This window comes from Bradyrhizobium sp. HKCCYLRH2047 (assembly GCF_051168175.1).
GTDB lineage: Bacteria > Pseudomonadota > Alphaproteobacteria > Rhizobiales > Xanthobacteraceae > Bradyrhizobium.
This window is the reverse complement of the sequence record NZ_JBNPUM010000004.1, coordinates 167,189-224,859: the sequence shown is the minus strand read 5'-3', so window position 1 is coordinate 224,859 and position 57,671 is coordinate 167,189. Positions and strand designations below refer to the sequence as shown.

The following is a 57,671-nucleotide window of genomic DNA, read 5'->3' as shown; positions in this document are numbered from 1 at the left end:
TGCCGTTGACGACGCGGTCGTTGTTCCTGACGAATTTCGGATCGGTGGCGAGCTGGGGCGAGCCGAGCACGGCGCAGGTGCGCGCGAATTGCGCGTCGTTGCCGACCACCAGCATCAATTCGCCGTCGGTGCAGCGGAACACGCCGGCCGGCATGCCGCCATTGCCCCAGGTGCCGCGGCGCGGCGGCGACTTGCCGTTGACCAGGAAGATCTGGGCGTAGTGCGACAGCGACGCGATCACGGTATCGAACAGGCAGACGTCGATGTGCTGGCCGCCGCCGTCATTGACGTCGCGGTGATACAGCGCCGAAAGGATGCCGATCGAGGTGTTCATGCCGGTCATGTAGTCGACGATCGAGGGACCGACCTTCATCGGCCCCGCCCCCGGTTCGCCGTCCATGTGGCCGGTCACGCTCATCAGCCCGCCCATGGCCTGGAAGATCGCATCATAGCCGGCGCGCGGTGAATACGGCCCGGTCTGGCCGAAGCCGGTCACCGAACAGTAGATCACGTCGGGATTGATCGCCTTGATGGCCTCGTAGTCGAGGCCGTAGCGCTTGAGATCGCCGACCTTGTAGTTCTCCATGAACACGTCGCAGTCCTTGGCGAGCGCGCGGATGATCTCCTGCCCCTCCGGCGAGGCGATGTTGACTGTGACGGACTTCTTGTTGCGGTTGGCGCAGATGTAGAAGGAATTGTTGTTGTTGGCCTTGCCGTCGGGATCCCTGAGGTAGGGCGGACCGAACGCGCGCGCGTCGTCGCCGGTGCCGGGCCGCTCGATCTTGATCACCTCGGCGCCGAGATCGGCCAGCATCTGCGCCGACAGCGGTCCGGCCAGGACGCGGGTCAGATCGAGAATCTTGATGCCAGAAAGCGGCAGGGCCGACATGGAGTTCCTCCGGGAGTTCTTATTCCTTGGCGCGGACATGCCCTAGCGAGGGCCCCGCCCGTCACCCGCCGATACACCATTTCGCGACTCGGAGCACTGCGCTGGCGGCATGCCGCCTTGCCCGGCAGAGGACGTCACCCCGAGCACCGCGCCCCGGGCGACCCAAATCCTGGGCGGTGGAAACTCGTCGCCGCTCCAAGACGGCCGCTCCGGCGCGGACATTGCCGGATTCGCGACGGCCGGCCACTTTCTTGCTTCATTTTGTGTGCGACCGGAGTCCAGACACATCCGGACACAGGGAACAAGGAGCCGTTAAGCGTTACAGCCACAGCTGGAGGCAGGTTTGATGTCTTACCCTCTGGAGCACGCCATGACGTCGATCTCTGCCTCCTCGATGAGCGGCTTTTCCCCGCTCGACCTGCTCAAGCAGGAGCTCACCAAGGAAGTCTCGGCCGGCAAGGTCAGCTCGACCGACCAGACCGCCCTGTCGTCGGCGCTCGACGACATCGACTCCGCGTTGAAGAGCGGCAGCGGCAGCTCGTCCTCGTCATCGACCTCCAGCACACCGCCCTCGCCCAAGGAGATGCAGTCGAAGATCGACGATCTCATCCAGAGCGAGGTCGACAGCGGCAAGCTGACGTCGGACCAGGCAAGCGAGCTGAAGAACGTGTTCGCCAACGCCTTCTCCGGCGGCCCGGGCGGCGCGGGTGGTGCCGGTGGCCCGCCACCCGGTCCGCCGCCGAGCGACGACAGCAGCAGCGACACCACCTCAAGCACCTCGTCCTCGTCGTCGTCATCGTCCTCGTCCCAGGTCGAGGAGCTCCTGAAGAAGCTGCTCGAGGCGCTGCAGAGCTCGAACAGCAGCACGACCTCGTCCTACGGCGCCAGCGGCACCAGTTCGTCGAGCTCGACCAGCAAGTCGCTGGTGGTGGACTTCTCGGCGTGACCGAACGAAGACGCGCCGCGTAGTCCGCACGGTCTCGTGGCGCACCGTCTTCCCATCCTGGTCATTGCGAGGCAGCCGGGTTCTCCCAGCCAGCGCGTGAGCCCCGCATGTCGCTACGCTCATGCGGGCTACGGGGCTTCACTCCGGCGCGTTGAATGTCCGCGCAAAATACACCGGCGCGGCCGCCGCCTTGAGGCGGTAGAGCTGGGCCGGCCGGTTCGGTCCCTTGCGCATCTTGGCGACCGGCTCGATCAGGTCGGCCGAGAGCATGCGGGTGCGGAAGGCGCTCTTCTCCAGCGGACGATCGAGCACGATCTCGTAGGTCCGCTGCAGCTCGGGCAGAGTGAACTCCTCCGGCATCAGATAGGCCGGCAGCGAGGTGTACTCGACCTTGTTGCGCAGCCGCCGCACGGCGGCCTGCAGGATCTCGGCATGATCGAAGGCGAGCTTCGGCTTCACGCTCATGCCCGCGAGCGGAAACCATTGCGCATCGGCCGCGAGCCCGGCCTCCGCTGCTGACGCCGGGATCAGCGCGAAATAGGCGTGCGTCGCCGACCAGCCGCGCGGGTCACGGTGCGCGCTGCCCCAGCTGCCGAGCTGCTCCAGATAGGGACTGAGGACGCCGGTCTTCTCGGCGAGCTTCCGCCCCGCGCAAGCTTCGAGATCATCGTCCTTGGCCACGTCAACGAAGCCGCCTGGCAATGCAAAGGCGTCCGGGAACGGCTCCCCCTCGCCGTGGCCGCGCCGCACCAGCAGCACGTGCAGCGCCTCCAGCCGGATCGTGAAGATGACGATGTCCACCGTGGTCAGCGGCCGCGGAAAATCCAGTCCGCCCGCTCTCGCGGCCGCTCCGCCGCCCTGCCCCTGCCGTGTTGCCATACCGCCCGCCCCCGAATTCGTCCCTTGACACTAGCATACTTAGTTGTACTGTCCAACTTACTAAGTTGGCGTGACACACTTACGCCAGTCAACGTCAGGAGGCCGCCATGTTCGGCTTACGCTTCATCAAGGCCCAACCCACCACCTATCTCCTCAAGTACCGCGCCGGCAGCGTGGTCGAGGAAGGCGCCGGGCTCTCCACCTTCTATTATGGGCCCGCGACCTCGCTGGTCGCGATCCCGATCGGCAGCCGCGATGCCGCCTTCATCTTCCAGCAGATCGCCCGCGACTTTCAGACGCTGACGATCCAGGGCCAGGTGACCTACCGCATCGGCGAGCCGAGGAAGGCGGCCGCGATGCTGAACTTCACGCTCAAGCGCGACGGCAAGACCTACGAGTCCGATGACCCGGAGGAGCTGCCGCAGCGCGTGCTCGGCGCGGTCGAGGTGCTGGCGCAGCAGGCGGTCAAGGACATGACCCTGAAGGAAGCGCTGCGCGCCTCCGACCGCATCGCCGAGGCGATCGCGGCCGGATTGAAGCGCCGCGCCGACATCGATGCGCTGGGCCTGGACATCCTCGGCGTCGCCGTGCGCGCGGTGAAGCCGACGCCGGAGACCGCCAAGGCGCTGGAGGCCGAAGCGCGCGAGGCGATCCTGAAGACCGCTGACGAAGCCATCTTCGCGCGGCGCAATTTCGCCGTCGAGCGCGAGCGGGCGATCCGCGAGAGCGAGCTCGACACGGAGATCGCGGTCGAGCAGAAGAAGCGCTCGATCCGCGAGACGCAGATGGATGCCGAGGCCAGCGTCGCCGCAAAAAAGAACGAGCTGCGCGAGGCCGGCATGGTCGCCGATATCGGGCTCGAGGCCAAGCGCAAGGATTTCGTGTCGCTGAATGCGGCGAACACCCGCACTTTGGCGGATGCCGAAGCCTATCGCGTCGGCGCGCTGATGAAGATCTTCGAGGGCGTCGACACCCGCGTGATCCAGGCGCTGGCCGCGACCGGCATGCAGCCGGGCCAGTTGATCGCGCAGGCGTTCTCGGGCCTCGCCGAAAAGGCCGAGAAGATCGGGCAGCTCAACGTCTCGCCGGAGCTGCTGAACAGCCTGATGCAGAAGCCCGCGGAGGCGCCCCGTGTCCGGCAATGACCGCAAGGTGGTCTTGGTCGTCAGGAGAACGCGGCTCGAGGAGCTGATCGCAAGATTCCTCACCGCGGACCAGGCCCGCTTCTATGTCGAGCATCTCGGCGCCGATTTCTCCGACTACGAGCGCGAGCACGCGGCCTATCAGGCCGCGCGCGCCACGGCGACGCAGACGCTGGAGCGCTGGGGCCGCTACCAGATCGTCGACCGCGGCTTCCTGCCGAACTTCATCTTCGGCCCCGCCGACATCGTCGCGGCGCTCGGCCCCGACGGGCTCGTCGCCAACACCATGAAATATCTCGACGGCCAGCCGCTGCTCGGACTGAACTCCGACGCTCAGCGCCATGACGGCGTGCTGCTGCCGTTCGCGCCGACCGATCTCGCGAGCCTGCTGCCCGAGGTCGCCGCCGACAAGCGCGCCGCCAAGGCCGTGACCATGGCGCGCGCGAGTCTCGCCGACGGCCAGACGCTGCATGCGGTCAACGACCTCTTCATCGGCGCGCGTACCCACGTTTCCGCCCGCTATGAGATCGCAACGCGCGACGGTCAGGAACGGCAGTCGTCGAGCGGACTGATCGTCGCCACCGGGCTCGGCTCGACCGCCTGGTTCAAGAGCATCGTCACCGGCGCGCTGGCCATAGCCGGCCGTTACGGCAGCCACGGCGATGGCGACTACACCGCCCTGCCCTGGGACGCCCGGAGCTTGCGCTTCGCCGTGCGCGAGCCGTTTCCGAGCAGGACGTCGCAGACCTCCCTGGTCTGCGGCGGGCTGAACGGCGCCGAAACCTTGCGCCTGCGCTCGCTGATGCCCGAGAACGGCGTGATCTTCTCCGACGGCATCGAGGCGGACAATCTCGATTTCAATGCCGGAACGGAAGCGGTGATCGGGATTGCGGAGCGGCAGGGACGGCTGATCGTGTGAACCGATACCGAACGCCGCTGCAGTTCGCTGCTGGATGGTGGGCACGCCGCCGCCTTCGGCGGCCGCTTTGCCCACCCTACGATCCTCATTTCCTCGCGAACACGAGCACGCCGTTCGCCGGGATCGTCACATCAGCCGAGCTCGGCTGGCCGTGCAGCGGCGGGCCGCCGGCGGTGACGGAGCCATTGTTGCCGACGACGCCCGGGTTGACCCAGTTGTCGTAGACGTCGCTGTTGAACACCTCGAGCCAGGTGCCGCCTGCCGGAAAACCGATGGCGTAGTCGCGCCATGGCGTCTCGCTCAGGCTCACGATCACCATGACGTCGTCGCCCTGGCCATCCCAGCGGTGGAAGGCAAGCACGCGGTTGCCGTCATGGACGTGGACGATGGCGCAGCCCTCCGCGGTCAGCGCCGGATGGGTGCGGCGGATCGCGATCAGCTCTGACGTGAAGCGCATCGCATCCGCGGTGATCTTGTCCTCGCCGTCGAGCAGCGACCACTGGATCGTGGTGTCCAGGCTCGGCGTGTCGCTCCATGGTCTGTCCTCGAACAGCTCCTGGCCCATGAACAGCATCGGGATGCCCGGCGCGGTCAGCAACAGGCCGGTGGCGACGCGGCTGCGGCTGCGCGCATACCAGCAGCGACTGTCGACGGGATCAGCGAGGCGCGGAATGCGCGGCTCGCGGCCGGCATAGACGATGTCGTGGTTCTCGATCGAGTTGACCGCGCGCCAGCGCTTGTCGAGGCTGAGATCGGCGATCGCCGCGGCGATCGGCTGCATCGGGACGACAGCGCCCGCGCCGCCGGCCGCGCTCGCGATGGCGCCGCGCACCGACAACCGCAGGCCGTCGCTCCAGGTCGCGTCGAAGCCGGCGCCGCCCTGCGCGATGTCCCTCACCACCCACGGGTTGACAGGCCAGTATTCGGCGATCTGGATCGCATCCGGCTTCTCGGCGCGCAGCGCCTCGGTGAGCTGCTGGCAGGTCGCCCAGCCGCCGAAGCGGTCCATCACGCTGACCTCGTCGAAGCGCAGGCCGTCGGCGTGATACTCGCGATACAGCATGATGGCATTGTCGACGAGGTATTGCCGCACGTCGGCGTTCCAATAGGCAAACACCTGGCCGCCGGCCCAGCCCTGGTCGGTGAAATACAGGCTGCGGTTGGGATCGCCATAGGCCTGACGGTCGAAGAACCAGATGCTGCTCTCGTCGAACCCGCCGCCGGCGTGATTGTAGACGACGTCGAACAGCACGGCGATGCCATGGACATGGCAGACATCGATCAGCGCGCGCAGCTGGTCGTCGCAATGACGCACCGCGCCGATATCGGCGTAAGGCGCGGCGCCGGCAGCCGTCAGGATTTCGTTGGTCCGTGCGAAATAGGCGGCGAGATGCGCCTCTTCGTGCTCGCCATATTCGGTTTCCGGGCTGAACAGGTCGGTGCCGTTGTAGCCCATGCTGAACATGGTCGGGAATTCCTGCACCGGCAGCAGCTCGATGGCGTTGACGCCGAGCTTCGCCAGATGCGGCACGCGCTCGATGACGTCGAAGAAGCAGCCGTCGGGATTGCCCGCCTTCATGTCGAAGGTGCCGACATGGAGCTGATAGATCACGAGCTCGTTGTTGGGCGGCGGCGTGAAGTCGGTGTCGTGCCAGGGAAACGCGCCGGGATTGCGCAGCACCGAATGCGCCTGCGGAAACGGCGGATCCACGGTGAGCAGCCGCGCATGCGGATCGCGCTTGTAGCCGGACGAGCCCTCACCCTCGACGAAATACATGTAGGCGTCGCCGTCCTTGAGCGACGGCACGAAGATCGCCCAATGGCCGTTGCCGATCGGCGCGAGACGGCAGTTCGCATCCTGCGCCCAGTCGTTGAACGGGCCGGAGACGTAGACCGCCTTGGCATGCGGCGCGAACACGCGGAACGTGGCGCCGCCGGTCACCAGGGTGCCACCCATCGGAGCCTGGAGAAGATGCATCTGCCTGAGCGATATCCGTAGGCCTTCGGGAAACGGCGGCAGCGTAACAGGTTCGAGCAGCATATCCACGGCCGGCCCTCCGCTCAGAACAGCCGCGCGCCGTTCGGCACGGCCTTGTCGGGCTGGAACAGCACGACGTTGCCCTGCTCATCGGGAAAGCCGAGCGTCAGGACCTCGGACATGAACTTGCCGATCTGACGCGGCGGGAAGTTGACGACGCCGGCGACCTGGCGGCCGACCAGGGTGGCCGGATCATACAGCGCCGCGATCTGCGCGCTGGAGCGCTTCGTGCCGATACCGGGCCCGAAATCGATCGTCAGCTTCAGCGACGGCTTCTTCGCCTCCGGATAGGGCTCGGCCGCGACGATGGTGCCGACGCGGATGTCGACGGCCAGGAACTGGTCAAAGCCGATCCCTGCTGCCGCCGGTGCTGTCGGATCGTGGGAGAGATGCATGGCGGCCTCATCAAACGCGGGACCGCGCGGGAAGGCTTGCGATCCCGACGCGGTTTGGGCCGGAATCTTTAATGGCCATACGGGCTCCTGACAATGCACCCGCCCGGCGACGGCACGGCATATGGACGATTGGCTGCGTTGGTGTGGCGGGCCGGTCGCAGGCTGAGAAGCCTCCAATCTCTGGCGAGCAAGCGGGGTACCGGCTTTATGCATCGCCGAGCGGAGGTCCGTGAATCGCCATGGCGTGCTGCTACCCGCCACATCGTCGCATGCGCGCGTTTCCCCGTCCTGCAGCATGCCCGCCGCCGAGCGCAATGACCCTGACACGTCACCTGTAATGTCGCAGTTCGTTCGCTTTTGCCTCCAGACGCAGCACGGAGGCTCAGCCTGCCCGCGAATAGCGGACATCGTCAGCACCCGTCGCCAGGCACAACCTGCCTGCCGCGCGTTGCTGCCTCACTGCTCTTGCGCTCTTGGGATGGTCCTGGCCGGCGCTTCTGACAGGCGAGCTAGGCGGCGCGCCGCCCGCGCGAAAGAGTTTCGGATGGGAGCTCACCGAACATGTCGCGATAGTCTCTTGCGAAGTGTCCGAGATTTCCGAAGCCGCAATTGAAGGCGACTGCAGAGACGGAGGTACGCTGATTGGGCCCCTCGAGCATCTGCTTTGCCTGTCGCAATCGCACCGTTTTCGCAAACGCCATCGGCGAATATCCGCGGCTCTTCTTGAACGCAGCATAGAGCGCGCGGACGCTGACGCCCGTCTGCGAAGCCAGCCCCTCGATCGTGATGGCGCGGTCCCAAGAGGCCTCGATATATTCCTCGGCCAGCCGAACGATCCGCGGCACGACGTCCTTTTCGGCTCTCTCCAACAGCTCGCTGAAATTGTGGCGGTGAGCCGACAGGAAGGAAACGATGAGAGCCTGCTCCAGTTCGACGAGGACCGCGCGTGGCAGCTCTGTCGCCGTCGCATCCAACTGATGAGCGAGGAACATCGCCAGATCGCGCAGGACCAGAGCGTTCGGCTGCAACGCCGCGGCAATCGGATCAAACTTGAGAACACCGGCCGGCTTTGCACCGAGCAGCGTCGTCAGTGTCTGCTCCAACGCCCTCGCGCTTATTCGAAGAATGAGCTGCTCATAACCTGGCTCGAACACAATCCTGTTGGCTTCGCCCGGCGCAACTATGCAGGACTGCCGCTCGGTTATCGCGACCGCCGTGCGATTTAGAATGGTCAAAGCGCTGCCTTTGAGGCCAATTTGCAGGCGCGCGAAGTCGCTCTCCGGGAACTTTACGACCGACCTTCCCCCGCCATATGCACAGAAGCCAAGGCCGATATTCGCAAGCTGAAGGTAGTTTCCTACCCCTTGGAATTCATTTGCGTTGGTGACTGCGAAGCCAGTTGCCCCATAGACCGTACGCAACGCGTGCTCCATCGCCTCCGGATCGTCTGTACGAATGACGGGAGCGCGGCTCAGCAGGCTTACGGATCGGTCAAGGTTCATCCAAAGATAGTATCTCAGATTGACCGAACTCAAACCTGGGAAAAACCCGGTCAGCGGCGCGGTGTCGCAGCTCGATCTTCGTGAAGGCCGATATAGCTTTTGAGGCCGCCCCAGCGCTCTTGAGAATGGTGTCGCCGACGCGTCTGTCAGGCGAGCTAGGCGGCGCGCCGCGCGCGTGACAGAGTTTCGGATGGAAGCTCACCGAACACGTCGCGATAGTCTCTTGCGAAGTGTCCGAGATTTCCGAAACCGCAATTGAAGGCGACTGCAGAGACGGAGGTACGCTGATTTGGCCCCGAGAGCATCTGTTTTGCCCGACGCAATCGCACCGTCTTCGCAAACGCCATCGGCGAATATCCGCGGCTCTTCCTGAACGCAGCATAGAGCGCGCGGACGCTGACGCCTGTCTGCGAAGCCAGCTCCTCGATCGTGATGGCGCGGTCCCAAGAGGCCTCGATATATTCCTCGGCCAGTCGAACGATCCGCGGGGTGACATCTCTTTCGCCTCTCTTCAACAGCTCGCTGAAATTGTGGCGGTGAGCCGACAGGAAGGAAACGATGAGAGCCTGCTCCAGTTCGACGAGCACCGTGCGTGGCGGCTCTGTCGCCGCCGCATCCAACTGATGAGCGAGGAACATCGCCAGATCGCGCAAGACCAGAGCGTTCGGCTGAACCGCTGCGGCAATGGGATCAAACTTGAGAACACCGGCTGGCTTTGCACCGAGCAGCATCGTCAATGTCTGCTCCAACGCCCTCGCGCTTATTCGAAGAATGAGCTGCTCATAACCTGGCTCGAACACAATCTTGTTGGCTTCGCCCGGCGCAACTATGCAGGACTGCCGCTCGTTTATTGCGATCGCCGTGCGATTTAGAACGGTCAAAGCGCTGCCTTTGAGGCCGATTTGCAGGCGCGCGAAGTCGCTCTCCGGGAACTCGACGAGCGACCTTGCCCCGCTATATGCACAAAAGCCGAGACCGATGCTCCCGAGCTGAAGATAGTTGCCAACCCCCTGGAATTCATCTGCGTTGGTGACTGCGAATCCGGTTGCCCCGTAGACCGTCCGCAACGCGTGCTCCATCGCCTCCGGATCGTCTGTACGAATGACGGGAGCGCGGCTCAGCGGGCTCACGGATCGCTCCAAGTCCATCGAAGGATCAGTCCTCGCTTATAAGGCTCGTGTCAAACTACTGGAGCGCAAGTCTTCCGGACTGATCCAAGTCAACATCGGAAACGCTCCCGTCGGGCGGCCGGCGGCCGGGCGCAACAGTTCGATCACGTCCCCGATTTATCGCATGTTATTTTGAAGGCGGTAATTGGCTAATGATGCAGCAAATCCTGAGCGATGTTTGCAGAGTTTGGACTTGAGAATGACTTCAGAATCGCCGCGCGACGCGCTTCAATCTCGTTGAGAGGGGCAAGGCGGCCGTCTCTCCAGAATGCGGCGGCAAGCGAGGAGGCGAACGTGGCGGCAAAGGCCGAGCAGAACTCCACCATGAAGTCAAAGCTCGCTGCGCGCATCCTGGCAGCGGCAGCCAAGGGTGCACGTGACCCGAACAAGCTGAGAACCGGGGCACTTTCGGGAGACGATGATGTTCGGAACACTGACACACGTCCCATGGGACACAGTCCTCATGATTGGCTCTCAAGCTCAAGCCGGTCTCGCTCGCCACCTGCTCGACGGCTTTGAGGCGCAATGGGATCAGCAGAGCAAGACAAGCGCCACCCAACCGTCGACGCTGGGCGATTGAGATACCCGATCTTGCGAAGCAGGTCACCGAGACGATGGACTTATGACTTCGTCACAACGCGAACCTGGCAACGTCCACACGCCTGTCGATATGAGTCGGTATGGAGTGAGTTCTGTCATGCTTATCAAGACGGTCACGTTGCATTCTATCACTTATCTTGTAGGCATTACCAGTTCAGTGGCAGTACACCATGCCATCCCCTCGCCGGGCACAGCGACCATCTTCCAATCTGGCACCACTGCAATACGTTATCAGCAGATCGCCAATCGCTCGACCAAAGGCGATAAGTTGGCGATCTGGCAAGCAACGCGTCAACTCAACAACAAAGCACCCGTACAGAGGCCAGCATACACCGTGCCAATTTCCAAATTCGGAAACGACTGTAAACCGCCAATTGATGTCCCTGGCCGCTGCTTTGCAGACGCCGGAGGGTACCGCAAGGTTGCGTCGTCCGCTCCCGCCCCAATTCGCGGCATACCGATTGCATCGAACCAAATCGGCCCTGCCGCGGCGGATCTGGTGTAGTCGTGGTGCAAAGATGACCAATATTCGAGGCGGCGACCTGTCCAATCCTGCAGTATTGAAATCGCTAAGTAGAATCCGCACAGCAAAGCTGCGCCTCGATCGGCCGACGTCGTGCCAGTCCCTAGAGGCCGACCTGTTGTCGCAGATCGCGCTTTGCGACGTTCTGTTGGACGAGATTCAATCGGTCGCTTGCAGCCTAAAGCTGGCGAGAGCCGTACCCGGTGAGCCGATGCCTGGTCGCAACCGGGCGCGGCTGCGATACCGTTCCTCAAAACATGATGGGCAGCGACGGCGCGCGGCGCAGCGATGTTGCGTGCCATCGAAGTTTCGTTCAGTCGCCACGTAGCGCGGATGGGCGCAGCGACATCCCGGTTCACCGACACGACACGTGAGGCCCCGCACGTCGGCTGGCGCCGACGTGTCCCACGGGCCGGCTGTCGCTCATGCGGGCTACGCGCCGCACCGAGATCCGCATGAGAAACGCACCGTCTCTCCTCCGTGATTGGCGCGGCGGTCGTGCATCAAGCTGTCATTGCACCTGCATAGTGGGCACGCCGCCGCCTTCGGCGGCCGCTTTGCCAATCCTGCGCAAGGACGTAACTACACATTCTCCAAATGGCACGCCACCCACTGGTCCTCGCCTTTCAGCCGCAGCTCGGGAGCCTCTACGCGGCAGCGGTCGAAGGCCAGGGGGCAGCGGGTGTTGAAGCGGCAGCCTTTGGGCGGGTTGACCGGGCTCGGAACGTCGCCCTTGAGGATGATCGGTGTGCGCTCGGCGCCGGGTTCGGGAATGGGCACGGCTGACAGCAGCGCCTTGGTGTAGGGATGACCCGGTGTGGCAAAGATCTGCCGCCTTGGCGCCATCTCGACGATCTTGCCGAGATACATCACCGCCACGCGGTGCGTCATGTGCTCGACGATCGCGAGGTCGTGGCTGATGAACAGCAGCGCCAGGCCGAACTCGCGCTGCAGATCCTGCAGCAGGTTGACGATCTGCGCCTTGACGGAGACGTCGAGCGCGGACACCGCCTCGTCGCAGACGATGAGATCGGGCTTGGCGGCGAGCGCCCGTGCAATGCCGATGCGCTGGCGCTGGCCGCCGGAGAATTCGTGCGGCCGGCGGTTCACGGCGTCGCGCGGCAGCCGGACGATCTCCATCAGCTCGGCGATGCGCGCGTCGCGCTCCGCGGCGGTCTTCGCGAGGCCGAAATTGTTGATCGGCTCGGCCAGGATGTCGCGGATCCGCATCCGCGGATTGAGGCTGGAGAACGGATCCTGGAACACGACCTGGACGCGGCGGCGCATCTCGCGCAGGCTGCCCGGGGGAAGATCGTCGATGCGCTGGCCGTCAAGCACGATCTGGCCGGCGGTGACGTCGAACAGCCGCAGGATGGCGCGGCCGACCGTCGACTTGCCGCAGCCGGATTCGCCGACCAGGGAGAGCGTCTCGCCGCGCGCGATCTCGAATGACACGCCGTCGACCGCATGCACCTTGCTCTTGCTGCGGCCGAACAGCCCGCTGGAGATCGGGAAGTGCTTCTTGAGGTCGTTGACCTGGAGCAGCGGCATGGTCATGCGGCAGCCTGCTCCTTGGCGGCGAAATGACAGGCGGCGATGTGGTGCGCGGCCTTCTGCTCCAGCCCCGGCGCATATTGACGGCACAGGTCGGTCGCGAGCGCGCAGCGGCCGGCGAACACGCAGCCTTCGATGCGCTGCTTCAAATCCGGCACCTGGCCGGGGATCTCGGCGAGGCGCTTCGTCTCGCCCGACAGCGACGAGCCGAGCTTGGGCAGCGCGCCGAGCAGGCCTTGCGTGTAGGGATGGCGGGGGGTGCGGAACAGCTCCTTGACCGGCGCTTCCTCGACCTTGCGTCCCGCATACATCACCATCACGCGCTCGGCGACCTCGGCGACGACGCCGAGATCATGGGTGATCAGGATGATCGCGGCGCCGACGCGCTGCTTCAGCTCCAGCATCAGCTTGAGGATCTGCGCCTGGATGGTGACGTCGAGCGCGGTGGTCGGCTCGTCCGCGATCAGGAGCTTTGGATTGCAGGCCAGCGCCATCGCGATCATCACGCGCTGGCGCATGCCGCCCGAGAGCTGATGTGGATATTCGCGCACGCGCCGTGCCGGCTCAGGGATTCCGACCAGGGTCAGCATCTCCACCGCGCGCGCCTCGGCCTGCGCCTGGTCGAGCCCCTGGTGCAGCCGCAAGGTCTCGCCGATCTGGCGTCCGACCGTCAGCACCGGATTGAGACTCGTCATCGGTTCCTGGAAGATCATCGAGATGTCGTTGCCGCGGAGTGCGCGCATCTCGCGATCGCTGAGCGTCAGGATGTCCCGGCCCTCGAGCTTGATCGAGCCCGCGATCTTGCCCGGCGGCTCCGGAATCAGGCGCATCATCGACATCGAGGTCACCGACTTGCCGCAGCCGGACTCGCCGACGATGGCGAGCGTCTCGCCGGGGTTGACGTGGAACGACACGCCGTCGACGGCGCGGTTGATGCCGGTGGGGGTGCGGAAATGCACCTGGAGATTCTCGACCTCGAGCAGCGGCATTAGGGGTGCTCCTGGCCGGCGGATGCGTGGCCGCAAATGAACTTGCTAGGTCTCAGTAATTCAGTAGCGAACCCCGCTCTCTCCTCAAGTCTTTCCGGGGCGCGCGTCAGCGCGAGCCACGATGCGCAATTGCGCGTCGGGGAACCCATAGCCACGGGACGACGTGTGAGGCACACTCGTGGTGGGATCTTGTCCCGCAACACCTGCTTGTGGCTATGGATTCCGGGCTCAGCCCCACGGGCTGCCCCGGAATGGCGGGCGGAGAGAGTGGAGCGAGCCATGGGCAGCGTTGGCGCGGGTGCTGCGATGGCGCAGGCGAACATGCTTCTCATCACTCCGCTCATGGGCTCTTCGCCATGCGCGGGTCGAGCGCGTCACGGAGGCCGTCGCCGACGAGATTCACCGCGAGCACGGTGACCGAGAGGAACGCCGCGGGGAAGAACACGATGTAGGGCTTGACCTGCCACAGCGCGCGGCCCTCGGCCATGATGTTGCCCCAGGAGGGAATCGTCGGCGGCGTGCCGGCGCCGATGAAGGACAGGATGGCCTCGGTGATCATGGCGCTGGCGCAGATGTAGGTCGCCTGCACCAGCATCGGCGCCATTGTGTTGGGCAGGATGTGGCGCAGGATGACCATCGGCGTGCGCGTGCCCGACGCGACCGCACCGTCGACATAGGGCTGCTCGCGCAGGGACAACACAACGCCGCGCACGAGTCGTGCGACGCGCGGAATCTCGGCGATGGTGATGGCGAGGATGACATTGCCGACGCTGCCGCGCGTGAGCGCCATCAGCGCCACCGCGAGCAGGATCGGCGGGATCGACATCAGCCCGTCCATGCAGCGCATCAGCACGCCGTCGGCCCAGCGCAGGAAGCCGGCGACGAGGCCGATCGCAAGCCCGATCAGCGATGCCGCCAGCGCCACCGACAGCCCGACCGTAAGCGAGACGCGCGTGCCATAGAGCACGCGCGAATAGACGTCGCGTCCCAGCGCATCGGTGCCGAACCAGAAATCCGCCGACGGCAGCCGCGTGCGCTTGGCCGGCGCGATCGCGGTCGGATCGACGGTGAACAGGAACGGCGCGAACACGCCGATGATGACGAGCAGCAACAGCAGCGCGCCGCCGATCGCGACCGTCGGATGGTTGCGCAGGAAGCCGATGGCGCCGCGCCGGATCTTTGGCGCGACCATCAGGTCCGGCAGAACAGGCGCGAGGACGAGGCCCGGCGGCGGCGATGTTGATGTCGTGACGGTCAATAGCGGATCCTCGGGTCGACCAGGGTGTAGGTGATGTCGATCAGGAGATTGACGAGCACGTAGACGAAGCTGAACAAGAGCACGATGCCCTGGATCACCGGATAGTCACGGCGCAGGATGGCATCGATGGTGAGACGGCCGAGACCGGGAATCGCGAACACGCTCTCGGTGACGACGGCGCCGCCGATCAGGAGCGCGATGCCGATGCCCACGACGGTGACGATCGGCACCGCCGCGTTCTTCAGCGCGTGGATGAACAGGATGCCGCCCTGCCCCAGGCCCTTGGCGCGCGCGGTGCGGATGTAGTCCTGCTGCAGCACTTCGAGCATCGCGGCGCGGGTGATGCGCGCGATCAGCGCGATGTAGACGCAGCCGAGCGCGACCGCCGGCAGGATCAGGTTCTGCAGCCACGGCCAGAATCCTTGGGACAGCGGCGTGTAGCCCTGCACCGGCAGCCAATCGAACTTCAGCGCAAAGACATAGGCGAGGATGTAGCCGACCACGAACACCGGCACCGAGAAGCCGAACACGGCGAACGCCATGATGATCCGGTCGATCCAGGTGCCGGCCTTCCACGCGGCGATGACGCCGAGCGGCACGGCGATGATGATGGTGAGACACAGCGTCACCATCATCAGCGACAAGGTCGGCTCGATGCGCTGGGCGATCATCGAAGCCACCGGGAGATTGGTGAAGATCGAGGTGCCCAGATCAAAGTGCAGCAGGCGCCACACCCAGCTTCCGAACTGGACCAGGAAAGGCTGGTCCAGCCCGAGATTGGCGCGGATGCGCTCGACATCGGCCGGGCTCGCCTGGTCGCCCGCGATCACCGCGGCGGGATCGCCCGGCGCGATGTAGAGCAGGCTGAAGACGAACAGCGCGACGATCGCCATCACCGGCAAGGTCGACAGCACGCGTCGGAGCGCATAAGCGAGCATGGATGTCAGTGCCTATGCGGTCTTCGACACGCCCCAGAACAGCGGGATCGGCCCCTTGGTCACGCCGGAGACGGTCTTGCGCCACGCGGTGTAGCCGAGGAAGAAGCCGGTCGGCGCGAACACGACGTCGTCGAGCGCGGCCTTGTTGATGCGCGCGGCGACGGTCTTCTCCTCGTCCAACGACTTGGCGTTGAACCAGTTGGTGATCTCCTTCTCCACCGGCTCGCTGTTCGGCCAGCCGAACCACGCCTTGTCGCCATTGGCGCGCAACGCGTTGTAGGCCGCCGGGTTGATGCAGTCGGCGCCGGCGTGCCAGGTGTGGAACATGTGCCAGCCGCCCTGCGCGGGCGGCGTCTTCAGCGCCCGGCGCGCGCCGACCGTACCCCAATCGGTCGCGACGAAATCCACGTTCATGCCGAGCTTCTTGAGCAGATCCGCGGTGACGTCGCCGAACGCCTTCGTGATCGGCTGATCCTGCGCGACGAGGCAGGTGATCGGTTCGCCCTTGTAGCCGGCCTCCTCCAGCAGCTTCTTGGCTTTCGCCAGGTCGCGCTTGCCCTTCAGGATGTCACCGCCCTCCTCGGTGTAGAGCGGCGTGCCGGGTGTGAACACGCCGGGCAGCGGCTTCCACAGCGCATTGTCGTCGCCGACCAGCGCGCGCATGTAGTCCTCCTGGCTCATTGCCATGAGGATGGCCTGCCGCGCCTTCACATTGTTGAAGGGCGGATACAGATGATTGATGCGGAACGCACCGACATTGCCGAGGGGATCGCCGATGTCGACGCCGATGTTCTTGTTGCCCTTCAGCACCGGCACGAGATCGGTGATCGGGTTCTCCCACCAGTCGACCTCGCCGTTCTGCAGCGCGGCCGCGGCCGTCGCCGGATCCGGCATGATCACCCATTCGACGCGGTCGACCAGCACCTGCTTGCCGCCGGCGAGCCACAGCGGCTTCTCCTGGCGCGGCAGGTAGTCGGCGAACTTCTCGAACACGGCTTTCGCACCCGGCACCCACTCGCCCTTGGCAAATTTGAACGGGCCGGAGCCGACATATTCGGAGATCTGCTTGAACGGATCAGTCTGCGCGATGCGCTCGGGCATGATGAAGGCGCACGGCGCGTTGCCCTTGCCGAGCGCGAACAGCATCTTCGGATAAGGCTGCTTCAGCACCCATTTGAAGGTCTTGTCGTCGACCGCCGTGAGCTCGTTCTGGATCGCCTTGAGCATCAGGCCCATCGGATCGCGCGCCGACCAGCGCGTGAGGCTGGCGACGACGTCCTTGGCGAGCACCGGCTCGCCGTCGTGGAATTTGAGGCCGGGACGCAGCTTGAAGGTCCAGGTCAGGCCGTCGGAGGACACCTCCTCCGATTCCACCATCTGGCGCTGCGGCACGAACTGATCGTCGATGCCGTACAGCGTATCCCACACCATCGCGGCTGCGTTGCGCACGACATATTGGGTGCCCCAGATCGGATCGAAATTGGCGAGATTGGCCTGTGGCACAAAACGCAAGGTGCGTGCGGCAGCGCCTTGGGCGATCGCCGGCGCCGCAAATCCCGTCAGCGCCAGACCACCCGCGCCCGCCAATCCCTTCAATACCGTTCTGCGATCCATGTTCTCTCCTGATGCAACATGCCCAAGTTCAATTGCCGAAATTGTAAGCAAGGCCCATGCCACGCGTGTGGAGCGCGTTCATTTGAACGCAAATGAGGCATGGGGCGCAAGCCTATCGAAGCCCGGGCGAGCGCAGCGACCCCGGGTTCTCCGAGACTCCTCGTGTGAACCCGCATGTCGCTGCGCTCATGCGGGCTACGGACTTGCGCGCGATTGCCGAACGCATCATGCCTTCCGCACCGGCGAGCCGTCGGCCATCAGCGTCTCGCCCTTGCGCTCGACGATCATGCCGTAAGCGTGCGGCTGGCGATGGACGTCGAAGTTGAAGATCGTCTGCTTGTAGGATCTGCACAAATCGAGGTCACAGCGTGCCAGCGCGATCTCGTCGCCCTTGGTGGCGCAGGCCGCGACGATCTCGCCTGAAGGGGCGATGATGCAGCTGCCGGCGATGTGGTCGATGCCCTCCTCGACGCCGCCCTTGGCGACGCCAATCACCCAGGTGCCGTTCTGATAGGCACCCGACTGCATCACGAGGCGGTTGTGAAACAGCGAAAGGTCGTCATGCTCCGGCGCCGGCGGATTATGCACCGGCGTGTTGTAGCCGATCAGCACCATCTCGACGCCCTGCAGGCCCATCACGCGATAGGTCTCGGGCCAGCGGCGGTCGTTGCAGATCGCCATGCCGATGACGCCGCCAAAGGCGTTGGCGACGCCAAAGCTCTTGCCCGGTTCGAAATAGCGCTTTTCCAGATGCTGGAACTTGCGCCACGGTTCGTGCTCGGCATGTCCCGGCAGATGCACCTTGCGGTATTTCGAGACGACGGTGCCCGTCTTGTCGACAAGAATGGCGGTGTTGTAGCGGTGCACGATGCCGTCCTCGACCGCGAGCTCGGCATAGCCTAAGCAGAAGCCGATGCGCAGATCCTTCGCGAGCGCGAACAAGACTTGCGTCTCCGGCCCCGGCATCTCGCGCTCGAAATATTGATCGATCTCGGCCTGATCGGCCATGTACCAGCGCGGGAAGAACGTCGTCAGCGCGAGCTCGGGATAGACGATCAGGTCGCAGCCATTGGCGTGCGCCTGCCGCATCAACGCCATCAGTCGCGCAACCACCGCGGTCCGTGTTTCGCTCTTGGCAATCGGGCCGAGCTGACCAATGGCGACGTTGACGAAGCGCGGCATGTTTCCGTTCCTTATTTCGGAACTAAGTGGTCGTTCCGTGGCGCGCAGCTCTTGCACCGATCATGCCATGCTTGCTCAGTCGCGCAAGCCCGGCGCGTAGCCGAACGCCACCGCCGGCTCGGCCGCGGTCTCGACCCACACGCTCTTCACCTGCGTGTATTCGTACAGCGCCTCGCTGCCGGAGGAGCGGCCATGGCCGCTGTTGTTATAGCCGCCGAACGGCGAGGCGACGTTGATGGTCTTGTACGCGTTGATCCAGAACGTGCCGGCCTTGACCTGTGCTGCGACGCGATGCGCGCGCGCGACGTCCCTGGTCCACACCGCGCCCGCGAGGCCGAACTCGCTGTCATTGGCGATCGCGATCGCCTCCGCCTCGGTATCGAAACGGATCGCGGCGACGACGGGTCCGAACACCTCCTTGCGCGCGATGCCCATGGCGTTGGTGACGTTCTTGAGCACGGTCGGCCTGACGAAATATCCGCCCTCGCCCACGCCGCCGCTCGCGCCGGTGACGATCTCCGCGCCCTCGGCGGCGCCCTCGCGGATCAGCGACAGCACGTGGTCATATTGCCTGGCGTTGTTGATCGGCCCGATCTCGGTCTCCGCCGACAGCGGATCGCCGCATCTGATCTTCGTAGCACCTTGCGCGACCAGATCGACGAAGCGGTCATAGACCGCGCCCTGCACCAGCAGCCTGGAGCCGGCGACGCAGCTCTGGCCGGCACCGCCGAAGATCGCGGCCTGCGCGCCGATGGCGGCGCGTTCGAGGTCCGCATCGGCGAACACGATGTTGGCCGACTTGCCGCCGAGCTCGAGCACCGACGGCAGCAGCCTGCGCGCCGCGGCCTCGCCGATCAGCCGCCCCGTCGGCACCGAGCCGACGAACACGACCTTCTTCACGGCGGGCTGCGCCAGCGCCGCCTGCCCCGTTGTGTGGCCGAGACCCGCGAGCACGTTGACGACGCCCTTCGGCAATCCGGCGCGTTCGGCGATCCCCGCCAGCGCCAGCGAGGTCAGCGGCGTCAGCTCCGACGGCTTCAGCAGCACGGCGTTGCCCATGCTGATCGCCGGTGCGATCTGCCATCCCGCGGTGAAGACTGGCGCGTTCCACGGCGTGATCTGCAGCACCACGCCCATCGGCTCGCGGCGCGTGTAGTTGAGATGGCTTGACGGCACCGGGATGACGTCGCCGTGGAATTTGTCCGCCCAGCCCGCATAATACTCGAACATCTCGGCGACCTTGGCGACTTCGCCCCTGGTGTCGCGGATCGGCTTGCCGGCGGACAGCGCTTCCAGATGCGCCAGCGGCTCGGCCGCGGCGAGGATCGCCCGCGCCACCGCCTGCATCACGCGGCCGCGGCCCGCGGCGGTCAGCTTCGCCCACTCCGCCTGCCCCGCCGCGGCAGCAGAAGCCGCCTTGGCCGCGACGTCGGCGCCGGCATCGGCATAGGTGAACAGCAATCGGCCGGTGGCGGGATCGTTGACCGAGACCGTCGCGCCTTCGCCGACGATGACGTCGCCGCCGACATGGGAGCCGACGGCTTTCAGATCCGGCCAGAACGGCAGCGCTGCGGCGCGCAGGCGGGGATCGATGAAATGGGTCATGGCGGTACGCTCACGGCTTCGGCATCGGGCCGAGCGGCAGCTCGACGATGCGGTTGAAATCATCGGCGTCGGCGATGCTCGCGGCGCTGTCGGCCCAGATGCGCGCGGTATCGCTTGCGATCGGCAGCGACAGTCCGAGCTCACCGATGAACTGCGCCGCGAGCCTGACGTCCTTGCGCATCAACTGCATGGTGAAGCCGGAATCGAAGGCGCCGTTGAGAATCCAATTGGGCACGTTGACGAGCGTGACGCCGGAGCGGCCGGAGCCGGCATTCAGGCCTTCGAGCAGCCGCCCGGCATCGACACCCGCCGCATCAGCGATGCGCAGCGCCTCCGCGGCGGTCAGCAGATGGGCGGCGCAGAGCAGATTGTTGACGATCTTGGCAACGTTGCCGGCGCCGACGCCGCCGACATGGACGCGCTTGGCGCTCATCCGCTCCAGCACCGGCAGCACACGCGCGAGGTCGTCCTCATCGGCCCCGATCACCATGGTCATGGTGCCCGTCGCCGCCCCCTTTGGGCCACCGCTGACGGGCGCATCGACGAAGCCCATGCCGCGCGCCTTGAGAACGGCCGCAAGCCGGCGCGAGGTCTCGGGATGCGAGGTCGAGGTATCGACGATGACGACGCCGACCCTGGCATGCGCGAGGATGCCGCCGGCGCCTTCCACGACATCGGCGACGATGCCGGCGGTCGGCAGCGACAGGATCACGATGTCGGCGGCGGCGATCACGCTGGCGATGCCGTCGACAACCACAATGCCCTCGGCCGCCAGCGCCGCGCGCGTCGCGGCCAGCGTGTCGTAGCCGGTGACGGCAAAGCCCGCGCCCTTCAGCGTCAGCGCCATACCGCGCCCCATGTTGCCAAGTCCGATGATGCCAACAGCGGTCACGATGCCTCCTGCCAGATTTGCCTCGGCAGCGTAGCCGCACGATTCCGGAGCAGACATCAGCGCCGCCCGCCGCTAGTGTTGACCTGAGGTCAACAGTTTCCGAAGCCATGTCCGCCCTGCTCGATCACCACCGCCTGCATTATCTGCACGAGACGATCCGCCTCGGCTCGGTGCGCGCCGCCGCCGAAGCGCTCGACGTCAACGCGTCGGTGATCAGCCGGCAGATCGCGCTGCTGGAGAACGAGCTCGGCCTCACTTTGCTCGAGCGCCTCAGCCGCGGCATCCGCGCCACCGCGGCCGGCGCGCTGCTGGTCGAGCGCTTCCGGCAATGGCAGGCCGACCAGGCCGACACCGTCGCCAAGCTGCGCGAATTGCAGGGCCTCAAGCGCGGCCATGTCGACATCGTGCTCGGCGAGGGTTTCGTCAGCGATCTCATGTCCGGCCCGCTCAGCCGGTTCTGGCAGCGCCATCCCGACCTCACGATGTCGTTCGACCTCGCCGGCACCAACGAGGTCGTCAATGCCGTTGCCGAGGATCGCCATCACATCGGCCTGGTGTTCAATCCATCAGCCGATCCGCGCATCCGGATCGCCACCGCGAGCCGCCAACCGCTCTGCGCGATCATGCCGCCGGACCACGCGCTGGCGCGGCTCGGCCGTCCCCTGCGCCTGCGCGAGCTCGCCGACCATCCGCTCGGCCTGATGCATGCGAGCTACGGCACGCGTCAGATCGTGGCGATGGCGGAGGCCGCCGAGCGTATCGCCCTGTCGCCGAAGCTCACCACCAGCTCCATCAACGTGCTCCGCCACTTCGTCAAGGGCGGCCTCGGCCTGACGCTCCTGCCCGCCTTCGCGATCGCCGCCGATCTTGCCGACGGCTCGCTCGCCGCGGTGCCGGTCGACAACCGCCTGCTGTCGTCGAGCGAAGCCTGCGTCATCACCCGGCGCGGCCGCGAGCTGCCGCATGCCGCCAGCCATCTGCTGCGCTTTCTCAGCGGCCAGATGCGGGCGTTCCGGGTCGGCGGAGCCGCCGGCAAGACCAGGACACGCGGCGCCGGACGTTGATCCGCGCCGATCATCACGGATCGTTTCCGGTTGCGCTGGCACAGGGGTTGAGATTGGATGTTGCAATTTCGGGAGTCGATCTCATGCGCCACGTTCTCGCGATCGCTTTCGGCCTGTGGGCAGCGACAGCAGCTCAGGCCGAGACCTGCCAGCTCATCGGCAACCAGATCCTGTGCGACGACGGGACGTCGGGGCAGCGGATCGGCAACAATACCTATTGGAACGACGGCTCCTCGTCGCAGCAGATCGGGCGCTTCACCTACAACAACGACGGCAGCAGCTCGCAGCAGATCGGCAATCACACCTACTACAGCGATGGCACGTCGGCGCATACGATCGGAAACACGACCTATTTCAGCGACGGCAGGACGTGCCGGCGGATGGGCAATCGCGTCGCTTGCGACTGATCGGCCGGACCGGCTGGGGAGTCTGCACCGACGACCAGGGAAACCGACGTCCCCAGAAGATTGGGACTGCGACATCGCGTGAGCGCCCCATGACGAGGATCGCTTCTGGTCGGATGACGGAGTGGCCGCGGAAGCCTTGGAGCGGGTGAAGGGAATCGAACCCTCGTATTCAGCTTGGAAGGCTGCTGCTCTACCATTGAGCTACACCCGCATCGGGGCGTTCCCTAACATGGTCCGCGGCGGCTCTCAACCTCTTCGCCACGGGGTCTGGAGGCGGATGCATCGGGATCCGCGGTTGGAACGGCCGGAATCGAGCGGAATCCGCGACCCGAGCCGCAGCGCAGCACGACGGCGGCGGCTGGTGGGTTCCGTAATCGGCCCCCCTACCCTCGCGGCCCGGACCATCCTATATTCCGGTCACCATCAACAACGAAAGGAGGTGATCCAGTGTCTTTCACCAAGCGCTGTCACCTCGCTGGGATCGCCCGCTGAGCGGCTCTTCATGAGCGACGTGTGAGCGCATGATTCGTCAGCGTTTCAGCGCCATCGCGGCTCGGCAACGGGGCGGTCTCGGCCCTGGACCAGCGAGTTCAAGAACGGAAGCGCGGCGGGTCTCACGGCCCGCCGCGTTTTTTTACGGCAGCTCCGCCTGCTCGCCGGCTAGCGCCGCCGGCGGGCTGCGGACGAACCGCCGCGCCAGGAAGCCGCCGAAGCCGAGCATCCAGAAATACTGCACGTACTCCGGGGCAATCGCCGCGATGACGATGCCCGGCACGAACACGATCACGGGAAAGATCGCGCCGGCGATTTCGGCATGGCGGCCGCTGGGAAGCGCGAGCCACCACAGCGCGGCGTTCAGCGACGCGATGATCGTCAGATGCAGGCCATAGAGGACGGCCACCGCGCTGCTCAGCCTGTAGCCGCCGTAGAGCCCGTTGGTCACCGGCAGCAGCACGATCGACAACAGGAAGAACAGATTCAGGATGACCACGGGCCGGCCCGCGAACGGCTGCCGGGCCAGCCGCCGGTGGTGGCTGATCCAGAACACGCCGGCGATGATGAAGCTGAGGACCAGCCCGGCGAGCCGCCCGGAATAGGTGTGCACCAGGTCGATCCAACCGGGCATATGCGCGAAATTGGGCTTCGGCAGGTCGTAGGCGAGAAGCGTCATCGCAACACCGAAGATGGTGTTGGAGAGCGATTCCAGCCGGCGCATCTCGAACAGGTCGGACTGAGGCTCTGCCATGTCGAATCGGAAGCAACCGCGGCGAGGGACGGAGATGAGGACTCGGGTTCTATAGCAGCTCCGGCGCCGCACCGCCCGACTTCGCTGCCGCCCTTGGGCGGCAGCTGTCACGTCACTCGCCGCCGCCCTCCAGACCCACCGGCCCTCGAGCGTCAGCCCTCACCGGCAGGCATAGGTGTGGCCATCGAAGCCGCGATAGCTGTGCGTCGCCGGATTGTAGCTGCGGAATTGGACGCAGGCCGGCAGTCCCGCGGTGCGCAGTCGCGGCCTGCCCTCCGCCTGCAGCCGGGCCGAGGCCGGGGTTGCGGTGGCAGGCCTTGCCATCACGATCATCGGCCGGCTGGCGACCATCCGCGATGTCCTGCCGGCATCCTTGACCGCTGCATCCCTGGCGGCAACCACAACGGCCTGCGCCTGGGCCGCCTTGCCGGATGACGGCTTGGCCGATGATGCCCCGGCTGGGGATGGCGTCGTCGCGGGCGGATTGGCCGCGGCCGTTCTGGGAGAGGACGGCTTGGCAGAGGACGACTTGGCAGAGGGCGGCTTGGTCGCTGGCGCCGCCATCGATGGCGATTTCACGGACGGCTTGGTCAGGGAAGGCTTGCCGGCGACTGGCTCTGCTGCCGCAGCCTTCTGAACCGCATCCTGCTTGTCCGTAACTGCGGCCTGCTTCGGCTCAGCCGACGCGGTGGGTATCGTCGCAACCGCTTCCGCAGCCGCGGCAGGCTTGACCTCGGGACCGGCCGGAATGTCGGCGCTGGCCGCCTGGCTCGGAACGGATGGCGCGGGATCGACCGACGCGGTCTTGTCGTCGGCTGGGGTCTTGTCCTCGGCGACGGGCGCCTCGACCGGCTTCTTGATCAGCTTCTTGCAGTCCAGCGGGAACACCAGCTCGCCCGATGCCGTCAACCCGATCGGCTCGCATCCGCCGAACGGCCCGCTCTCCTTGCCCTGATCCTTGGCCACCTCGCCTGCGGGTGGTGAGGAGCCGCCCGGCTCGGCGCTTCGCGCAAGCGAAACGCCAACCACAACCTGAAATAGAACAACGCCGCACAACAATCCGGCCCGGCCGGCCTTCTGCCCCAATGTACGCATGACACGCTCGCTCGACGCATGAACTCCGGCAAGGCCATCACGCCATTGAGGCAAGTCTGTGAAGGCAAGCCGCGGATTCCCGCTGCGATCTCAATTCGATGGCATTGTGTCCTGTTTGCACGACCAACGGTGCCGCAGGAATCCCTCAATGCGGTTGCAATCGGAGCCTACCAGGGTCGCCTGCGTGCAGTGACCGTCGGGAATTGACGGCCGCCGCCAGATGCGAGCGTCCGGACAGAACCCTTGAGCGCAACCGGCTATCGTCCCGACATCGACTGCCTGCGCGGCTTCGCAGTGATCTCGGTGATCGCGTTCCACTACGACATCTCGCCGTTTCGCAGCGGCTATGTCGGCGTCGACATATTCTTCGTCATCTCGGGCTTCCTGATCACGCGGATCATTCATGCGGAGGTGCAGACCGGAACGTTCTCGTTCGCGGCGTTCTACCGGCGCCGCGCCCGGCGCATCCTGCCGGCGGCCCTGGCGATGCTGTGCGTGACCCTGCTCGCCGCCAGCGTGATCCTGTTGCCTGGGGACGCGGTGGCGGTGGCGCAGCAGGCGCTGGCCGTGCTCGTCTTCTGCTCCAACGTCCTGCTGTGGTCGCAGCAGGGCTATTTCGACGCCGCCGCCATCACCAAGCCGCTGCTGCACACCTGGTCGCTCGGGGTCGAGGAGCAGTACTATCTGCTGTTTCCCATGCTGGCGCTCGCCGCCTTCGCGCTGCGGCGGCCGCTGATGCTTGCGAGCTTCGCCGGGATCTGCGCGACCTCGTTCCTGCTCTGCGTGATCCAGACCCGGCTGCAGCCCGCCGCCGCGTTCTTTCTGTTGCCGGCCCGGGTCTGGGAGCTCGCGCTGGGCGCGCTGCTGGCCATGGAAGCCCCGCCGGCGCCGCACAGCCAGTGGCTCAGGATCACTTTGGCCGCACTGGGTTGGATCGCGCTCGGCGCCGCCGTCAACCTGTTCTCGCCGCACACGCCCTATCCCGGCACGGCCGCGCTGCTGCCGTGCCTCGGCGCCGCCGCCGTGATCTGGGCCAACCCGTCCCCGAGCAAGGCCGTGCTGACCGCGGTCAAACCGATGATCGCGGTCGGGCTGTGGTCCTACTCGCTCTATCTCTGGCACTGGCCCGTCGTCTCGCTGGCGACGGCGGTCTGGGGTCCGCCGAGCTCGATTCAGCACAAGCTGGCGCTGCTCGGCGCCTGCACCGCGATGGCGCTGACGAGCTTCTATCTGATCGAGCAGCCGGCGAGGCGCGCGCAGTCGCCGGTCACGGCGCACGCGCTGGTCGCGAGCGCATCGGTCGTGCTGCTGGCCTCACTCGCGATCATCGGGCTTGCCGGATTTCCCGCCCGCTTCTCGCCGCAGGAGCGGACGCTGGCGGAATTCATCAGCTACGATCATAAGTCCGCCTATGAGAGCGGCACCTGCTTCCTCGATCCGGGCCAGACCTTCGAGGCGTTGCAGCCGTCGTGCCTTGCCAAAGGCCCGCGCCCGCGCATCCTGGTGTGGGGCGACAGCCACGCTGCTCACCTCATCCCTGGCCTGAAGCGAGCCCTGCCCCAGGCCTCGCTGCTGCGCGCCAGCCTCGCGCAATGCGTTCCTCACGCCGAAGCAGGCCAGTCCGCCGCCTGTGCGGATTTCAACCGCCGGCTGCCACTTCTGGTGCGCGAGCTCACACCCGACATCGTCGTTCTCTCGGGCAATTGGACGCGCACCGCGATGACGCCGGCCGCACAGGCGAGCCTGCTCGCCACGATCAAGGCGATCACGGACAACGGCAGCAAGGTGGTGGTGGTCGGGCCGAGCCCGCAGTTCGACCGCCCACTGCCGCATCTGCTGATTGCCGCGAAGCGCTTCGGCGTCTCGACCGACGGGCACATGCTGGATGGTCTCGGCGAGGTCGACGGCTTCATGCGTGTTCTGCTGAAGGATTCAGCGCGGACCGACTACGTCTCGCTGCTCGCGCTGCTGTGCCCGGCCGGAGATTGCGCGCTCCAGACCCCCGACGGCGCGCCGCTCGCCTGGGACGGTGGCCATCTCACGGCGCAGGGTTCGGAGCTCGCAGGGCCACGGATCGTCGCGGCGTCGCCGGCATTGGCCGCGGCCGCAAGCGCGCCGCAACTGACGGCGAACAGCGCCAACTAGTCGTCCGACAGGAACCTCGCGAACACCGGCGCGGCGCGCTCGCCCATGCGCTGGGCCCCGGCCACGGTGAAATGGCCGGCATCCTGGAACAGCCACACGCCATCCTCGACGACCGGGCAATCCTGGTCGCAATAGACCTCCGAGGGCCTGAGCAGCGTCACCTTGGCGAGCGGCCTGATCGCCTCCGACAGGACGGCGTCGATGACGCGGTTGGTCGCGATTGCCTCGCTCTTCGGCACGGCATCGCACGGCTTGGCGGGCGCGTGCCAGCGCGGCCCCGGCAGCATGCGCAACTGATCGAAGGCGCAATTCACCGGACGGACCTGGCCGCCGACGACGAGGAAATGCCGGCCGGGCCGGTCGAGCAGACGGATGGTCTCGGCGAGATGACCGGCGACCGCGGCGTTGCGGGTCCGCGCTGCCGGCCCATCACCGAGATCGAGATAGTGCTGCCATGCCTGCCCGATCACGACGAAATCGGCCGGCGACTGCCGGATCCGCGGCAGCTCGCTGTCGCGCAGCTCGGCGCAGACCTGGGCGCGAGGTCCCTCGGCGGTGAGCCCCGCGAGGGTGGGACATCCGCTCATGGTGGAGACGTGCCCGATCATGCCGCGCGCCTTCAGCGTCGCATCGAGCGCGGCGACATATTGCTGAACGTAGGAATCGCCGAGCAGCTCGACGCCGCGCGTACCCTCGAGATCGCCGAACGCACACAGACGGCCGACGGCGCGGCCGCATTTGTTGAGGCCGAAGCCCTGCAGCTGGAACAGCGCGAGCTGATCGTCGGGCAGCCGCGACACGACGCCGTTGGCGCGGAACGTGACGTGGGTGAGCGCGGCACCGACGATAAGCACCGTTGCAAAGCTCGCCACCTGCGCGACGCGCGGCCACGGCAACCGCCGCAGCGGCCGCTCGACGATGGCGAACATCAGCGTGGTCAGCACTGCCATCAGCGCGAGCTGCGCTGCCAGTCCCGCCGCGGTCTGCGCCGCATCGCCGAAGATGAAGCGGACGAAGAAGATCACCGGCCAGTGCACGAGATAGAGCGAATAGGACGCGGCGCCGACAACGCGAACCGGGTGAGCCATCACCAGCGACGTCGGGGCATTGGCCGCAATGATGACGGCCGTGGCGATGCAGGGCAGCAGCGCGGCGACGCCTGCCTGGGACTGATAGTAGCCGATGAGGAGAAGGCTGCCGAACAACAGAACATCACCGCAGGCGGCGGCGAGAGAGCGGGCGCGCGGCGACGCTGCCAGGCGAGCCTCGAGCGGAATGGCGAGCGCGCCGATGGCGAATTCGAACACCCGGAATGGCGTCAGGAAGAACACGGCGTCCGGATCGCGCGATGACCAGAGTGCGGCCGCGGCAAGGGACAACAACCCGATCGCGGCAATGGCGCGGAACATATGTCGGCGCGTGCCGAGCCACATCAGCAGCAGCGGCGCCAGCGCGTAGAATTGGACCTCCGCCGACAGCGACCACAGGTGCAGCAGCGGCAACTCATCCGCGCTCGGCGCGAAATAGGCGCTGGCCTCGCGCCAATACTGGATGTTGGCGATGGAGAGCAGCCCATGCGTCGCCTCCTTGGCGAGCTGGCGCAGGGCTTCCGGCGACAGGAACAGCCAGCCGACCGCGAACGTGGCCGCAATGGTTACAACCAGCGCCGGCAGGATGCGCCTTGCCCGCCGCAGATAGAACTCCGACAGCGAGAAGCGCCGGGCGCCGACATCGCGCAGGATCTGCCCGGTGATGAGATAGCCGGAGATGACGAAGAAGATGTCGACGCCGGCATAGCCGGCCGAGAAGCCGGTGATCCTCAGGTGGAAGAGGATGACGATGACGACGGCGATCGCCCGGAGGGCATCGATGTCAGCCCGATGACTGCGTTCCAATGTCGTCCACTCCGCGCATTCCTCGAGGCGGACCAGTTGCGCAGACACGGATGGCAACAGCAGGAAACAGTCATGACGTCATCGGACCCATCCGATGACACCGCGCCGGCGGCGGCGTGGCGGACGTGAAGGGGGTCTGCCGAAGTCGGCCGCAAGTTCGGCAATCCGTTGAACGATCGGCTTGAATACGGCAATCTGGCGGCGCTGAGGGACAATGCGGGGCTGAGGGCGGTGATGAACCTGTTGCGAAGAGAATGGCGGGCAGCGTTCGCGGGAATAGCCGTCGCGGCGCTGCTGGCGGCGACCACCGCAGCCTCGGCGCAAGCCCAGACGCCGGCTCCCGGCGCCGCAGCGCCTGCTCCCGCTCAGACCACGGTCGAGCGCAACGCCAAGGGCGTTGCCGGCAAGCCGATCCAGGTCGGCATCTATCTCAACGTCCAGTCCGACTGCTCATCCGGGCCCCTTCCCGCCATCCGCCTGGTGACGCCGCCGGGCAACGGCACCGTCACGATCAAGCGCGGCAAGGTCAGTGCCACCAACTACAAGCAGTGCCTCGCCCTGGAAGTGCCGGGCTTCATCGCCTTCTACCAATCGAAGGCCGATTTCGCCGGCACCGACACGGTGACGCTCGAGGTCAAGTTCCCGCAGGGCCGCACCGAAGTGCAGCGGATCATGATCAACGTCGGCGTCGGGCCGGCGGGGCAGAAGATCTGAGCCGCAACGCATCGACGGCGCGACGACGCCTCCAGCGATGAAGCCGCCTCCAGCCATGAAAAAGGGCCGCCTCATCGGCGGCCCTTTTGCTCGTCCGACGCCGGCCGGGATCAGACGTGGACCTGCGTCTGGGCGTGGCTGTTGTCGAGGATCATCTTGATGACGTCGTCGCCGCCCGTGAGGTTGGTGCCGGTGTCCTTGATGGTCGCCACATTGGTCCAGCCGGAGCCGGTATTGACCTGCAGGGTCAGGTCGCCGTTGTTCAGCACGCCGCTGCCATTGGCCGAGGCGAGGCTGGAGTGCCCGCCGCTATCGACGAAGCGCACCGCGTCGGCGTGGTTGCCGGACACGCCCGACAGCAGGCCCGAGAGGTCGATGACGTCGCCGGACGTCCCGGTCTGGAAGTCCAGGATGGTGTCGAGCCCGCCGCCGGCGAGGTCGCCCGCGTTCCACTTGAACGTATCCGAGCCGCCGTTGCCGGTGAGCTGGTCGGAGCCGGCGCCGCCGATCAGGACGTCGTTGCTCGACGAGCCGTTGATGACATCGTTGAAGGCCGATCCGATGACACCTTCCATGTTTTTGTAGTTGTCCTGGCCGATCCCGGACAAGGTCGGGCCGGTGGTGCTGTTGCTGCTCTGGGTCAGCGTGAAGGTGATGCCGGCGGTCGCATCGGAGAAGTCGAGCAGGTCGATCCCTGCCCCGCCGTCGATGGTGTCGTTGCCGCCACCGCCGCGGATGATGTCGTCGCCGTCGCCACCATTGATCGTGTTCGCAACACTGCTGCCGATCAGGATGTCGTCGCCCGAGCCACCGGTCACGCGCTCGATATTGGCGATCGAGCTGAAGCCGGTGGCGGTGCCGGCTCCGAGATTGACCGTCACGTCCTCGCTGGTGATGTAGGTCAGCGTGTCGCCGCTGTGGCCGCCGAGATCGGCGGTCACCGCCTCGATATTGCTGAGCTTGGTCCCGTTGACGTCGGTGATCATGCCGCCGGCAACCGTGACATAGATCAGGTCCTGGGACGACGTCCCCTCGATGACGAATGTATCGGTGCCGCTGCCGCCGTCGACGGTGTCAACGCCATCGTTGACGCCCCAGTAGAAGGTGTCGTTGCCGGAGCCGCCGATGGTGACGTCGTTGCCGCTGCCGCCGCGGATGGAGTCGTTGCCGGCGCCGCCATTGATGTAGTCGTTGCCGGCGCCGCCGAGCAGCGTGTCGTTGCCGCCGAGGCCGTAGATGCCGTCATCGTCGGCGCCGCCGTTGAAGTTGTTGGTGCCGCTCGACCCGATCATCACGTCATAGCCGTTGTTGGCATTGGCCTCGATCGTGTTGTTCACGGTCGCGGTGATCGCATCGCCGTCATTGGCGCTGTAGCCGGACAGCCACGGTGCCGAGCCGACGACGTTCGCATTGCTCGACAGCGAGTTGATGGTGAGATTGAACGCACCATTGTCGAGCGCATTGAAGGCGAGATAGGTCGACACCGAGGACACCGAATCGGTGGCCGTCACCTTGTAGACGTACAGGCCGGCGTCGTTGTTGTTCGGATCTCCGGTGAACTGATTGCCCGTGCGGTGAATCCAGCTGTCATCACCTGTCGAGCTGTAGACCAGGCTGTAGGTGTAGGTAACCGCTCCCATTCCGCCGGAGAACAGCGTCGCCGCATTCAGGCTGATCACATTCGGCGAGTCGCCGTTCTGCGACAGCGCATAGCGTCCGTCCGCACTCGTGGTGTCCACGACGGCCAGCGGCGCCGGCTCGTTGGTGCCGCTGATGGTGACGTCGATGACCTGGCTCGCGGTACCGTCGACCGACTTCACGGTCAGCGTGTCGTGCTTGACGTCGCCGTCGTTGAGCGCCTGCACATTGGCGGCCGAATTGTTCAGCGTATAGCCCCACGCCCCGGTCGCCGCGTTGAAGGTGAAGGTGCCATACGTCCCCGCCAGCGACGCCGGCGTCTGGAACTGGGCTTCGCCGCTGTCGACGTCGGTAACGGTCAGGGTCCCGCCGGCCGTGAGCGTGCCGTCCTCCTTGACCGTCCCGCTCGCCGTGCCCGCGATCGACGCCGCATCGTTGACGCCGTTCACCGTGACGGTGACGGTCTGCGTCGTCGTTCCGCCGTGGCCGTCGTCGATCTTCACCGTGTAGGTCTGATCGATATGGTCGCTGGCGCGCAGCGACTGGATGTCGGCGTCGTTGACGGTAAACGTCCAGTTCACCTTGTGGCCGGCATTGTCGACCGTCGCGTTGAACGAACCGTAGTAGTTGCTGCCCGCCGGTGTCGTGTAGGTCACCGTCTGGGCGTCGCCGTCCACGTCGGCGAAGGCGATCGCCCCGGACGCCTTCTCAACTCCCGGTGTCAGGGCCGTGCTGGGTTGCACCGAGATGTCGTCGATGACGGCGCCGCCGGCGCCCGCGAACTTGAGGATCGTCGACGTCGAGGTCGCGGTGAACTGGTAGGTCTGCTCGGTCCAGCCGAGGTTCCAGTTGCTCGTCGTCAGGACAGTCGTTCCGTCCACGCCCGATGTCACGGCCGTACCGTAGGTCATCACGTAGAAGTCGACGGTATAGGTCACGCCGACGACGGTGCTGATGGTCTGGCTCATCGAGCTCGATGCGCCGTAGAAATCTGCCGAGCCGCCATCCGTGCGGCCGCCCACGACGGTGACGGCATGAGCGCCCCCGACCGTCCAGGCATCCAGCGTGTAGAAATTGCCGTTGTAGTAGCCGAACGAGCCGTTCTGGATCAGGTTGCCGGCCGGCGCCGCGTAGGAGGCGTCCTCGGTGACGCTTGCCGTGGTCGTGCCCACCCCGAAGGTCGGCGCGTGGTTCGGCGCCGTCACCGAGCCGGTCTGGCCGCTGGTCACGTTCTCGGCGAAGCCCTGGCCGTCGGTGTAGGTGACGTTGGCCGATATCTTGTGACCGACGTCGCCGGAGCCCAGCGTGTAGGTCGAGCCCGTCGCGCCGTTGATGACGGAGCCGTCCCGCAGCCAGTGATAGACGACGTTCGACGCCGTACCATCCGGATCGCTGCCGAGATTGGCGGTCAGCGTCTGGCCCTGCGTCGCAGCGCCCGACACCGTCACCGTCGCAGCACCGTCATTGACCGGCGAGATCGTCAGCGTAAAGGCGTCCGAAACGGAATATTCGCCGTCCGAGGCGTACACCGTGACATTGACCGCGCCCGCGAAATTCGCCGGTGGGGTGCCGCTGAAGGTGCCCGTCGCCGCGTCGAAATGCAGCCAAGCCGGCAGCTGGCTGCCGTCGCTGAGAACAGCCTCCAGCGTCAGCGGACCGTTGCTGCCGTCGAAACGGCCGTCCACGTCGGCGAAGGTGTTGGACGGGATGGCGAAGCTGAACGGCTGATCTTCCGCCGAGCTGCGGTCTGCCAGCGCGTTCTGCAGGGTCGGCGCGTCATTGTTGCCGAGGATCTGGATCGTCACCGTCTTGGCGGTGCCGTCCTCGGTATGGACCGTGAAGCTGTCGGTCAGCGTGGTCTCGCCTTCCTTCAGCGCCTGGATCCGCGGATCGTTGTTGTAGATCCCGTAGGTCCACTTGCCGTCGCTGCCGATGTCGTACCAGCCATAGCCATTGGCCGTGTTCGAAGAGGCCGCCTGCCACACATCGTTGTGGCCGTCGACGTCGGTCGCGTTGAGGTCGCCGCGGGCGATACCGTAGAGCGGGCTGCTCTGGCTGTTGGCGATGCCGCCCTCCTCGGCGATCGTGCCGGTGGCGTCGCCGCTGATCACGGCCGCGTCGTTGACGCCGGTGACCGTGATCTTCAGGGTCGCGGTGTTCGACACCGCGCCCGACGGATCCTTGTCGGTATAGGTGAAGGTGTCGACGGCGTTGACGCCTGCGGCCAGCGCGTCGGCCTTGTCGGCCACGTAGGTGTAGGAGCCGTCCGAATTCAGCGTCAGATGGCCGTAGGCGCCCTCGATCGAGGTACCGATGCCCGTGCCCTGGGTCACGCTGCCGGTGCCGGCAACGACACCGGAGACGACCAGCGAGGACGTCCCGCTATCGACGTCGCTGTCGGCGACCGAGCCGCCGGTCGTACCGCGGACGACGCCATTCGCAGCCGCGATGTTGAGCGTGCCATCCTCAAGCACCGCGTTGGTGTCGGAGTTCGCCACCGGCGGGTGATTGGCGGGGATGACATCGACGCTGACCGTCTGCGTGGCACTCAGATCGCCGCCGCCGACATTGCCGTTGTCGTTGATGGTGATCGTGACCGATCCCGGATGGTCGCTGTTCGGCGTGAAGACGGCGGAGGCCAGATAGGTGTTCAGATCGCTGATCTTGAACCCGCTCATCGTGAGCGTCTGGCTGGCGTCGAAGACGCCGAGAGATGGGATCGAGAACGTCCCGCCGGAGATATCGAACCTCACGGACTCGACGACATCGCCGTCCGCGTCGGAGAAGGTGATCGCGTTGGCGCCGGTGAAAGCGAACGCGGCACCTTCATTGGCGGTCACGTGCGTCGGAGCGTGGACCTCGGGTGCATCGTTCACCGGCGCCACGTTGATCGTCAGCGTGCCGGTGTCCGTCTGTCCGGCCGCGTCACGCACCGTGTAGTCCACGGTGTCCGCGCCGTAGAAGTCGGCCTTCGGCTTGTAGACATAGGTGCCGTCGGCATTGAAGTGGATGGTGCCGCCCTTGGCCGTCGCGAAGTCGCCCGCCACCACGCTCAGCGTGTCGCCGGTGTCCGGGTCGCGATCGTTGTGCAGAACGCCCTGTGCGGGATCGGACACGGTCAGCGTCGTGTCCTCGTTCACGCTGGCCGTGTCGTCCACGGCCGTGGGCGCATCCTCGATCGGGTTGATGTTGATGGTGATCGTCTGCGTCGCGCTCAGATTGCCGCCGCTGCCGATATTGCCGTTGTCGTTGATGGTGATCGTGACCGATCCCGTCGTGTCGTTGTCGGCTGAGGGCGTGAACACGGCCGACGCCAGGTAGGTGTTCAGGTCGCTGATCTTGAACCCGCTCATCGTGAGCGTCTGGCTGGCGTCGAAGACGCCGAGCGACGGCACCGAGAGCGTGCCGCCGGAGATATCGAACCGCACGAACTCGACGACATCGCCATCCGCATCGGAGAAGGTGAACGCGTTCGCGCCGGTAAAGGCGATTGGCGTATCCTCGTTCGTCGTCACCTGCGCCGGCGCGTGGATCTGCGGCGCGTCGTTGACCGGGGTCACCGTGACGTCGATCGTCTGCAGCGCGGTGTTGACGACGTCGGTATGGACGTTGCCGTCCGACAACGTGGCGTGATCGGTGACCTCGGCGACGACCGACAATGAGAACGTGCCGTTGTAGTTCGCGGGCGGCGTGACCTGCAGCGGATGGCTGTCGAACGCGGCGATCGCTGCGGCGTCGTCGATCACCCATTTGCCGGCATCGGCGCCGGTTCCGGCATGGCCGACCGAGAAGGTCGCCCCGGCCGGATAGCCCGAAATCAGCAGCCGCAGGCTTTCGGAGCCGTCGGTGTCGGTAACGGCGGCACTGATGAGCTTCAGGTTGATCGTCTGATCCTCGGCGCCTGAGGCCGGGCCGAGGTCCATGAAGCTCAACGTCAGAGAGTCGGCCTTCGGCGCGACGTCGACCGTGACATGCGCGGTCGCGGTGCCGCCATCGCCGTCGCTGACCGTGTAGTCGAAGCCGGCGATACCGGAGAAGTTCTTGTCCGCCGTGAACACCGGGTTGCCGTTGGTGAGCGAAACGATGCCGTGCGTCGCATTGCCGACGCCCGTGACGGTCAAGGTGTTGTGGTCAACGTCGGTGTCGTTGTTGAGCAGGCTCAGCAGGGAATTGATGGTGAGCGGAGCGTCCTCGCTCGCCTGGACCGTGTCGTCGTGAGCCACAGGCGGCGTGTTGAACACGCCGGTCAGCGTGCGCGTGCCGTCGGTGAACGCGAAGCTTTCATAGTTCGTGAACGTATCGGTCAGACCGTTGTGGGTGACCTGCACGCCGATCAGCGTCACGCCGTCCGTCGCAAACACCTTGGTATAGGTCGCGTCGGCAAACTTGAAGCCGAACTTGACGGTGTCGCTGTCGGCGCCGCCGTCGGACACGACGCTGGTGTTGCCGGCAAACCGGACGAGATCCAGCGTGTCGTTGCCGGAGCCGCCGTCGAACACGATGGTCGACGGCGCGATCGCGGTGCCGCTGATGTCGGTGATCGTCACCGTGTCGCTGGCCGTGCCGCCGGTGATGGTGATGCGCTCGATCTCGTCGGCGCGGATGGTCGCGCCGTTCGGACCATCGTAGCGCACCAGAATGTCGGTGGCGTTGCTGGCCGAGGGATCGTTCAGCGTCGGATTGATCTCGGTGCCGGTCGAGGTCTTGCCGATGGTGAAATTGCGCGCATTGCCATCGCCGGTGATTGCGAGCACATCGTAGTTCGGAGAAGTCGCCCCGGTCTCCGAGCCGCCATCGATGACGTCGCTGCCGTCGCCAACGGTGTACAGGAAGGTGTCGTTGCCGGCACCGCCGAACAGCCGGTCGCCACCTCCTCCGCCGACGATGATGTCGTTGCCGGCGCCGCCATACAGGACGTCGCCGCCCGCGCCGTTGCCGCCGACCAGGATGTCGTCGCCATTCGAGCCGTGGGCTTCGTTCACGCCGCCGAGCTTGTCGGTGCCGACCACCTTGTCGGTCACCGCGGCACGGTCGGTCACGCTGTGGGCGCCGACCGTCTCGCCGAGAACCGTCGCCGAGCTGTCGCCGAGATTGACGAATACCGGCGAATTCGGCGCGTCATAGCGCGTTGTCGTCACGGTGCCCGCGGCATCGACCCGGACTGTGAAATTGTTGGTGAAGACGTCGTGGTCGCGATCCTCGACCGCGAACGCGAAGTTGAGGTCGAGATACTGATCGGCCGCGCTCGGGGTCCCGATCGGCGCGGGGTGATCGAGCGGCTGCAGCAGAATGAAGTTGTAGGAGCCGGTGCCGGCCTCCGACAGCGTCACCGTGAACACCGCCGCATCGGCGGCATTGCCCGTCACCTGGCCGTTCTGCCCGATATAGCTGCCACCGCTCATGCGATAGGCGGTCAGCGTCGTATGATCCGCCGACATCACATAGGTCAGGCCGAAGCCGAGCGAGGTCAGCCCGGAGAGCTGGTGATTGGCCGCATCGTAGACGCGGACCGGCGACGAGCCGAAGAAGGTCACCGACGGACCGGAGCTGTCGCCGTCGGCTCCGTAGGTGATGCGCAGATCGACCGCGCCGGTCGAGACATTGCCGGCCGCCTCCGAGACCGCGACAATGTCGACATCCTGCGACTGCGGGGCATCGTCGTTGACGGTGATGATGATCTGGTCGTGCAGCGCGACGGAATCGCCGTCCGAATCGGTGGCGGTCACCGCGGTCGACAGATCGAGCGTGAGCGCGTTGTCATGGCCGGTGCCGACGTGGTCCAGCGCGCCCTTCAGACGGAACGAATACTGCCCGGTGTTGGCGTCGACCTGGAACTCGAAGATCGTGACGCCGCCTGCCTTGGCGATCAGCGTGTTGTCGGCCCCGATGCTGTAGGTCAGCGCCACGCCGCCCGACGTCAGCGACAACAGCTCGGGCGCGAGGTTGGTCTTCTCGACCGTATAGGTGCCGGGCTTGTCGGCGCCGAACGACACCAGCGAGCTCAGATTGCCTGTGAAGTAGGAGTCGTTGCCGTTGCCGTCCCCGTTGAGGTCGCCGCCATGGTTGCCGGTGGCGGTCACCACCGTGCCGTTCGGCAGCTCGCTCTCGTAGACAGTGGCTCTCAGCACCGCCGCGGTCGCGACAGGCGTGTCGTCGTCGATCGTCACCGCGAACGAGGAGCTGGCGCTGTCGCCATCCGCATCGGTGGCGGTGAAGCCGAAGCTCAGCTTGACGTCGTTCTCGTTCTGGCCGGCCGGATGATCGACATGCTTCAGCAGCGTGAAGCTGTAGCTGCCCGCGCCGGAATCATCGAGCGAGACCTTGAACACCTGGTTGGCCGCCGATGGCGGATTGCCGTTGGTCGGATTGCTGCCGGTGTAGCCATAGACCGTATTGCCGACGACCCAGAGCTTGACCTGGACGCCCTCGACCGTCAGCAGACCGGCGTCCGAGGTGGCGTTCTGGCCGTTGGTGATGCCGCTGAACGCGACCGCGCGGTTCACGCTGCCGCTGTTGTTGTCGTCGGCGCCCCAGGAGATCGCCAGCGAGCCGTTGGCCGTGACATTGGCGCCGGCGACGTCGCCAGTCGCCGCTCCGGTGTTGCCGCCGGAAAGACCATCCTCGTCGACGGTCCCGGCGTCAGCCGTGCCGATCGCAGGCCGGCCGTTGTCGTCATTGATGGTGACAGTGAAGTTGCCGCCCGAGGCGGTGTCGCCGTCGGCGTCGGTCGCGGTGAAGCCGAGCTTCAGCGACAGCGCGTTGGTCTGGCCCGAGCCGACGTGATCGACATTGTCCGGGAGCTCGAAGGTATAGCTGCCCGAGCCATCGTCGGACAGCGTGATGTGGAACACCTTGCGGTCGTTCGTCGTGAGCTGGCCGCCATTGTCGTTGGCGACGCCCCAGATCTCGGTGTCCGACACGCGGATGAACTGCACCGCCGTGCCGTTCGAGGTCAGGGTCGGGCTGCCCGCGCCGGTGGTCTTGACCACATCGCCGGTATGGATCGCGCTGTCGAACGCCACGCTGCGATTGGCCGCGCCCGAATTGTTGTCGTCGGCGCCCCAATTGATGTTGAGCGCGACATTGGCCGCGGTCTGGGTCTGGAACACCTCGGACCCGGCTGATCCCGTGGTGTTCTCGGTCAGCGTCGCGGCGGCCGCCGAACCGAGCACCGGCACGTCGTCCTTGACCGAGACCGTGAAGCTGTTGCTGGACGTGTCGCCGTCGCCGTCGGTCGCCGTGAAGCTGAAGGACAGCTTGACGATGTTCTCGCCGCTGCCGGCGGGGTGATCCAGGGTGCCGAGCAGCTTGAAGCTGTAGGAGCCGTCGTTCTGGTCGCTCAGCGACACTTCGAACACGCGGGTGCCGTGAGCGAGATCGCTGCCGGTGTAGCCGACCAGCACGCCGTTCTCGAAGCTGTACTTCACCGTCTGGCCGTCCGACGTCAGCGTCAGATTGTGGCCCGCGCTGTCCTCGGCGTCGACATTCGCGCCGGCGCTGGTGTAGCGGAAGGTGACCGAGCGGTCGCCGAGCCCGCCGCCCGCGGTCTTGTTGCTGTCGTCGGAGCCCCAGTTGATGTTGAGGTCGCCGCTGACCGAGGTCGACTCCTTGGAAGAATCGGTGCCGCTCGGCAGATCGTCCTCGTCGACGGTCCTGGCATCACCGGCCGCCGCCACCGGCGCGGTGTCGAGCACGTTGACCTTGAAGCTGCTGCTGACGCTGTCGCCGTCGGAATCCGTGGCCTTGAAGCCGAAGGTCAGCGGCAGGCTGGTGCCGTTCTGGCCGGACGCCGGGTGGTCGATGTTGTCGTACAGCGTGAACTTGTAGCTGCCGTCGCCAGTGTCGGACAGCTGGATGGTGAAGACGGTGCGGTGATCCGCGGTGACCGCCGTCAGCAAGGTGCCGTCGCCAGAGATCGTGTAGCTGATCGCCGAGCCGTCGGAGGTCAGGCCCGTGGCGCCGGCGACGGTGATAAAGGCCACCGCGCGGTTGTGCCCGACACCCGTATTGTTGTCGTCGGCGCCCCAGGAAATGGCGAGGCTGCCGGTCTGGACCGTCGAGTTCGACGCATCCGGGTGGCTGGTGTCGTAACCGTCGGTCGGCAGGTTGGCCTCGCTGACGGTCTCGTCCTCGGCGCAGCCGACGGTCGGCACGTCGTCGGTCACCGCAACCGTGAAGCTGCTGGTGGCGCTGTCGCCGTCGGAATCGGTGGCCTTGAAGCCGAAGCTCAGCGCCAGGCTGTCGGCACCCGACTTGCCATGGTCGAGGTTGTCGAGCAGCGTGAACTTGTAGCTGCCGTCGCCGTCGTCGCTCAGCGTGACGGTGAAGACGGTGCGGTGGTCGGTGGTCACCGCGCTCAACGTGGTGCCGTCGGACGAGACCACATAGCTGATCGCATAGCCGTTCGACGTCAGCCCGTCCGGCGCGGTCGTGTTGAAGAACGCCACCGAGCGGTTGTTGGTCGCGCCGGAATCATTGTCGTCGGCGCCCCAGGAAATCGCGAGATGCCCGGTTTGCACCGTCGAGTACGGCGAATCCGGGAACAAGACGTCGTAGAGATCGGTCGGCAGGTTGGATTCGCTGACCGTCTCGCTCTCGGCGTGCCCGATCGTCGGGACGTCGTCGACGACGGTGACCGTAAAGGTGCTGCTGCTCGCATCGCCGTCGGAATCGGTCGCCGTGTAGTCGAAGGTCAGCTTGACGACGTTGCTGCCCTGCCCCGCCGGATGATCGAGATTGCCGAGCAGCTTGAATGTGTAGGTGCCGGTGCCGTCGTCATCGAGCGAGACCTCGAACACGCGCTGACCGGAATTGAGGCTGTTGCCGGTGTAACCGACCAGCACGCCATGATCGAAGGCGTATTTCACCTGCTGACCGTCCGACGTCAGGCCGCTGAGACCGACATCGCTGCCGTTGGTCACATGGACGTCGGCGGCGGCGTTGGACGTGTTGGTGAAGCGGACCGAGCGATCGGCTGCGCCGTTGTCGTTGTTGTCGGCACCCCATTTGATGTTGAGCGCGCCGGTCACCTGGGGATCATGGCTGCCGCCATCATGACCGCCGAAATCGGGGCCGCAATCGCCGCCGCCGGCGTTGAGATCGGCTTCGTTGATGCTCTTGGCCGTCCCGGTATGCGCCTCCGGGCTGTCGTCGTTGACGCTGACCTTGAACGTGCCGCCGATCTGATCGCCGTCGGAATCGGTGGCGACGTATTTCAGAGTCAGCGCAATGCTGTCCTCGGTGTTGGGCACCGGGTGGTCGAGATTGTCGAGCAGCGTGAAGGTGTAGGAGCCCGAATCGAGATCGGACAGCTTCACCGTGAACACGGCAGCATTGGCCTTGTTGCTGGTCCAGTTGCCGTTGCCGTCGATGTAATGCTGTCCGTCGAAGCGGTAGGCCGTGATCAGCGTGCCGCCTTCGCTGACGGCGTAGGACAACGCGACGCCGTTCGACGTCAGGTGCTGCGCGGCGAGCGAGGAGGTGGCGTCGGAGGCGAAGGTGACGGCGCGGTCGCCGTTCACCGGTGACGCACCGGTGATCCCGACATTGCCGAGATTGTTGGCGCTGTCGGCGCCCCAGGAGATGCCGAGAGCACCCGTTGCGACGGTGTTCTGGCCGGGAACGTCGCCAGGCCCGCCCGCGAGCCCGGTGGCAAGCCCGTCCTCATCGACCACGCCAGTCGCAATCTCCCGGTTCAGCACCGGCGCGTCGTCGTTGATCTTGATCTTGAAGGTGTCGGAGACCGCATCGCCATCCGAATCCGTGGCGACGAAGCCGAGGGTGAGCGTGACGTCGTCCTCGGTATTGTGGCCCGGATGATCGATGTTGTCGATCAGCGTGAAGCTGTAGGACCCCTGCCCCTGGTCGGACAGCGACACCGTGAACACCGCGGCCTTGGCCGGATCGCCGGTCGCATGGCCCTGGCCGTCGACATAGGTGTGATGGGCTTCATCGTAGCGGTAGGCCGTCAGCAGCGTGCCATCGGCTGACACGGTGTAGCTCAGCGCCACGCCGTTCGACGTCAGATGCTGTGCGGTGAGCGTCGAGATCACGTCGGAGGCGAAGGTCACGGCGCGGTCGCCGTTCACCGGCACCCCGTTGATGCCGCCGTCGACATGGCTGTTGGCGCTGTCGGCGCCCCAGCGGATGCCGAGGAAATCGGTCACCGTCAGATTGGCGCCCGCAGCGTCCTTGCCGTCCGCATAGGAGTTGCCGGGATTGCCAAGACCGTCCTCGTCGACCACCGAGTAGCTGACGCGCTCGCCGAACACCGGGGCGTCGTCATTGACCTCGACATTGAAGCTGCTGTGGATCGCATCGCCGTCGGAATCGGTGGCGACGAAGCTGAAATTCAGCCCCTGATTATCCTCGCTGCCGTGGACCGCGTGATCGAGATTGCCGGTGAGGTTGAAGGTGTAGGAGCCGTTGTCCTGATCCGACAGCGAGACGGTGAACACCGTGGCGCTGGCGAGGTCCTCCGTCGGCTTGCCGTTCGCGTCGACATAGGTCTCGTGGGCGGCGTCGTAGCGATAGGCGGTCAGCAGCGTGCCGTTCTCGGAAACCTGATAGCTCAGCGCCGTTCCGTTCGACGTCAGCCCCAGCTCCTCGAGCGAGGACACGGCGTCGGCAGCGAAAGTCACGGCGCGATCACCCTTGACCGGGGCGCCATCGATGCCGCCGTCGACATGGCTGTTGGCGCTATCGGCGCCCCACAGGATCGCGAGCGACCTGGTCACCGTCAGATCGGCGCCCACGACGTCGCTGCCGTGCGCATAGCTGTCGCCGGCATTGCCGAGGCCGTCCTCGTCGACGACGCCGGCACTCGGCGCATCGCCGAACACCGGCGCGTCGTCGTTGACCTTCAGGGTGAAGCTGTCGGTGACCGCGTCACCGTCCGAGTCGGTGGCGACGAAGCCGATATTGAGTGTGATGTCGTCCTCGGTGCCGTGCACCGGGTGATCGAGATTGCCTTTCAGCTCGAAGGTGTAGGAGCCGTGGTCCTGATCGGACAGCGACACGGTGAACACCGTTGCATGGGCCGAATCCGTCGGCTTGCCATCCGCGCCGACATAGGTCTCGTGCTCGGCGTCGTAGCGATAGGCCGTCAGCAGCGTGCCGTTCTCGGACACGACATAGGTGAGACCGAAGCCGTTCGATGTGAGATTCTGGGCGTCGAGCGTCGCGACCACGTCGGCCGCGAAGGTCACGGCGCGGTCGCCGTTGACCGGCGTGCCATCGATGCCGCCATCGACATGGCTGTTGGCGCTGTCGGCGCCCCAACGGATGCCGAGCGTATCGGTGACCTTCAGGTCTTCGCCATAGGCGTCGCCGTCGTCCTTGTAGCTGTTGCCGGCGTTGCCGAGGCCGTCCTCGTCGACCACCGAATAGCTCGGCTTCTCGCCGAAGGTCGGCGCGTCGTCATTGACCTTCACCGTGAAGGTGTCGGTGATCGCATCGCCATCGGAATCGGTCGCGACGAATCCGATGTTGAGGGTGATGTCGTCCTCGGTGCCGTGCACCGGGTGATCCAGGTTGCCCGACAGCGCGAAGGTGTAGGAGCCGTGGCCCTGGTCTGACAGCGACACCGTGAACACCACGGCGCCCGACAGACCCTCGCCTTCCAGCGGCTTGCCGTTGGCGTCGACATAGGTCTCGTGCGCGGCATCGTAGCGATAGGCGGTCAGCACGGTGCCGTTCGCCGACACGTCATAGCGCAGGGCAAAGCCGTCGGAGGTGAGATCCTGCGCCTCGAGCGAGGCCACCACGTTCGCGGCGAAGGTGACGGCGCGGTCGCCGTTGACCGGCGTTCCGCTGATGCCGCCGTCGACATTGTTGTTGGCGTCGTCGGAGCCCCAGCGGATTCCGAGCGTATCGGTGACCGTCAGGTCCTCGCCATAGGCATCGTGGCTGTCGGCGTAGCTGTTGCCGGCATTGCCGAGGCCGTCTTCGTCGACCACCGAATAGCTCGGCTTCTCGCCGAAGCTCGGGCCGTCATCGGCGACGTTGACGGTGAAGGCGCTGTTGACGGGGTCGCCGTCGGCGTCGGTCGCGACCACCTTGAAGGTCAGCGGCAGCGACGCGTCGTTGGCGCCGTTGTGGTCGATGTTGTCGGACAGCGTGAAGGTGGCGCTGCCGGAGCCGGTGTCGGACAGCGACACGCTGAAGATGGTGCGCGCGCCCTCGCCCTCACCTGCCGTCGCGATGATCTCGGTGCCGTTGGCCGACAGCGTGTAGGAGATGGCCTCGCCGTTCGAGGTCAGGCCCAGTGCCTGCAGGGTCGCGATCTCGGACGCGTCAAACACCAGCGAGCGGTCGCCGTCGACCACGGTGCCGTTGGAGCCGCCATCGACCTTGCTGTTGCCGTTGTCGGCGCCCCAGCCGATGTGGAGGTCCACGCTCGCGGTGGTCGGCTCGAAGCCGTCGCCGCCCGAGGGCTTGGCGTCGCCCACGATTTTGGCGCCGAGCTCGCTCTCCCCGCCGCCCTCACTGCCGCCGCCGGTGTGCTCGGCGACATTGATCGCCTCGACGGTGCCGGCGACCGGCGAATCGTCGTTGATGCCGATCACGATCGTCACCGGCGCGTTGTCGCCGCTGCCGTCGATGGCGATGACGTTGAAGGTGAGGTTCAGCGTGTCTTCGGTGCCGAAGACCGGATGATCGAGCGGCAGCAGCAGCGTGACCGTATAGGTGCCAGCAATCGTCGAGTTGGCGTCGAGCGTGACGGTGAAGACGTGATTGGCGGTAATCGATGGATCGCTGCCGATATAGCCGATCAGCTCAGGCTGGCCGTTGACGGTGGTGATCGCAAAATGCACCTCCTGGCCGCCGGAGGTCAGTCCGGCGAGACCGGGCTGCGACGCCGCGAACGCAAAGGCGCGGCCGATCACGTCGGTGCCGAAGTCGACGTTGAGCGAACCGGTGAAGCTCGTCGCCACGCCGCCGATATCGCCGCTGCCGCCGGGCCGGCCTTCGGACAATCCGTCCTCGTTGAGCACGACGCTGTCGGCAACGCCGGCGATCGGCGTCGGATTCGGCGTGACCGGCCTGTCGCCGAATTGAGCGCCGATGTCTTCGGCTCCCAGCAGCCCCAGCGGCGTGCCGACAGTCAGCGGGTCGACCTTGAACGTTCCGAAGTTCGCGCCGGCAGGCACGCCCGGCGCTCCGGGCGTCCCCGCGGCCGGCAGCACCGACTGGTCGGTGGTGATCGGAAACAGTTCGGCAAACTGATCGCCATTGATGATTCGATCGGGGCCGACTTCGAAGCTGACGTCCTTCAGCGGGGCGCCGTTGGTGTCGAAAACCGGGTCGATCGAGACCGTCGACTGATTATCGAACAGGATGATCAGGCGGTTGCCGATCTTGACGAAGGTCAGCCGCTCGCTGGCAATGTCGCTGAAATCGATCTGGTTCGGGCCGTCGAGATGGACCGTGACGGCTTGGTTGCCCTGTGGCTTCCCGATCTTGAGGTGCTTGGCCGAGGCGCTGGATGGCTGCGTGGACGTGCCGGTCAACTGGGCCAGCAGGACAGGAGCATTCATGCGCCAAAACCTCCAAATATGGGGCGCTTTGGTGGCGCCCCATTTCTATCGTTAAACTATTATTAAACGAGAATACGGGTCAATATTACCGGTTCTTGTTAATCAGACTTTAGGGACTTTGGGTAAATGCAGTCAAGTGCAGCGGCATTTGCGAAGGTAAACAAGGCTGTGCCTATGCTTCCGCCTAAGGGGCGGAGCTGCCTGAACGACAAGAATAAATGGAGGCGAGGCCTGCAGAATTACTGCCAATTCGCAGTTATTCAATCGCGCAATACTCGGGGAACAACACGCACGCTGTTGGGAATAAGAGCTTGCCGCCATCAAACGGCCGAAATGGAACCGGCCTCTCGCGAATTATTTGCGAAAGGCAGGAATTATTCTTGAAGAGGATTGAAGTCGCGGCAGATTGCCTCAGATGCGACTGACGACGCAGGCCACCGGTTCGTATTTGCGGAAATACAACAAAGCCTGGTCACCGATGCCATCGAGCCACACCCCGCGGCCCGCATAGCGATAGCCGTCGCCCATCGGGACGAGACGAACTGGAATCGCGCGATGGGGATGGAGGTAGAGCTGTGCGGTGACGATCTCGCCCGGCGCAAGCACGGGGCGTGAGCGCAGCATGTAGCTGCCGCCATTCTCGCAGGCGATCGAAAACGCCGCGCCCGGCAGCATCACCGCGTGAGCCTGCGCGCGGCCGATGAATCCACCGATCGCCGCCAGAGCCAATGCCCCGCAAATCATCACTTGTTTGATATTCACCCCGGCCCCCTGCTCGCAAGCTTCCCTGCGCGCATTAAGACCGTAAATGATCTCGGCTACAAGTCGTCCGCCTGCGACATTCAGAGCAGCAGCGGCCGACCCGGATCCCGGCCGCCGCCGATATCGGCTTCCGCCGCCGGCGTGACGTCGCTCTCGCTCTCGTGGTGCGGACGCTCGGCATAGGGCGCCGCGAACAGGCTGACGCCGCGGTGATCGATGGCGAACAGCGGCATGAACGACTGCAGATCGCGGCCTTCCATCAGCGCGGCCCGCCGGTTGTCGAGCACGGACCATTTGCCGTCGAGCCGCACGGCGACGACGGCGTGATCCTGCCGCACGGCGAGGTCGCGGACCAGCAGCAGCTTGAGATCCGATTCGGGCGTTCCCGCCGCCAGCAGCAGCGCGTATTTGGCGATCGCGTAATCCTCGCAGTCGCCGAGGCCGCTGCGCAAGGTCTGCAATGGCGAACTCCAGACGTCCGGCACGCCGTGTTGCTGGTCGTCGCTGACGTAGCGCACCGCCTGGTTGACGCCGCGATTGATCATTTCCGCGCGCGCGCGGCCGTCGCCAGCCGCAGCCGCCGACCGCGTCAGCGCGACGAATATCCGCTCCGACGCCGAGCAGCGTGCGTCGTCGCCGTTGCAACGTTCGACCGAGATCCGCTCGCTTGCCATCGCGCCCTGGATGCCGCGCCATTTCACCCACAGCACGCCCTCGGGGGCACGGAACGTCATCAGGCCGAACGGCTCGTCGCTTGGCATCGCGACCGCTGGTGCCTGCGGGGCGTCGCTGACGACTCCGGCGCGCCCGGATGCATCGGTCGATGCGACTTCCACGGGTCCAGAGGCGGAGCGACGCAGGCCGTCATGCTTGGCGAGCACGGCATTGATTGTGAAGAAACGGACGGGCGGCGGCACCGGCAGCGCGCTATCCGCAGTGCCCTGCGCAGACCTGCGGTTTGAAGTCTCGGCAAATGCGGCGCCGGCGCAACCGGCCCCCACCGACAAGGCAAGCACAAGCCCCAGCGCACGCGGGAGAACCCGCGGCCGATCGATCCGCAACATCAGTGACGCCCCGTATGCTCCGGGGCATCGGCCGACGTCATCGCGTCGATCCCTGTCCCGGTCGTTATCGGATCAGGGATAGGGCCGGCGCTGCTTCGGGCCGGTTAAACCGCAATGATGTTCGCCGCCAAGCTGCGAACGCGACTAATCAAGGCCAACCGAACCGTGTCGCATTTGAACGATTCAGATTCTGGTAACGCTGCCCGCCGCTCGGGGCGGGCCCGGATGAGCGCAGCGGCGCCGGTGGCACGCATGCCTTCGCGGAGCCCGTACCCAGCGCGGGCACCCTGCTCCTTGCTCAGCGCTCGCGCAGCGCCTCGTCGCGCAGCATGCGGGCGGGCTTGACCAGATAGTCCAGCACCGATTTCTTGCCCGTCAGGATCTCGACGGTCGCGACCATGCCCGGGAGGATCGGAAGCGGCTGCTGGGCGGTGCCGAGATGGTTCTTCTCGGTGCGCACCATCACGCGATAGAAGGTCTCGCCGCGCTCGTTCTTGTCGCCCTTCTCGTCGGTGATCGTGTCGGCGCTGATGCGCTCGACGCGCCCGTGCAACGAGCCGTACACGGATGAATCATAGGCGCTGAGCTTGACCACCGCCTCGTGGTTCGGGCGGATGAAGGCGATGTCCTGCGGACGGATGCGGCCCTCGACCAGCAGCGTGTCGTCGAGCGGCGTGATCTCCATCAGGCTGGCGCCCGGCGCGACCACGGCGCCGATGGTGGTGACGTTGAGCTTGTTGACGATGCCGCGCACCGGCGAGCGCAATTCGGTGCGCCGTACCCGGTCCTGCGCCGACTTGATGTTCTCGTCGAGCACGGCGAGATCGCCGCGGGATTTCGCGAGATCGTCTTCGGCCTGGGCGCGAAAGGCGGTGACGATGTTGAGCCGGCGCGAGCGCGCCTCCTGCACCGCGGCCTCGGTCTTCACGATGCTCGCCTGCACCACCGCGAGCTGCCCGCGCATGTCGGTGGCCTGGCGGTCGGCACGCAACATCTCGATCTCGGGCACCACCTTCTGGTCATAGAGCTTGCGGGTCAGACCCAGCTCGCGATTGAGCAGCGCCAGCGTCTCCGAGAAGCGCTTCTCGGTCGCCCTGAGCTCGTCGATCTCCTTGCTCTTCTGCTGCTCCTGCTGCTGCACCACGTCGACGTCCTGCGCGAGCTTGCGCGCATGCGCATCGAACACGGCGCGCTCGCTCTGGACTGCGCGCGGGGCGTCGGCGACGAGATCATCGGGAAACGCGACCGGGCTACGGCCCTCGGTTTCCGCCTCCAGCCGGATCACCCGGGCCGCCATCGCGCCGCGGCGCTCGCGGATCTCGCCGAACTGCGAAGCGAAATTGGTGTCCTCGATCCGCGCCAGCGGCTGATCCTTGTCGACGATCGCGCCTTCCTGCACCAGGAGATCGGCAATGATGCCGCCTTCCAGCGATTGCACCACCTGGGTCTGGCGCGACGGCACGACCTTGCCGTTGCCGCGCTTGACCTCGTCGAGCACGGCGAAATGCGCCCAGATCAGGAAGGTGAAGAACAGGCCGAGCGAAGCGAGCAGCAGCATCCGCGCCGTCTTCGGCGTGCGCAGCTCGGCGGCAGCGCGGATGTCGTTGGAGAACGCGAAATCGCTGTGCGCCATGTCACCTCGTCCCCTGGACCGGCTTCGCGGTGTGGCTCGCGGCCGGCGCCGCCGCGGGCGGCTGCGGACGCAGCATGGTGAGGATCTGCGCGGTCGGCCCGTCGGCGACGATCTTTCCGGAGTCGAACACCAGGATGCGGTCGACGAGGGACAACAACGACGGCCGGTGGGTCGAGACGATGATGGACATCTCGCCCTTGGCCAGCAACTTCAGGCGCTCGAGGAATTCGCCCTCGCTGCGAACGTCGAAATGCGCGGTCGGCTCGTCGAGGAACAGCACGCGCGGCTTACGGATCAGCACGCGCGCCAGCCCGATCGCCTGCTTCTGCCCGCCCGACAGGCTGCGGCCGCCTTCGGCGATCATCATCTCATAGCCCTGCGGATGGCCCGCGATGAAGGTCTCGACGCCGGCGAGCCGCGCCGCCTCCAGCACCTCCTCATCGGTCGCTGCGGGGCGGCCGAGCGTGATGTTGTCGCGCAGCTTGCCGTAGAACAGGTCGGTGTCCTGCAGCACGAAGCCGATGCCGGCGCGCAGATCGGCCGGATCGTATTGCTGGATGTCGATGCCGTCGATCAGGATGCTGCCTTCGGTCGGCGGATAGAACGCGGTCGCGAGACGGCCGACCGTGGTCTTGCCGGAGCCGACGCGGCCGATGATGCCGATCTTCTCGCCCGGCTTGATGTCGAAGGAGACGTTGTCGAGCGCCTTGGTCTGGCTTCCCGGATAGGAGAAGCTGACATTCTTGAACTGGATGCGGCCCTGGTTGATCTCGCGCGCGACGTAGATCTTTTCCGGCGGACGCTCACGGTCCAGCGACATCAGCCGGTCGATCGAGCGCAGCGCCGACGTCGTCTGGGTGAAGCGCGTCATCAGGCCGGCGATGCCTGCGATCGGACCGAGCACGCGCCCCGACAGCATGTTGGCCGCCACCAGCGCGCCGACCGAGAGCTTGCCGTCGAGGATCAGGAACACGCCGACGACGACCAGCAGCAGGCTGCAGAACTGGCTCGCGACGCTCGCCGTGGTCATCGCCATCGACGCCCAGAACTGGACGTCCTCGCTGGAGCGCGCCTGCGCCGCCACCGAGCGCTCCCACACCGTCTGCACGCGGCTCTCGCCGGCGACCGCGCGGACTGTCTCCATCCCGTTCAGCGATTCCACCAGGATGCCGTGACGCGCGGCGGATTGCGCCTGCATCTGCCGCATCGCGCGTTCGAGCGGCCGCTGGATCAGCAGCCCGACGGCAATCATCACCGGCAGCATCAGCAGCGGAATCCAGGCGATGGGACCCGCGATGATGAACAGCACGATGATGAAAACGACCGCGAACAGCATGTCGGTCGCCGAGACCACGGTACCGGACGTGAAGAACTCGCGCACCGAATCGAAGTCGCGGAGCTGGTTGGCGAGGATGCCGACCGATGGCGGCCGCTTGTCCATCTTCAGCGACATCACGTGCTCGAAGATGTTGGCGGCGAGCACCACGTCGATCTTCTTTCCGGTCATGTCGATGATGCGGCTGCGCACCACCTTGAGCAGGAAGTCGAATCCGATGGCCAGCATGAGGCCGACGCCGAGCGCGACCAGCGAGGGGATCGCGCCATTCGGAATCACCCGGTCGTACACGCTCATCGTGAACAGCGGCGCCGCCAGCGCCAGGATGTTGACGATGAATGCGGCGATCGCGACATGGCCGTAGTTGGCGCCGAAGCGGCTGACCACCGACCAGAACCAGTGCGTCTTCGACACCTCGCCGGCCGCCGCCACGCGCGGATCGACGACTGCGGCGGGCCGCACCAGATAGGCGAAGCCGACATATCGCGCCGCGACCGCCTCGAAGCGCTCGATCGCCGGCTGTTCGCGGCGCGAGGGATCGACGATGGTGAGACGGCCGGCGGCCTCGTCGATCGTCAGCAGGATGCGCGTGGTGCCGTCGTGAAACATCAGCACGCAGGGCAGCACCAGCGCGGGGATCTCGCTCAGCGGCCGTTCGACCAGTTGCGCCTCGAGCCCGGCCCGCTGCGCGGCGCGCTCGTACAGCGCGATGCTGAGCACGCCGCTTTCGAGCGGCAGTCCGGACAGCAGCGCGCTGCGGCTCAAGGCGCGGCCGTGATGAGCTGCGAGGTAAAGCAGACTGTCGCTGAGAGGATCAGCTGCCGGTACGGCTGTGCTCATCTGCGGCATCACATGCGCCGTCTCTTCGAGCTCGAACCTTGTCGGACGAATATTCAACAACGCCTCGGAAATCCATCTGGCCCAACGACCCACGCGGGCCTGCACCCATCGCTTCTTGCTAATAATTTGCTCTAGCCCAGTTCTTTGGCCTGCACCCGACTTTTTCGAGACTTTTACGGGTGTTTCTCGACAATCTCAGCGCAAAGTAAATGCATATGGTGAAAAGCCGGCGCGAGATGCGCCGGCTTTTGTTAGTTGCAGCTATTTCGACGCGGGCCCGTTGGGGCTCTGAGCAAATCCGCCGTACTTTCCGGAGGTAACAAACAGCGTCGCATCCTCGGGATCGCTCGAGGCCCACCGATCGCCAAAGGTAATCGGCGCGGGATGCTTCGGCGTCCCATCATTCAGTCCGAACAGCGGCACCGGGCCGGCAGAGCTCAGCGGCTGCGGTCCCGGCGCCGGCGCGCGCAGTCGAATGGGCGCCAGGCTGTAGCCGATGAAGCCGCTCGGCGTGTCCACCGGCTCGGTCTCCGGGGGGTGACCGGTCTTCAGGTAGTTCAGCATCTGGCCCATCGCGGCAAGCAGCTGGTAGTCCGCAAACACCACCACACCGCGCGCCGACACCAGCGACACGTTGGCGTTGAAATACTGGTTCTGGGAGTTCAGGAGATCGATCAACGTGCGCTGGCCGAGCTCATACTCCTTGTTGTAGGCGACGAAGGTGCGGCGGGCCGCTTCGACATCGCGGACAAGAGCTGAGACGCGATCAGCGGTGATGATCCGGGCCGCCCAGGCCTTGTCGATCGACTCCAGCGCATCGCGCTGCAGCCGAGCATGCTTCTGCTGCTCCTGGATCATCCGCTGCGCGGCCTCCTCGCGGCGCCAGCTGTTCTGACCGCCGTTGAAGATATCCCAGGACGCAACGACCTTGCCGCTGACCTCGTCGTAACGATTGTTGTAGGTGATCGATTCCTTGCCTGTCGTCGCGCGGCCTTCCAACGAAAGCGTCGGCAGGAAGGTGCCGGTCGTGGCATCGAAGCCGCGCTTGGCAGCCGTCACATCCGCCGCGGCAGCGCGCAGGGTCGGATTGAACTTGTAGGCGATGTCGAGCGATTCCGCCTTGTCCCGCGGCATGTCGGACAGCCGGCCCGGGAAGCGCAGGTTATAAGGCTCCACGCCGACGACCTTGCGGTACTTCGCCCGCGCCACTTCCAGGCTGAGCCGGAACTCTTCGAGCACGGCCTGCGCTGCCGCGACCCGCTCCTCGGCCTGCTGCGTGTCGCCCTCGCCGGCCCGGCCGCCCTGGAAACGGGCCAGCACGTTCTTGCGCAGCTCGAGATGAACCTTGAGGTTCTTATCAGCCAGCGCGACCAGCCTGGAGTAGCGCACCACGTCGACATAGGCTTCGGCGGCATCGAGACCAATCAGCTCTGTTCGCTCCAGCACGCGATACGCGGCGGCATCGACCCGCGCCGCCTGGCGCCACACTTCATTGATCGAGGAAAAGCCATCGAACAGCAATTGACGGACCACCACGCCGGCCTCGCGGCCGCGCAGGTAGCGGCCATTATTGCTCGGAGCCGGCGAGACATATTGCTTGAGCATCTCCGGCCCGGCGCTCGCGTCGAGCCGGACCTGCGGCAGCAGCGTACCCTGGGACTGGCGAAGCTCGGCTTCGGTGGCCCGCCGGTTGGCGGCGGCCTCCCCGACACCGGGATTGGTCTTCACCGCCTGGTTGATGGCATCCTGGATGGTGAACGGCTCAGCGCCCAATGCCGGGCTGAAGCTCATTCCCACAACACATATGAAAATGGGTGTATATACGATCTTCAACATAGGGAACCGATAACAAACCCGAGATCGGCTCGCAATGTGACTCGCCACAGTTGCGGCGAAAAATCGACCGGTTGTGGCAGAATAGCTACGCTCCGCCATATTCTCCGGAGCGGAGATTTCAGAATCTGAAGCAAAATCAAAGCAGTGGGAATGAAGTAAAGCCGAGGCGGTGATTTAAAGTCAGCTATTTATTTCACAAAGAAAAATCTCGCCTCGGAGAATGTCGAGTTTTTCGTGTTTGTCTTCAATATGGACCGCTTCCGCGGCATTAAGTGAGAGGCCCTCAAGCGACACAGCGGAACGGCAACAGGCGACCAGTCGCACGCCATTGCCACGCCGGCCCGCCACGACGGCCGTGAGCAATCGCCGCCCCGGCATCAAGGAACAACGAAGGATCCAATGAATATCGCGACCGACCGCCGGGCCCGAGATGCGAGGCATATATTTCGACGCACGGTCTGCAGCGAAACAATGGCTAAGGGGGTCCATTGCCCTCGAAAAATCTCGTCGAGCTGAAAGGCAGTAGATGGTGGGGGAGGCAGGACTCGAACCTGCGAAGCCATGAGGCGGCTGATTTACAGTCAGCTCCCTTTGCCACTCGGGACACTCCCCCGTATCGATGGCAATTCGGGCCGGCCGCGGAACAGCAGCGTCGGGGACCATCAGCGCCATGGAGACGGTAAGACCGCGGGGCCCGGATGAGCGGGCGCGCGCGGCCGGGGCCCTTATGATCGAACCCGCCCCTCGAAGTCAACCAAGGGACGACGAATTTTCCCGCCTGAGCGGTGCCAAATTGCCAGAATCCGCAGGCCGTGACAGAAGCTCGGGCCATGAGCGAACGCGACCGAAAGCCCCCTTTTCGCCGTCCGGGCGGCAAATTCTCCGGCAAACCGCGCGGATTCGAGCGGCCGCAGCCGTGGCGTGAACGCGACCACGGCTCGGATGGCCCCGTCATTCTCTATGGCTGGCACACCGTGACCCTGGCGCTGGCCAATCCGAAGCGGAGGATTCGCAAACTTTACCTGACCGAGAACGCTGCGCGGCGGCTCGCCGACGAGCGGATCGAAACAAGGGTGACGCCGGAGATCGTGCGCCCCAGCCAGATCGACCAGCGGCTCGGTCCGGACGCCGTGCACCAGGGCCTGTTGGCGGAGGCAGATCCCCTGCCCTCGCCGGACATCGACACGCTCGCGGCCGAGGGGCTGATCCTGGTGCTCGACCAGATCACCGACCCGCACAATGTCGGCGCCATCCTGCGCTCGGCGGCAGCATTCGACGTGAAGGCGATCGTGACCACCGCCCGCCACAGCCCGGAGGCCACCGGCGTGCTGGCCAAATCAGCCTCCGGTGCGCTCGAACTGGTGCCGATCATCACGGTGCAGAACCTCGCTCGCGCCCTGACGCGCCTGAACGAGCGCGGCTTCCAGACGGTGGGGCTGGACAGCGCGGGCGAGCAGGACATCGCGGCGGTCGCCTTGCGCGAGCCGCTCGCGTTGGTGCTGGGCGCGGAGGGCAAAGGCCTGCGGCAATTGACGCGCGAGACCTGCAGCGTCGTGGCACGGCTCGACATGCCCGGCGCCATCAAGAGCCTCAACGTCTCCAATGCCGCCGTGCTCGCGCTCTATATCGGCGCGACCCGGATCGGATTGATGCCGAAATGATCAAACGCCCGCGCGCCGAGGCGCACGGGCGTTGGCCTGAACGAATGTCCGGCTGATCAGTAGTAGCGGCGCAGCACGCGCTGGCCGTGATAGTAAGGGGAGGCGCCCCAGCGATAGGCGTGGCGGCGATGGTGATAGCTGTAGACCGGCAGCGCCTGCTCCTCATAGGCCGGATACGGCGCGAAGGCGCCTGGACCACTGTAGGTCGGCCCCTGGTTGACGTAATAATACTGCCGGGTCGGCTCGGACAGCCGCTCATAGCTCGCGCCGCAGGCGCCGCAGCCGTGGCCATAGGTGTAGCCGGGCTGATAGAAATATTGCGGCCGATACGTCACCGTCGGCTGGTACGTCACGGTCGGCTGATAGGTGAGCGTCGGCTGATAGGTGACCTGCGGCGCGCAGGGGGTGGCATAGCCGCACGGGCCGCAGGCGGTGGCGCCGCAGGCCGCGGCCGGTGCGCTGCCGGCGACGGCGAGACCGGCAATCGCGACAAGTCCTGAAATTACTCCACGCATAACTCTCTCCTGTTGATCTGTTCTTGCTTGTCTTGCTTGTGTTTGGCTGTCGATGGTGAGTTGCTCGCTAGCGGCGGTAGGCCGGCGGCCGATTGTGATAGCCGCGTGGATCACCATCGGGCGGAGCCAGGATGACGGCAGGCGGATACATCGGCACCGCCGGCTCCGGCGGCTGCATCTGGGATTGAGCGCCCCACGAGCGGGAATAGCTCTCGGCGGGCTTCGGCAGCTTGCGATCGGCCGGCGGCTCGATCTCCATCCGGCCATAGCCGGGCCTCGCTCCGAGGGTCGGATAGTAATGGCCGACATATGGCTCGGGCGGGACCGTGCGGCCGCCATAGATCGTGGGCTGCATGTATTGACCCTTGCCGAGACTGGACTGGCCTTCGACGACAGCATAGGAGGCATCGATGCCGTCGATGACGACGGGCACGCCGGGTCGCTGGGGAATGACGATCTCGAAGCCTTCGCTCGCGAGCGCGGCGGAAGAGGTCCCGATCACAATCACAAAAGCCGTTGCAATACGCATGAATTCACGCCCCGGTTGCCGTCCTACAAATACCGCAACGCGCGCCCTGATGGGTTAAACGCGCACATCAATCTGCCGGTAAGACTAACGCGCGAGCCATCATTCCGGGTTAAAGCTCCGGTCGGGTTCACGCGTGAGGGTTAATGCCTGATCATCAGCCCGCGCGGTCGCGACCATCGTGCGCAGCCCGATCGTGGAGTCACCAGCCCGACGGCTCCCTCAACCGCCCGGTTGGCCCGCTAGCCCCGCACGCGACGATCGCGATCAGTGTCGACAACGCGCACCGCCGGCCGTCGTGAAAAACGGCGTGACCGCGGAACGGCAGCGGCCGGAGGAACTTAGGAGTTGGGGCGCAACGACGGAGTCATCCATGATCAGATCTGCAATTCTAGGGGCTGCTGTTCTCGCGACCGCGCTGGCCGGCCCGGCCATGGCGCGCGACATGCACCACCGCCACCACATGGCCCGCCACGACGGCGCGATGATGCAGCAGCAGCGCGCCGACGCCGGCTGGACCAACAATGGCTGGAACAACGACTGGAATCGCCGCGGCACCGGCTTCTGGCCGGCTGACGTCGCGGCGGGTGCCGTGGGGGCCGCCGCAGGTGTTGCTGGCGCAGCCATCGGAACCGCCGGCGCCATCGCCACCGCGCCGTTCCGCACCGCCGACGCCTATGCCTACGGTCCCGGCCCCTCTTACGGCCAACCGAGCTATGATCGCGGCCCGAACGGCTACTATGGCGACTGGAACAGTTACGCGACCCGCAACGGCCTGGTCTGCCGCCCCGGCACCATGTTCAAGGGCAGCGACGGGCTAAAGATCGAGCCGGAGCGGCTTCGACGATCGGCTCCGACAGGGGCGGCCCAACGGCCGCCCTTTTTGCTGGGCTGATGGGAGAAGCGGCGCTCACGCGGGGAGTAGCCGGACTGCATCAACTCTGGTAGGAACACCGCGCTTCGCGAGACCTCGTCGCAAACTGACGACGAGATCTGCGCCACCAATGTGCCTTCGCCGGCTTAGCTCAGCGGTAGAGCAGCGGTTTTGTAAACCGAAGGTCGGGGGTTCAATCCCCTCAGCCGGCACCAGCTTCCGTGCAGTTGGGATTTGCTGCGGCAATGGCTGTCACCGGCTTTAGGCGTCAATTCGCCCTCGTCCTGGCGGCTGGCTTGGCGATGCCGCTCGCCGACGGCGGCCTGGGCGCAGTCCACTCTGGATCCGGCAACGGCCCGCCGCCCTCGCCGGTCGCTCCGATGAGTTGGCCGGGCACCTGATCAGTGACCAACGCCCAACCTTGCGTCGCGCAGAACAGCCCGAGCAGACAGCCCTTGACCGCCAGAATCTTCGGGCCATCGCGCCAGATCGAGACAGCATAGGTCTTGCCGTCCTCGGCGTTGTAGACCTCGCCGCTGTGGCGGCCGTCGGCGTTCAGCTTCAGGCCGAGCAGCATCTGGTGGCCGAGCAGCAGACGGCCGCGCCTGGCCGGATCGGGATTCAGCCGGTCGCGGAACGGCTGCCCCTTGGCATCCGCCACCTCCTTCATCCAGACGATGTAGCCGCAGACGCGGTCGGCCATCGCGCCACAGCGCTCGATGCGGACGCGGGCGCGGCCGTCCTCGGTCAACCATGTGCCGACCGGATCGCCGACGGGAGCGGCGTGACCACGGCCCTCCGCCATCGACAGCAGCAGACTGACGACGATGCGCAACCCGACGCGCAGAACGAATCTCAATGTCATGTCTAGGGACCTCATTGTCTCCATGGCCTCGAGCCACGCGCTCGTCCGATGCGGTGCCATCTGCCCGCGCGGCGCGATCGTTCGCACGGCCCGCTCACTGGAGCTGTGCGACCAGGGCCTCGGCGCCCTTGTCGATTCCGGCCTCGGCGGCCGCGAGCGCACCAACGCTGGCTTTGATGTCGTAGGGCGAGGGATATTGCTTGCTGACGAAGGCGCTGAGCAGTCGCCCGCTCGCGGCATCGAAAATCTCCGCCGCATAGAACACCGAGCCGGTCAGTAGTCCTTCTCCGTCGCGTGCACTCTGCACGCCGTTGTAGACGGCTCCGGCGAGATCGAAGCGGGAGGCGACGCCGAGCACCGGCGTGTTGGCGACGGCGCCGGTCAGGGTCAGCCGCAGGCGCAGAGTATTCGGCCCACGCTGATGGACGATCTGGAAGCGTGTCGAGAGACTTTCCAGGAAACGCTGCTGCATGTAGGCGGCAAGCGCAGCTTTGTCCCGATCGGACATGTCGCCGAACTGGTGATCCGCGCCGCGATAGATCACGACCGGATCGACCGTCACCTTGTCATAGCTGCGCCAGTCGGCGGCAGCCGCGTAGCGGTAAGGCACCCGGCCCGAGGGATCGGATGTGTTGGGCGCCAGATAGCGCGCCGACGCCACTCCGGTATAGGCCACCGGCGTCACCGTGTTGCACCCCGCGCAGAGGCCTGCGGCGGCGATCGCAGCGAAGCCGGACATCCGAAATCGACTCCTCATCCCCTTCTCCACGACTGCGGCGCCGCTGCCAGCGCCTCACACAATCATCTTTATAAACCGACTAGACGGTTTGTAAATAGCAAATCGAATGAGAAGGAATGCGCGGTCGACAGGGACTTCCGGCGGCATCGAGCGCCATCGGACGCAAGCCAGCCCGACTTCGCTCAGATCGAACCGTCCAAGGCTGGAGATGGCGCCGAGCTCGAGGGTGTCACCGCTCCCCGGT

39 protein-coding genes and 3 tRNA genes (2 of these 42 running past the window's edge) are annotated in these 57,671 nt (G+C 65.7%); 11 read left to right on the top strand and 31 right to left on the bottom strand.

Going from position 1 to position 57,671, the window contains the following annotated elements; genetic code table 11:
* Window positions 1-889: the 5' portion of a CaiB/BaiF CoA transferase family protein gene (locus ACQR1D_RS11365; RefSeq protein WP_316216030.1), read on the bottom strand. The gene continues 338 nt to the left of window position 1, outside the view; the window shows 889 of its 1,227 coding nt (coding positions 1-889); the start codon lies at window positions 887-889; the stop codon falls past the left edge of the window.
* Window positions 890-1,259: 370 nt separating this feature from the next.
* Between ACQR1D_RS11365 and ACQR1D_RS11360 the strand changes: the two genes are divergently transcribed.
* Window positions 1,260-1,835: a hypothetical protein gene (locus tag ACQR1D_RS11360; RefSeq protein WP_434838361.1), complete on the top strand. Its 576-nt coding sequence runs from the start codon at window positions 1,260-1,262 to the stop codon at window positions 1,833-1,835.
* 138 nt (window positions 1,836-1,973) lie between these two features.
* Here ACQR1D_RS11360 and ACQR1D_RS11355 read toward each other — a convergent pair whose 3' ends face one another.
* The gene (locus ACQR1D_RS11355; RefSeq protein ID WP_434838362.1) at window positions 1,974-2,714 is read right to left on the bottom strand and encodes an NUDIX hydrolase; all 741 of its coding nucleotides are present in this window, start codon (window positions 2,712-2,714) and stop codon (window positions 1,974-1,976) included.
* Between the two features lie 107 nt (window positions 2,715-2,821).
* Between ACQR1D_RS11355 and ACQR1D_RS11350 the strand changes: the two genes are divergently transcribed.
* Together ACQR1D_RS11350 and ACQR1D_RS11345 are read left to right on the top strand one after the other, a co-directional pair.
* The gene (locus tag ACQR1D_RS11350) at window positions 2,822-3,859 is read left to right on the top strand and encodes an SPFH domain-containing protein (RefSeq protein WP_315800996.1); all 1,038 of its coding nucleotides are present in this window, start codon (window positions 2,822-2,824) and stop codon (window positions 3,857-3,859) included.
* A complete protein-coding gene (locus ACQR1D_RS11345; protein ID WP_434838363.1) occupies window positions 3,846-4,775 on the top strand; it encodes a sugar kinase in 930 nt (309 codons plus the stop codon). Before ACQR1D_RS11350 ends, ACQR1D_RS11345 begins: the two co-directional genes overlap by 14 nt.
* A gap of 85 nt (window positions 4,776-4,860) precedes the next feature.
* On the opposite strand, the gene ACQR1D_RS11340 is transcribed toward ACQR1D_RS11345, so the two are convergent.
* The 5 genes from ACQR1D_RS11340 to ACQR1D_RS11320 form a co-directional block, all read right to left on the bottom strand.
* Window positions 4,861-6,816: an alpha amylase C-terminal domain-containing protein gene (locus tag ACQR1D_RS11340; RefSeq protein WP_434838451.1), complete on the bottom strand. Its 1,956-nt coding sequence runs from the start codon at window positions 6,814-6,816 to the stop codon at window positions 4,861-4,863.
* 20 nt (window positions 6,817-6,836) lie between these two features.
* On the bottom strand, window positions 6,837-7,208 hold the full coding sequence (locus ACQR1D_RS11335; RefSeq protein WP_315800998.1) for a tRNA-binding protein: 372 nt from the start codon (window positions 7,206-7,208) through the stop codon (window positions 6,837-6,839).
* Window positions 7,209-7,717: 509 nt separating this feature from the next.
* Entirely contained in the window at window positions 7,718-8,710 is a 993-nt protein-coding gene (locus ACQR1D_RS11330) for an AraC family transcriptional regulator (RefSeq protein ID WP_316216026.1), read from the bottom strand.
* Window positions 8,711-8,865: 155 nt separating this feature from the next.
* Window positions 8,866-9,840, bottom strand: a complete 975-nt coding sequence (locus ACQR1D_RS11325; protein ID WP_434894027.1) for an AraC family transcriptional regulator — start codon at window positions 9,838-9,840, stop codon at window positions 8,866-8,868.
* A gap of 188 nt (window positions 9,841-10,028) precedes the next feature.
* Window positions 10,029-10,247, bottom strand: a complete 219-nt coding sequence (locus ACQR1D_RS11320) for a hypothetical protein (RefSeq protein ID WP_315801001.1) — start codon at window positions 10,245-10,247, stop codon at window positions 10,029-10,031.
* A gap of 329 nt (window positions 10,248-10,576) precedes the next feature.
* Between ACQR1D_RS11320 and ACQR1D_RS11315 the strand changes: the two genes are divergently transcribed.
* Entirely contained in the window at window positions 10,577-10,984 is a 408-nt protein-coding gene (locus ACQR1D_RS11315; RefSeq protein ID WP_434894026.1) for a hypothetical protein, read from the top strand.
* Between the two features lie 600 nt (window positions 10,985-11,584).
* On the opposite strand, the gene ACQR1D_RS11310 is transcribed toward ACQR1D_RS11315, so the two are convergent.
* From ACQR1D_RS11310 to ACQR1D_RS11275, 8 genes are all read right to left on the bottom strand, one after another.
* A complete protein-coding gene (locus tag ACQR1D_RS11310) occupies window positions 11,585-12,559 on the bottom strand; it encodes an ABC transporter ATP-binding protein (protein WP_315801003.1) in 975 nt (324 codons plus the stop codon).
* Window positions 12,556-13,545, bottom strand: coding sequence for an ABC transporter ATP-binding protein (locus tag ACQR1D_RS11305; protein ID WP_316237716.1), 990 nt, complete (start codon window positions 13,543-13,545; stop codon window positions 12,556-12,558). Before ACQR1D_RS11305 ends, ACQR1D_RS11310 begins: the two co-directional genes overlap by 4 nt.
* A gap of 340 nt (window positions 13,546-13,885) precedes the next feature.
* Window positions 13,886-14,803, bottom strand: a complete 918-nt coding sequence (locus ACQR1D_RS11300; RefSeq protein ID WP_316237715.1) for an ABC transporter permease — start codon at window positions 14,801-14,803, stop codon at window positions 13,886-13,888.
* Entirely contained in the window at window positions 14,800-15,741 is a 942-nt protein-coding gene (locus ACQR1D_RS11295) for an ABC transporter permease (RefSeq protein WP_316177072.1), read from the bottom strand. The genes ACQR1D_RS11300 and ACQR1D_RS11295 overlap by 4 nt, the downstream gene beginning before the upstream one ends.
* A gap of 12 nt (window positions 15,742-15,753) precedes the next feature.
* Window positions 15,754-17,355 carry an ABC transporter substrate-binding protein gene (locus tag ACQR1D_RS11290; protein WP_434894025.1) on the bottom strand — a complete coding sequence of 534 codons (1,602 nt, stop codon included), beginning with the start codon at window positions 17,353-17,355 and terminating at the stop codon, window positions 15,754-15,756.
* Between the two features lie 225 nt (window positions 17,356-17,580).
* Window positions 17,581-18,537 (bottom strand): N-carbamoyl-D-amino-acid hydrolase, encoded by a 957-nt coding sequence (locus ACQR1D_RS11285; RefSeq protein WP_315801008.1) that lies wholly within the window; start codon window positions 18,535-18,537, stop codon window positions 17,581-17,583.
* 75 nt (window positions 18,538-18,612) lie between these two features.
* Window positions 18,613-20,142 carry an aldehyde dehydrogenase family protein gene (locus ACQR1D_RS11280; RefSeq protein WP_434894024.1) on the bottom strand — a complete coding sequence of 510 codons (1,530 nt, stop codon included), beginning with the start codon at window positions 20,140-20,142 and terminating at the stop codon, window positions 18,613-18,615.
* 10 nt (window positions 20,143-20,152) lie between these two features.
* Window positions 20,153-21,034 carry an NAD(P)-dependent oxidoreductase gene (locus tag ACQR1D_RS11275; RefSeq protein ID WP_434894023.1) on the bottom strand — a complete coding sequence of 294 codons (882 nt, stop codon included), beginning with the start codon at window positions 21,032-21,034 and terminating at the stop codon, window positions 20,153-20,155.
* A 107-nt stretch (window positions 21,035-21,141) separates the two neighbouring features.
* Between ACQR1D_RS11275 and ACQR1D_RS11270 the strand changes: the two genes are divergently transcribed.
* Together ACQR1D_RS11270 and ACQR1D_RS11265 are read left to right on the top strand one after the other, a co-directional pair.
* Window positions 21,142-22,098 carry a LysR family transcriptional regulator gene (locus ACQR1D_RS11270; protein WP_316216018.1) on the top strand — a complete coding sequence of 319 codons (957 nt, stop codon included), beginning with the start codon at window positions 21,142-21,144 and terminating at the stop codon, window positions 22,096-22,098.
* Between the two features lie 83 nt (window positions 22,099-22,181).
* Window positions 22,182-22,505: a hypothetical protein gene (locus ACQR1D_RS11265; RefSeq protein ID WP_316216017.1), complete on the top strand. Its 324-nt coding sequence runs from the start codon at window positions 22,182-22,184 to the stop codon at window positions 22,503-22,505.
* Between the two features lie 137 nt (window positions 22,506-22,642).
* Here the strand turns inward: ACQR1D_RS11265 and ACQR1D_RS11260 are convergent.
* From ACQR1D_RS11260 to ACQR1D_RS11250, 3 genes are all read right to left on the bottom strand, one after another.
* Window positions 22,643-22,716, bottom strand: a tRNA-Gly gene (locus ACQR1D_RS11260).
* Between the two features lie 423 nt (window positions 22,717-23,139).
* A complete protein-coding gene (locus tag ACQR1D_RS11255; RefSeq protein ID WP_434846301.1) occupies window positions 23,140-23,751 on the bottom strand; it encodes a TMEM175 family protein in 612 nt (203 codons plus the stop codon).
* Window positions 23,752-23,910: 159 nt separating this feature from the next.
* Window positions 23,911-24,717, bottom strand: coding sequence for a hypothetical protein (locus ACQR1D_RS11250; RefSeq protein ID WP_434894022.1), 807 nt, complete (start codon window positions 24,715-24,717; stop codon window positions 23,911-23,913).
* Between the two features lie 372 nt (window positions 24,718-25,089).
* On the opposite strand from ACQR1D_RS11250, the gene ACQR1D_RS11245 reads away from it, so the two are divergent.
* On the top strand, window positions 25,090-26,991 hold the full coding sequence (locus tag ACQR1D_RS11245; RefSeq protein ID WP_434894021.1) for an acyltransferase family protein: 1,902 nt from the start codon (window positions 25,090-25,092) through the stop codon (window positions 26,989-26,991).
* Here ACQR1D_RS11245 and ACQR1D_RS11240 read toward each other — a convergent pair.
* Window positions 26,988-28,886 carry an acyltransferase family protein gene (locus ACQR1D_RS11240; RefSeq protein ID WP_434894020.1) on the bottom strand — a complete coding sequence of 633 codons (1,899 nt, stop codon included), beginning with the start codon at window positions 28,884-28,886 and terminating at the stop codon, window positions 26,988-26,990. The two genes, ACQR1D_RS11245 and ACQR1D_RS11240, sit on opposite strands and share 4 nt — an antisense overlap.
* Before the next feature lie 234 nt (window positions 28,887-29,120).
* Here ACQR1D_RS11240 and ACQR1D_RS11235 point away from each other — a divergent pair, with 234 nt between their 5' ends.
* Entirely contained in the window at window positions 29,121-29,600 is a 480-nt protein-coding gene (locus ACQR1D_RS11235) for a hypothetical protein (RefSeq protein WP_434848750.1), read from the top strand.
* Window positions 29,601-29,710: 110 nt separating this feature from the next.
* Here ACQR1D_RS11235 and ACQR1D_RS11230 read toward each other — a convergent pair whose 3' ends face one another.
* From ACQR1D_RS11230 to ACQR1D_RS11200, 7 genes are all read right to left on the bottom strand, one after another.
* Window positions 29,711-44,776: a beta strand repeat-containing protein gene (locus tag ACQR1D_RS11230; protein ID WP_434894019.1), complete on the bottom strand. Its 15,066-nt coding sequence runs from the start codon at window positions 44,774-44,776 to the stop codon at window positions 29,711-29,713.
* Window positions 44,777-45,187: 411 nt separating this feature from the next.
* Entirely contained in the window at window positions 45,188-45,505 is a 318-nt protein-coding gene (locus ACQR1D_RS11225; RefSeq protein WP_316177050.1) for a hypothetical protein, read from the bottom strand.
* Window positions 45,506-45,618: 113 nt separating this feature from the next.
* The gene (locus ACQR1D_RS11220) at window positions 45,619-46,299 is read right to left on the bottom strand and encodes a transglutaminase-like cysteine peptidase (RefSeq protein ID WP_315801019.1); all 681 of its coding nucleotides are present in this window, start codon (window positions 46,297-46,299) and stop codon (window positions 45,619-45,621) included.
* Between the two features lie 601 nt (window positions 46,300-46,900).
* Window positions 46,901-48,235, bottom strand: a complete 1,335-nt coding sequence (locus tag ACQR1D_RS11215; RefSeq protein WP_434890695.1) for an HlyD family type I secretion periplasmic adaptor subunit — start codon at window positions 48,233-48,235, stop codon at window positions 46,901-46,903.
* 1 nt (window position 48,236) lies between these two features.
* Window positions 48,237-50,420: a type I secretion system permease/ATPase gene (locus tag ACQR1D_RS11210; RefSeq protein WP_434890719.1), complete on the bottom strand. Its 2,184-nt coding sequence runs from the start codon at window positions 50,418-50,420 to the stop codon at window positions 48,237-48,239.
* Window positions 50,421-50,672: 252 nt separating this feature from the next.
* On the bottom strand, window positions 50,673-52,202 hold the full coding sequence (locus ACQR1D_RS11205; protein WP_315801022.1) for a TolC family outer membrane protein: 1,530 nt from the start codon (window positions 52,200-52,202) through the stop codon (window positions 50,673-50,675).
* A 572-nt stretch (window positions 52,203-52,774) separates the two neighbouring features.
* A tRNA-Tyr gene (locus ACQR1D_RS11200) sits at window positions 52,775-52,860 on the bottom strand.
* Between the two features lie 217 nt (window positions 52,861-53,077).
* On the opposite strand from ACQR1D_RS11200, the gene rlmB reads away from it, so the two are divergent.
* Complete coding sequence (gene rlmB / locus ACQR1D_RS11195) at window positions 53,078-53,908, top strand: 23S rRNA (guanosine(2251)-2'-O)-methyltransferase RlmB (protein ID WP_316177041.1); 831 nt, start codon at window positions 53,078-53,080, stop codon at window positions 53,906-53,908.
* A gap of 56 nt (window positions 53,909-53,964) precedes the next feature.
* Here rlmB and ACQR1D_RS11190 read toward each other — a convergent pair whose 3' ends face one another.
* Window positions 53,965-54,423, bottom strand: a complete 459-nt coding sequence (locus tag ACQR1D_RS11190; protein ID WP_316177040.1) for a hypothetical protein — start codon at window positions 54,421-54,423, stop codon at window positions 53,965-53,967.
* Window positions 54,424-54,490: 67 nt separating this feature from the next.
* Window positions 54,491-54,952, bottom strand: a complete 462-nt coding sequence (locus ACQR1D_RS11185; protein ID WP_434894018.1) for a hypothetical protein — start codon at window positions 54,950-54,952, stop codon at window positions 54,491-54,493.
* 370 nt (window positions 54,953-55,322) lie between these two features.
* Between ACQR1D_RS11185 and ACQR1D_RS11180 the strand changes: the two genes are divergently transcribed.
* Complete coding sequence (locus tag ACQR1D_RS11180) at window positions 55,323-55,844, top strand: hypothetical protein (protein ID WP_434894017.1); 522 nt, start codon at window positions 55,323-55,325, stop codon at window positions 55,842-55,844.
* 119 nt (window positions 55,845-55,963) lie between these two features.
* Window positions 55,964-56,038, top strand: a tRNA-Thr gene (locus tag ACQR1D_RS11175).
* A gap of 53 nt (window positions 56,039-56,091) precedes the next feature.
* Here ACQR1D_RS11175 and ACQR1D_RS11170 read toward each other — a convergent pair.
* The 3 genes from ACQR1D_RS11170 to ACQR1D_RS11160 all read right to left on the bottom strand — a co-directional run.
* Complete coding sequence (locus tag ACQR1D_RS11170) at window positions 56,092-56,688, bottom strand: DUF2147 domain-containing protein (protein WP_434892408.1); 597 nt, start codon at window positions 56,686-56,688, stop codon at window positions 56,092-56,094.
* A gap of 94 nt (window positions 56,689-56,782) precedes the next feature.
* The gene (locus tag ACQR1D_RS11165; protein ID WP_315801028.1) at window positions 56,783-57,445 is read right to left on the bottom strand and encodes a DUF3313 domain-containing protein; all 663 of its coding nucleotides are present in this window, start codon (window positions 57,443-57,445) and stop codon (window positions 56,783-56,785) included.
* Between the two features lie 211 nt (window positions 57,446-57,656).
* A protein-coding gene (locus ACQR1D_RS11160; RefSeq protein WP_316177033.1) for a TetR/AcrR family transcriptional regulator crosses the window boundary here: on the bottom strand, window positions 57,657-57,671 show its end. It continues 573 nt past the right edge of the window; the window shows 15 of its 588 coding nt (coding positions 574-588); its start codon lies off the right edge, out of view; the stop codon is at window positions 57,657-57,659.

What these genes read in the sequence shown, in the direction of transcription:
- ACQR1D_RS11360 (WP_434838361.1), top strand. Translation starts at nt 1,260, where the DNA reads ATGACGTCGATCTCTGCCTCCTCGATGAGCGGCTTTTCCCCGCTCGAC.
- ACQR1D_RS11355 (WP_434838362.1), bottom strand. Translation starts at nt 2,714, where the DNA reads ATGGCAACACGGCAGGGGCAGGGCGGCGGAGCGGCCGCGAGAGCGGGC.
- ACQR1D_RS11350 (WP_315800996.1), top strand. Translation starts at nt 2,822, where the DNA reads ATGTTCGGCTTACGCTTCATCAAGGCCCAACCCACCACCTATCTCCTC.
- ACQR1D_RS11340 (WP_434838451.1), bottom strand. Translation starts at nt 6,816, where the DNA reads ATGCTGCTCGAACCTGTTACGCTGCCGCCGTTTCCCGAAGGCCTACGG.
- ACQR1D_RS11335 (WP_315800998.1), bottom strand. Translation starts at nt 7,208, where the DNA reads ATGCATCTCTCCCACGATCCGACAGCACCGGCGGCAGCAGGGATCGGC.
- ACQR1D_RS11330 (WP_316216026.1), bottom strand. Translation starts at nt 8,710, where the DNA reads ATGAACCTTGACCGATCCGTAAGCCTGCTGAGCCGCGCTCCCGTCATT.
- ACQR1D_RS11315 (WP_434894026.1), top strand. Translation starts at nt 10,577, where the DNA reads ATGCTTATCAAGACGGTCACGTTGCATTCTATCACTTATCTTGTAGGC.
- ACQR1D_RS11310 (WP_315801003.1), bottom strand. Translation starts at nt 12,559, where the DNA reads ATGACCATGCCGCTGCTCCAGGTCAACGACCTCAAGAAGCACTTCCCG.
- ACQR1D_RS11305 (WP_316237716.1), bottom strand. Translation starts at nt 13,545, where the DNA reads ATGCCGCTGCTCGAGGTCGAGAATCTCCAGGTGCATTTCCGCACCCCC.
- ACQR1D_RS11295 (WP_316177072.1), bottom strand. Translation starts at nt 15,741, where the DNA reads ATGCTCGCTTATGCGCTCCGACGCGTGCTGTCGACCTTGCCGGTGATG.
- ACQR1D_RS11290 (WP_434894025.1), bottom strand. Translation starts at nt 17,355, where the DNA reads ATGGATCGCAGAACGGTATTGAAGGGATTGGCGGGCGCGGGTGGTCTG.
- ACQR1D_RS11285 (WP_315801008.1), bottom strand. Translation starts at nt 18,537, where the DNA reads ATGCCGCGCTTCGTCAACGTCGCCATTGGTCAGCTCGGCCCGATTGCC.
- ACQR1D_RS11280 (WP_434894024.1), bottom strand. Translation starts at nt 20,142, where the DNA reads ATGACCCATTTCATCGATCCCCGCCTGCGCGCCGCAGCGCTGCCGTTC.
- ACQR1D_RS11270 (WP_316216018.1), top strand. Translation starts at nt 21,142, where the DNA reads ATGTCCGCCCTGCTCGATCACCACCGCCTGCATTATCTGCACGAGACG.
- ACQR1D_RS11265 (WP_316216017.1), top strand. Translation starts at nt 22,182, where the DNA reads ATGCGCCACGTTCTCGCGATCGCTTTCGGCCTGTGGGCAGCGACAGCA.
- ACQR1D_RS11255 (WP_434846301.1), bottom strand. Translation starts at nt 23,751, where the DNA reads ATGGCAGAGCCTCAGTCCGACCTGTTCGAGATGCGCCGGCTGGAATCG.
- ACQR1D_RS11235 (WP_434848750.1), top strand. Translation starts at nt 29,121, where the DNA reads ATGAACCTGTTGCGAAGAGAATGGCGGGCAGCGTTCGCGGGAATAGCC.
- ACQR1D_RS11230 (WP_434894019.1), bottom strand. Translation starts at nt 44,776, where the DNA reads ATGAATGCTCCTGTCCTGCTGGCCCAGTTGACCGGCACGTCCACGCAG.
- ACQR1D_RS11220 (WP_315801019.1), bottom strand. Translation starts at nt 46,299, where the DNA reads ATGCCAAGCGACGAGCCGTTCGGCCTGATGACGTTCCGTGCCCCCGAG.
- ACQR1D_RS11215 (WP_434890695.1), bottom strand. Translation starts at nt 48,235, where the DNA reads ATGGCGCACAGCGATTTCGCGTTCTCCAACGACATCCGCGCTGCCGCC.
- ACQR1D_RS11210 (WP_434890719.1), bottom strand. Translation starts at nt 50,420, where the DNA reads ATGCCGCAGATGAGCACAGCCGTACCGGCAGCTGATCCTCTCAGCGAC.
- ACQR1D_RS11205 (WP_315801022.1), bottom strand. Translation starts at nt 52,202, where the DNA reads ATGAGCTTCAGCCCGGCATTGGGCGCTGAGCCGTTCACCATCCAGGAT.
- rlmB (WP_316177041.1), top strand. Translation starts at nt 53,078, where the DNA reads ATGAGCGAACGCGACCGAAAGCCCCCTTTTCGCCGTCCGGGCGGCAAA.
- ACQR1D_RS11190 (WP_316177040.1), bottom strand. Translation starts at nt 54,423, where the DNA reads ATGCGTGGAGTAATTTCAGGACTTGTCGCGATTGCCGGTCTCGCCGTC.
- ACQR1D_RS11185 (WP_434894018.1), bottom strand. Translation starts at nt 54,952, where the DNA reads ATGCGTATTGCAACGGCTTTTGTGATTGTGATCGGGACCTCTTCCGCC.
- ACQR1D_RS11180 (WP_434894017.1), top strand. Translation starts at nt 55,323, where the DNA reads ATGATCAGATCTGCAATTCTAGGGGCTGCTGTTCTCGCGACCGCGCTG.
- ACQR1D_RS11170 (WP_434892408.1), bottom strand. Translation starts at nt 56,688, where the DNA reads ATGACATTGAGATTCGTTCTGCGCGTCGGGTTGCGCATCGTCGTCAGT.
- ACQR1D_RS11165 (WP_315801028.1), bottom strand. Translation starts at nt 57,445, where the DNA reads ATGAGGAGTCGATTTCGGATGTCCGGCTTCGCTGCGATCGCCGCCGCA.